The organism is Allotamlana fucoidanivorans (genome assembly GCF_006265225.1).
GTDB classification, from domain to species: Bacteria; Bacteroidota; Bacteroidia; order Flavobacteriales; family Flavobacteriaceae; genus Allotamlana; species Allotamlana fucoidanivorans.
The window spans coordinates 115,343-173,013 of record NZ_VDCS01000003.1; the positions used below are offsets into that span (position 1 = coordinate 115,343).

The 57,671-nt window shown below is 34.5% G+C and carries 49 protein-coding genes (2 of these 49 running past the window's edge); 15 read left to right on the forward strand and 34 right to left on the reverse strand.

Features of this window, described 5'->3' with window-relative positions; all coding sequences use genetic code 11:
• The 24 genes from FGF67_RS03410 to FGF67_RS03525 form a co-directional block, all read right to left on the reverse strand.
• Positions 1-367, reverse strand: partial view of an alpha-galactosidase gene (locus tag FGF67_RS03410; protein ID WP_139695070.1) — the beginning only. It extends 1,982 nt beyond the left edge of the window; the window shows 367 of its 2,349 coding nt (coding positions 1-367); its start codon is at positions 365-367; the stop codon falls past the left edge of the window.
• The gene (locus FGF67_RS03415) at positions 364-2,103 is read right to left on the reverse strand and encodes a sulfatase family protein (protein WP_139695071.1); all 1,740 of its coding nucleotides are present in this window, start codon (positions 2,101-2,103) and stop codon (positions 364-366) included. Before FGF67_RS03415 ends, FGF67_RS03410 begins: the two co-directional genes overlap by 4 nt.
• A 9-nt stretch (positions 2,104-2,112) precedes the next feature.
• Positions 2,113-4,320: an alpha-amylase family protein gene (locus FGF67_RS03420; RefSeq protein ID WP_233243992.1), complete on the reverse strand. Its 2,208-nt coding sequence runs from the start codon at positions 4,318-4,320 to the stop codon at positions 2,113-2,115.
• A gap of 62 nt (positions 4,321-4,382) precedes the next feature.
• A complete protein-coding gene (locus tag FGF67_RS03425) occupies positions 4,383-6,902 on the reverse strand; it encodes a DUF4962 domain-containing protein (protein ID WP_158293171.1) in 2,520 nt (839 codons plus the stop codon).
• A gap of 261 nt (positions 6,903-7,163) precedes the next feature.
• The gene (locus FGF67_RS03430) at positions 7,164-8,669 is read right to left on the reverse strand and encodes an alpha-L-fucosidase (protein WP_139695074.1); all 1,506 of its coding nucleotides are present in this window, start codon (positions 8,667-8,669) and stop codon (positions 7,164-7,166) included.
• Positions 8,670-8,794: 125 nt separating this feature from the next.
• Positions 8,795-9,148, reverse strand: coding sequence for a hypothetical protein (locus tag FGF67_RS03435; RefSeq protein WP_139695075.1), 354 nt, complete (start codon positions 9,146-9,148; stop codon positions 8,795-8,797).
• 36 nt (positions 9,149-9,184) lie between these two features.
• Positions 9,185-11,407: a DUF5703 domain-containing protein gene (locus FGF67_RS03440; RefSeq protein ID WP_139695076.1), complete on the reverse strand. Its 2,223-nt coding sequence runs from the start codon at positions 11,405-11,407 to the stop codon at positions 9,185-9,187.
• Positions 11,408-11,526: 119 nt separating this feature from the next.
• Positions 11,527-14,256 (reverse strand): DUF4962 domain-containing protein, encoded by a 2,730-nt coding sequence (locus FGF67_RS03445; RefSeq protein ID WP_139695077.1) that lies wholly within the window; start codon positions 14,254-14,256, stop codon positions 11,527-11,529.
• 13 nt (positions 14,257-14,269) lie between these two features.
• Positions 14,270-16,609: an alpha-galactosidase gene (locus FGF67_RS03450; protein ID WP_139695078.1), complete on the reverse strand. Its 2,340-nt coding sequence runs from the start codon at positions 16,607-16,609 to the stop codon at positions 14,270-14,272.
• A gap of 186 nt (positions 16,610-16,795) precedes the next feature.
• Entirely contained in the window at positions 16,796-18,523 is a 1,728-nt protein-coding gene (locus FGF67_RS03455) for a RagB/SusD family nutrient uptake outer membrane protein (RefSeq protein ID WP_139695079.1), read from the reverse strand.
• Positions 18,524-18,532: 9 nt separating this feature from the next.
• Positions 18,533-21,727, reverse strand: coding sequence for a SusC/RagA family TonB-linked outer membrane protein (locus FGF67_RS03460; protein ID WP_139695080.1), 3,195 nt, complete (start codon positions 21,725-21,727; stop codon positions 18,533-18,535).
• Between the two features lie 677 nt (positions 21,728-22,404).
• A complete protein-coding gene (locus FGF67_RS03465; protein ID WP_139695081.1) occupies positions 22,405-23,196 on the reverse strand; it encodes a DUF4138 domain-containing protein in 792 nt (263 codons plus the stop codon).
• A 20-nt stretch (positions 23,197-23,216) separates the two neighbouring features.
• Positions 23,217-24,170 (reverse strand): conjugative transposon protein TraM, encoded by a 954-nt coding sequence (gene traM, locus FGF67_RS03470; protein WP_139695082.1) that lies wholly within the window; start codon positions 24,168-24,170, stop codon positions 23,217-23,219.
• A gap of 12 nt (positions 24,171-24,182) precedes the next feature.
• On the reverse strand, positions 24,183-24,803 hold the full coding sequence (locus tag FGF67_RS03475; protein ID WP_139695083.1) for a conjugal transfer protein TraK: 621 nt from the start codon (positions 24,801-24,803) through the stop codon (positions 24,183-24,185).
• Positions 24,804-24,824: 21 nt separating this feature from the next.
• Complete coding sequence (locus FGF67_RS03480) at positions 24,825-25,664, reverse strand: hypothetical protein (protein ID WP_139695084.1); 840 nt, start codon at positions 25,662-25,664, stop codon at positions 24,825-24,827.
• Positions 25,664-26,293, reverse strand: coding sequence for a conjugal transfer protein (locus FGF67_RS03485; RefSeq protein WP_199240647.1), 630 nt, complete (start codon positions 26,291-26,293; stop codon positions 25,664-25,666). The genes FGF67_RS03480 and FGF67_RS03485 overlap by 1 nt, the downstream gene beginning before the upstream one ends.
• Positions 26,294-26,305: 12 nt before the next feature.
• Positions 26,306-28,738, reverse strand: a complete 2,433-nt coding sequence (locus FGF67_RS03490; RefSeq protein WP_139695260.1) for a TraG family conjugative transposon ATPase — start codon at positions 28,736-28,738, stop codon at positions 26,306-26,308.
• Entirely contained in the window at positions 28,738-29,061 is a 324-nt protein-coding gene (locus tag FGF67_RS03495) for a hypothetical protein (RefSeq protein ID WP_317128476.1), read from the reverse strand. Before FGF67_RS03495 ends, FGF67_RS03490 begins: the two co-directional genes overlap by 1 nt.
• Before the next feature lie 36 nt (positions 29,062-29,097).
• A complete protein-coding gene (locus FGF67_RS03500) occupies positions 29,098-29,385 on the reverse strand; it encodes a hypothetical protein (protein ID WP_139695086.1) in 288 nt (95 codons plus the stop codon).
• 256 nt (positions 29,386-29,641) lie between these two features.
• Entirely contained in the window at positions 29,642-30,307 is a 666-nt protein-coding gene (locus tag FGF67_RS03505) for a P-loop NTPase family protein (RefSeq protein WP_139695087.1), read from the reverse strand.
• Positions 30,307-30,846 carry a hypothetical protein gene (locus FGF67_RS03510; RefSeq protein WP_139695088.1) on the reverse strand — a complete coding sequence of 180 codons (540 nt, stop codon included), beginning with the start codon at positions 30,844-30,846 and terminating at the stop codon, positions 30,307-30,309. The genes FGF67_RS03505 and FGF67_RS03510 overlap by 1 nt, the downstream gene beginning before the upstream one ends.
• Before the next feature lie 3 nt (positions 30,847-30,849).
• A complete protein-coding gene (locus tag FGF67_RS03515) occupies positions 30,850-31,128 on the reverse strand; it encodes a helix-turn-helix domain-containing protein (protein ID WP_139695089.1) in 279 nt (92 codons plus the stop codon).
• A gap of 268 nt (positions 31,129-31,396) precedes the next feature.
• Positions 31,397-32,236 carry an RteC domain-containing protein gene (locus FGF67_RS03520; protein WP_139695090.1) on the reverse strand — a complete coding sequence of 280 codons (840 nt, stop codon included), beginning with the start codon at positions 32,234-32,236 and terminating at the stop codon, positions 31,397-31,399.
• Positions 32,237-32,269: 33 nt separating this feature from the next.
• Positions 32,270-34,672, reverse strand: coding sequence for a bifunctional aminotransferase class I/II-fold pyridoxal phosphate-dependent enzyme/GNAT family N-acetyltransferase (locus FGF67_RS03525; RefSeq protein WP_139695091.1), 2,403 nt, complete (start codon positions 34,670-34,672; stop codon positions 32,270-32,272).
• Between the two features lie 197 nt (positions 34,673-34,869).
• On the opposite strand from FGF67_RS03525, the gene FGF67_RS03530 reads away from it, so the two are divergent.
• From FGF67_RS03530 to FGF67_RS03550, 5 genes are all read left to right on the forward strand, one after another.
• On the forward strand, positions 34,870-35,256 hold the full coding sequence (locus FGF67_RS03530) for a DUF7793 family protein (protein ID WP_139695092.1): 387 nt from the start codon (positions 34,870-34,872) through the stop codon (positions 35,254-35,256).
• 19 nt (positions 35,257-35,275) lie between these two features.
• Complete coding sequence (locus FGF67_RS03535) at positions 35,276-36,244, forward strand: helix-turn-helix domain-containing protein (RefSeq protein ID WP_139695093.1); 969 nt, start codon at positions 35,276-35,278, stop codon at positions 36,242-36,244.
• Positions 36,245-36,344: 100 nt separating this feature from the next.
• Positions 36,345-36,803, forward strand: a complete 459-nt coding sequence (locus FGF67_RS03540; RefSeq protein WP_233243993.1) for a MauE/DoxX family redox-associated membrane protein — start codon at positions 36,345-36,347, stop codon at positions 36,801-36,803.
• A complete protein-coding gene (locus FGF67_RS03545) occupies positions 36,800-37,903 on the forward strand; it encodes a hypothetical protein (RefSeq protein ID WP_139695094.1) in 1,104 nt (367 codons plus the stop codon). The genes FGF67_RS03540 and FGF67_RS03545 overlap by 4 nt, the downstream gene beginning before the upstream one ends.
• Before the next feature lie 79 nt (positions 37,904-37,982).
• A complete protein-coding gene (locus tag FGF67_RS03550; RefSeq protein WP_139695095.1) occupies positions 37,983-38,231 on the forward strand; it encodes a DUF6520 family protein in 249 nt (82 codons plus the stop codon).
• A 74-nt stretch (positions 38,232-38,305) separates the two neighbouring features.
• Here FGF67_RS03550 and FGF67_RS03555 read toward each other — a convergent pair whose 3' ends face one another.
• The 5 genes from FGF67_RS03555 to FGF67_RS03575 form a co-directional block, all read right to left on the reverse strand.
• Entirely contained in the window at positions 38,306-39,715 is a 1,410-nt protein-coding gene (locus FGF67_RS03555) for a TlpA family protein disulfide reductase (protein WP_139695096.1), read from the reverse strand.
• A gap of 29 nt (positions 39,716-39,744) precedes the next feature.
• Positions 39,745-41,139: a RagB/SusD family nutrient uptake outer membrane protein gene (locus FGF67_RS03560; protein ID WP_233243994.1), complete on the reverse strand. Its 1,395-nt coding sequence runs from the start codon at positions 41,137-41,139 to the stop codon at positions 39,745-39,747.
• Between the two features lie 12 nt (positions 41,140-41,151).
• Complete coding sequence (locus FGF67_RS03565; RefSeq protein WP_139695097.1) at positions 41,152-44,436, reverse strand: SusC/RagA family TonB-linked outer membrane protein; 3,285 nt, start codon at positions 44,434-44,436, stop codon at positions 41,152-41,154.
• An 88-nt stretch (positions 44,437-44,524) separates the two neighbouring features.
• Positions 44,525-45,676, reverse strand: coding sequence for a FecR family protein (locus FGF67_RS03570; protein ID WP_139695098.1), 1,152 nt, complete (start codon positions 45,674-45,676; stop codon positions 44,525-44,527).
• Between the two features lie 57 nt (positions 45,677-45,733).
• Positions 45,734-46,276 (reverse strand): RNA polymerase sigma-70 factor, encoded by a 543-nt coding sequence (locus FGF67_RS03575; protein WP_139695099.1) that lies wholly within the window; start codon positions 46,274-46,276, stop codon positions 45,734-45,736.
• A gap of 380 nt (positions 46,277-46,656) precedes the next feature.
• On the opposite strand from FGF67_RS03575, the gene FGF67_RS03580 reads away from it, so the two are divergent.
• The 10 genes from FGF67_RS03580 (at position 46,657) to FGF67_RS03620 (ending at position 53,709) form a co-directional block, all read left to right on the forward strand.
• Positions 46,657-46,944: a hypothetical protein gene (locus tag FGF67_RS03580; RefSeq protein ID WP_158293172.1), complete on the forward strand. Its 288-nt coding sequence runs from the start codon at positions 46,657-46,659 to the stop codon at positions 46,942-46,944.
• 173 nt (positions 46,945-47,117) lie between these two features.
• Positions 47,118-47,369 carry a helix-turn-helix domain-containing protein gene (locus tag FGF67_RS03585; protein ID WP_139695101.1) on the forward strand — a complete coding sequence of 84 codons (252 nt, stop codon included), beginning with the start codon at positions 47,118-47,120 and terminating at the stop codon, positions 47,367-47,369.
• A 212-nt stretch (positions 47,370-47,581) separates the two neighbouring features.
• Positions 47,582-48,550: an ABC-three component system protein gene (locus FGF67_RS03590; RefSeq protein WP_139695102.1), complete on the forward strand. Its 969-nt coding sequence runs from the start codon at positions 47,582-47,584 to the stop codon at positions 48,548-48,550.
• Positions 48,537-48,761 (forward strand): ABC-three component system middle component 6, encoded by a 225-nt coding sequence (locus tag FGF67_RS03595; protein ID WP_139695103.1) that lies wholly within the window; start codon positions 48,537-48,539, stop codon positions 48,759-48,761. The genes FGF67_RS03590 and FGF67_RS03595 overlap by 14 nt, the downstream gene beginning before the upstream one ends.
• The gene (locus FGF67_RS17440) at positions 48,752-49,651 is read left to right on the forward strand and encodes a hypothetical protein (protein WP_199240648.1); all 900 of its coding nucleotides are present in this window, start codon (positions 48,752-48,754) and stop codon (positions 49,649-49,651) included. Before FGF67_RS03595 ends, FGF67_RS17440 begins: the two co-directional genes overlap by 10 nt.
• An 84-nt stretch (positions 49,652-49,735) precedes the next feature.
• Entirely contained in the window at positions 49,736-50,464 is a 729-nt protein-coding gene (locus FGF67_RS17445; protein ID WP_199240649.1) for a DUF2326 domain-containing protein, read from the forward strand.
• Between the two features lie 156 nt (positions 50,465-50,620).
• The gene (locus FGF67_RS03605) at positions 50,621-50,965 is read left to right on the forward strand and encodes a hypothetical protein (protein ID WP_139695104.1); all 345 of its coding nucleotides are present in this window, start codon (positions 50,621-50,623) and stop codon (positions 50,963-50,965) included.
• Positions 50,966-51,001: 36 nt separating this feature from the next.
• Positions 51,002-52,453 (forward strand): FRG domain-containing protein, encoded by a 1,452-nt coding sequence (locus FGF67_RS03610; RefSeq protein ID WP_139695105.1) that lies wholly within the window; start codon positions 51,002-51,004, stop codon positions 52,451-52,453.
• A 107-nt stretch (positions 52,454-52,560) separates the two neighbouring features.
• Positions 52,561-53,046: a helix-turn-helix transcriptional regulator gene (locus tag FGF67_RS03615; RefSeq protein WP_139695106.1), complete on the forward strand. Its 486-nt coding sequence runs from the start codon at positions 52,561-52,563 to the stop codon at positions 53,044-53,046.
• A gap of 66 nt (positions 53,047-53,112) precedes the next feature.
• On the forward strand, positions 53,113-53,709 hold the full coding sequence (locus FGF67_RS03620) for a nucleotidyl transferase AbiEii/AbiGii toxin family protein (RefSeq protein WP_233243995.1): 597 nt from the start codon (positions 53,113-53,115) through the stop codon (positions 53,707-53,709).
• Positions 53,710-53,808: 99 nt separating this feature from the next.
• On the opposite strand, the gene FGF67_RS03625 is transcribed toward FGF67_RS03620, so the two are convergent.
• The 5 genes from FGF67_RS03625 to FGF67_RS03645 all read right to left on the reverse strand — a co-directional run.
• Positions 53,809-55,257, reverse strand: a complete 1,449-nt coding sequence (locus FGF67_RS03625) for a type IV secretory system conjugative DNA transfer family protein (protein WP_139695108.1) — start codon at positions 55,255-55,257, stop codon at positions 53,809-53,811.
• Positions 55,254-56,291 (reverse strand): MobB family relaxase, encoded by a 1,038-nt coding sequence (gene mobB / locus FGF67_RS03630; RefSeq protein ID WP_139695109.1) that lies wholly within the window; start codon positions 56,289-56,291, stop codon positions 55,254-55,256. The genes FGF67_RS03625 and mobB overlap by 4 nt, the downstream gene beginning before the upstream one ends.
• Positions 56,254-56,895 carry a BfmA/BtgA family mobilization protein gene (locus FGF67_RS03635; protein WP_317128477.1) on the reverse strand — a complete coding sequence of 214 codons (642 nt, stop codon included), beginning with the start codon at positions 56,893-56,895 and terminating at the stop codon, positions 56,254-56,256. The genes mobB and FGF67_RS03635 overlap by 38 nt, the downstream gene beginning before the upstream one ends.
• Before the next feature lie 408 nt (positions 56,896-57,303).
• The gene (locus FGF67_RS03640) at positions 57,304-57,501 is read right to left on the reverse strand and encodes a hypothetical protein (RefSeq protein ID WP_139695111.1); all 198 of its coding nucleotides are present in this window, start codon (positions 57,499-57,501) and stop codon (positions 57,304-57,306) included.
• Positions 57,502-57,513: 12 nt separating this feature from the next.
• Positions 57,514-57,671, reverse strand: the final stretch of a protein-coding gene (locus FGF67_RS03645; protein ID WP_233243996.1) for a DUF6876 family protein. The gene runs 268 nt beyond the window's last position; the window shows 158 of its 426 coding nt (coding positions 269-426); its start codon lies off the right edge, out of view — the gene reads right to left on this strand; it ends in the stop codon at positions 57,514-57,516.

Here is a 57,671-nt window from a genome sequence, read left to right on the forward strand (position 1 = left end):
TCAACGGTCTTTTTGAAGAGTTAACCACTATTGTCTCTAAAAACGCAAATGGCACACCATCAATCAAACTGACCAATTTAATCTCACCATTTAATAAGTGTATTTCAATAGAGTTTGAAAAACCTAGATTTGAAATTTCATGACTTTTTATAGTTTTAGTTTTATCTTTAACAAAGCTTTTAAACTTCGTTTCAAAAAAAACATTCTCATCTAAGGTTGCTAAAGCAAGTTTACCATCAGTCTCGTCAAATGTTACATGAATAAAATCGCTACTAATTCTGTAAACTTTATTTTTATCATTCAAAGAATAACTATAAAAGAAGGTTTGACATAATAGAAGCAACAATAATGTTTTTTGTTTTATCATTTTCTGTTATTTTTAGCGTTTACATAACTGGTACCAATTGTCCCTTTAGGTTTATTCCCTCGTATTAATACCAATAATTCGTATAGTTCTTTTTCTTTTTCCAAATGTTCCTTAGAAGGGGATGAATTGTCATTTGGATTATTTGGATCATCAACTAGCAAATTATCTTGCTCGCCTGGATCACTTAATAAATTATAGAGCTGACGAGGGGTACCTCCTATTTTACCCCGAGCATTAATAATCATATTATTATTCGAGTCTGGAGTATGATTATTTCCTCCACCAGCAGTTCCATCTATAAGCTTCCATTCACCTTTATAATCCACAATAGCAAATTGCCCCTTACTTGAGTGTTGGATTATAGCTGGTCTCCTTTTTTCAGGCATTTTAGTCCCAGATAAAACTGGTAGAAAGCTTTCTGCATCTGGAGCCTTTGAATTATAGTCTAATTTAAATCCAAAGTAATCAGCCATTGTAGCGATAAAATCACCCTGTAAAAAAACATCTGAAGTAACGGTTTTGGGCTTTACAATTTCTGGCCAACGTATTATAAATGGCACTCGCGTACCTCCTTCCCAATTATCTCGCTTGATACCCTTGTATGGACCATTGGAGTCATGACCTACTTTTATACCTGTTCTATAGGCTGCGTTTTCTGGACCATTATCACTAGTAACAAATACTATAGTATTAGAAGCTAAACTTTTAGGATCATTTGGGTCTCCTAGTGCATCAATAATTTCACCTGCATAATAATCTGTTTGAACCAAATAATCACCATAATCAAAACCTGTGACCCCTTTAAATTTCTGTTGAATTGCATAAGGTTCATGAGGGGCAGGAATTGGTACATATATAAAAAACGGTTCTTCACTAGACTCATAGCACTTCATTAAATCTCTAACTTTTTGACTTTGAATTTGCAAATAGTCCTCTTGTGCAAAACTAGGGTCATAAACTCCAGGTCTTGACTTAAAAGGCATATTTCCTTCTTTCAAATCTTCATTGCTAGCAATTTTCGCTTCAGTAAAATAAACTTTATCATTGTTGACTACACCCCCTTTTATTAAAACATGTACTTTCTTATTATTAGATTCTACCCATGCATAGGGATACATATCTAATGATGCCGTTGTTCCATAGAAATACTCAAACCCATGATGAAAGGGGGTATCTGTAAGTGGTTTTGAGAAATCAATGGTGTTGTTTTCTAGTATTGTTGGTTTTGGATTAGTGGGTAATTTTACTGGCTTGCCTTCTTCATTATAAAATTGCATACCAATATGCCACTTCCCCACCATAGCCGTATGATATCCAAGCGATTTAAACATATTTGCAATAGTAAATTGATTCTTGGGCATAAAAGTTTTACTGTAGCCACCTAGAACTCCACTTTTTAAAGCTGTTCGCCATGCGTATCTACCAGTTAATAAAGCATATCTAGCTGGAGAGCAGACGGCATCAGCAGAATGACCGTTAGTAAAACGGATACCTTGCATAGCCAGTTTATCTAAATTTGGAGTTAGAGTTTGTTTTGAATTACTCAAATATTCCGAATTTACAGGTATCTCCAACCCCGTTGGATTATTAGCTCCTAAATCTCCATAACCTAAATCATCAAAATATAGAATAATCACATTTGGCCTAGATTTAGTTCCTATATTTTGACTAACTCCAAAAGCAGGTATCATTGCAATTAGTAAAATAAGTCTAATATATCTTAATTGAAAAATCATGTTAAAAATTTATTTTTTATTAAAGTCTAAAATAATTACATCCTTTGGGTTTATTTTTAAAGTAACAGTTTCCCCGTATCTCCACTCCTTTTTAAGACCAGTAATTTTTTCTTGCATTGGGGAACTTAAATCAAAAACTAATTGCCCATTGGTATTTGGTAACAGTCCAAATTTTCTGTCTAGCTTAAATGAATACGTTTTTGTTTCTAGGGTAGGATTATGTATTGACACGAAACCTTGATTTTCATTCCATCCTGTATAGCCATACACATTAGTATCTTTATCAATATTTATGTTTTTTAAGTTTACGTTTATTTCATCAAATGTATTTTCTCCTAATGGATTATACCCATGCATTCTAGATCTCTTAAAAGCTGGGTAGGCTTTGTATAACCATTTTAAACCATCAGCTATAACATCGTAATCACTTTTATCTAAACTTCTAACCTGTACATACAGCTCTACCATGGCCGTTCCCCTAGCCAGATTCATAAAAAAATAATTTCTGAAATCTTCAAAATTTGCATCATCAAAGCGGTCTCCTCCATCTTTTGCTGGCTCATGATTAAAGATAGAATTGATTGGTATTTGATTGCCATCAGTTTTAACAGTCTGGTAATAAATACCATCTCGGTAAACCATTTGAGCGTTTCTATCACTACCTCCTTGTGCACCATCTTGCTGGTTAACCAAACTAATAACATCTGTTGTCATTAACCACCATGGGCTTATAGTAGCACCATTATGATTAAGAATACGCACTTTAGGATTGAGTGCTATCATTTTCTCGTAAATTTTGATTAAACGCTCTGTACCTCGGGTAATATAATACCGCTTCATTTCATCAAATTTTTCATCATTCAGTCTTACATCATCTGCAACAATATCCTTAGGTAATAAATGAGTCATTACGGGGGTTCCTCTGTTAGGAACTACTTCAAAAAACCTAGCACCCATGTGGCCAAAAATCCCATCTAACTTGAAATAAACAGCCCCCATATCAACCATTCTGAGTAATGCCTCTTCTAACAATTCCATGTATTTTTCTCCTACCATTGACATAGACTTTGCTACCTTTCCTGTTCTACGATGAGGGCTTCCAACCAAAGTCTCCAAACCATTTTTTTCTAAAACATCTAGATTAGCGGTAGCTCCAAATAAACAAGCAGGACTTGCCCACAGCCCCATCTTTGAACCTTTTTTTTCAATTTCATCTTTTACAGTCTTCATATCTTCATCAAAAACCAATGTATTTACCCCGTACATACCTTTACTCCAATCTTCTAAAGGAGAACGATTTGGTCTTGAATTTTGCCAACCATCATCAACAACATAAACATCAATTGGCTTACAGCCTCTTTTAATTACTAGTTCATTATTTAGAGTTTCGAGCGACCCTAAGAATTTTTTTTGTGTGATTGAGGCAGAAAAATCAAACCAAGAATTATACTGAACATGTAAATCAAAAGGTATTAATCTAATCTCATCAATATATTTTAAGAATGAATCTTTAATATATTCTGAATCATCTCCCACTCCAAATACCGCTTTATAACTTGTATAAGTTTTATTTGGTTTGAGCTCAACAGCAGCTTGATAACCACAGTGTATGTCATTTTCATTTTCAATTCTGTTCCATGAGGCTGGAAATTCAACACCCCAAAAAGTAGCTGATCGCGATGTATATACAGGCTGCCCCAAATTAGGTAGAAACTTTGTTTTTGTCCACATAAGGTTTTTGGCTCGATAAGGCTCATAAGCATCTTTTAAAGAAATTGATTCAATATCCAAAACTTCAATAACGTATTCATCTTTAGATGTTATTTTTAAAAACTTATGCCCATAAAAATCATTTGGATCTAACGTGTAATATACCTTTACATTAATTTGATAGGTTTTATTTTGAAGTTCGGCAACAATTTCATTTTCTGTTCCAGTAAAATTTATTACTTCAAAATCTTTTGATTTTAGCGTAATATCTTTTGTAGGTTTTGATGCATCTTTTGAAATTCTCAATTCAAACTCATCAGCACTTTCCGGAAATATATGCTTACCCGCTATTTTATTGTAGATGCTAATCGTTTTAAGAACCCCGGAAACAACGCCTACTTTTCTTTGGATATAATTATTATCTAGTGCTATTTCATTTACTTTATCCATATATCTATCTGAGCCACTATAAGTGCTTGAATAAACTATATTAATTAGTAAAAGCATTATTACTAACAAAGGTTTATAAAATTGGTTTGATGTTTTTTTCATTTATTTAAAATTTAATTCTATTGTTTAATATTTGAATCATGTTTCAATCCTTGAGCATGATAGGGTAATTGATCAACTATTTTTGACTCCACAAGCTTACCCTGCAACACTTCTTTTAAAACAGACTCACCATCGTTTGATTTTAGTGTAAAATTGACTGTATTATCGGTATTAAACACCTTCATATTTGCCATCTTATTTGGATTTAACTCACTTGTTATAGTCCAATCTCCAATCAGGAATTCATCCTTAGACAATGTTTTGATTGGTTTTACATCTCCAACCTGAATTATAGACATTATTCTGATTTTCTCTACTTTCTCAGAAGAAGACACAAAGGCATGATTACCAATTTGTGGGTAAGGAGTACCTGGTTTTGCTCCTGCTCTTCCGTCTACATTAATAGCTGGAAATAAAGGTTTATCGTTAATACTTATCTCCATTGGCGAACTACTTTTAAAATCAACTCTTGCGTTTACATTCTTAACTTCTAAGCTGGATTCTCTCTTTTTTAAATCTTTTCTGGAATGTAACACCCAGTCCCATTGTACAGGGGTATCGGCCTCTAATTCATCATATACTAATATTATTGAAGGCCTAATGAACACAACATGCCTTCTAAAACGCTCTAAAAGACCTCGAGAAATATGTTCTTCAACTTTTAGTTTAGCTCTTGAAAACAGTTGAGTTTCACGCTCAAAAGGTTCGGCGTCATATGCATTAGAAGCATCTCCACATGCGTAACTTATAGTTTTGCCATCCAAAAATCTTGGAATCCACCCATAAGCTTCTGGGCTATAAGGTTGTCCTTTACCATTTATCAATATACTGTTATGGCCTCTTGTATGTTTGTAGGTAGTAGCATTATTCTTTGCGCCTCCATGCCTATGTCCAAAGGGGGCAAAAAGATAATCTCCTTTGTATATTACATTGAATGCATTATGACTAGCCAAATTATGGCCAAATGTACCGAAAGGACTGGATCTTAAGGCAACGTGCAAATCGTTTTTGGGGTTTAGTAAATCGCTGTGCATATTTACTATACCAATATCTTTAAACGCTCTAGATTGTGGCATTTTACCTAAACTATCAACAATACGACTATTTTTTAGTGGCTTTCCCTCAGTTTGCCTTGTCCAAGCAAACGTCTTAAACTTTTCTGGTTTATTAAGCTTTCCTTTATTTGAATTTGCTAGCCATCCTGCAACTGGAGAATTCAATTCTGCATCTAATATGTTTAGCCATAAACCTAATTTGTCTCCTATAGTCTTTGAATTTGAGCCATAACCATCACCAGAAAAACCATCCTCTACAGAACCTGGTGGTTGTCTGTATAAAAAATATAAAGGATGATTTCTATAGAAAGGGTAATCATAAAAATTATGGCCTGTATATGTATTAAAATAACATGGAACTTCTGTCCAAACATCAATATTTACAGCCACATATCCACCTCCAAACCACCCACCGTCTGTGTGACTTTGTTCAGGATCAATAGCTGTCCATATATCATATGCATAAGACAAGTACTTGTCTGCTTCAGGTATATCTCCTACTACAGTAATGGCACCGCGAACAAAAGCCCCTAAACTAATTTGCCAAGTATGGTTATCAATACATCTATTTTCTAGACGGTTAGTGTAGTACTGGTAATATATTTCTAATCTTTTCGATAGGTTTTCACGAATACTTTCTTTCTGACTATCTGACATATAGTTATACAAACAATCGTATAGATAGGTTATTGCATCCAAATACATAGCAAAATCAAAACCATCTGGAACCGGATTACCGTCATAAGTAAGGTTATTATTAGTTAAAATATCGAACTCTGTGACCCTCATTCCCCAACGTAGAGCTTCGTTAGCGTATTTAGCATCATTAGTGAGTAAATAAGACACACATAAACTCTTAATAGCATTCATCCATATGGGAGCTGTAATTTTTGATTTTATATGACCATCCGGGAATTTTTTAGGCTTAAAAACTCGTTTAGCATTTTTATAGAATTTACCTCCCCATTCTTTTTCAGGAAGAATCACACCAAAGTATTCTTCACTCTCTTTAAGCAATGCTTCAGTTATTCCGTTAGCCTTAAATGTATCTCGAACTGTTTCTAAACGCTCTTGTCGTATAACTACTCTTGGTCGTTTAACCTCTGATTTAACATTACGCACAAGTACATCCGAACTGGGTCTACTATCTAAACGAGAACTATCGGTTATTAAAAACGAAAAATTACCATTCCAAGCTTTTCCCTCTTCTCGATATCTCCAATACCATTTCCCTTTTTTCAATGGTTTTTTGCTAACATAAGAGGATGGATTGTGTCCTTTTACATTTTCATGTATTGAATAGAACATACTATCACTACTTAACTGAAACTCATAATTAATCAAAGGTTCTGTAAAGCCCCTACGCTTTGAAGGCCAAAAGTATGCCGGAGGGTTAATATCTGATTTTATATTATCTGGAAAAGCATTAGCGCGCCATAAGGGGTGAACTGCTTCTGCTGTTAAACGTATTTCCCCAGGCAAAACCTTATCTTTGTTCTGAGATTTACAACCTAATAAAAAAAGAAATAACACAAGTAAAAAATTAACCTGAAGAATCTTTTTTATTTTAATTAATCTTAAATAACTATTTGAAAAAATCATTATACTTCCTTAAACTTATTTATTTGTGATCTCATAAAAAAATATTAATCCTCTAATCCAAGCGTTAGTTTAAAAAGCATATTGGATTGTATACGTAATGTGTTCTTACTATACTTTTGATTTAAAATACCATGAGATAGGTTAATTAATTTTTAATTTGACCACAGTAGCTTTTTCTGCTAATAATGGTGCCTTAGCAGGAAATTTAAGTGATAAAGAAGTAGCTGTTTGATTCCAATTAACTTTTTCATCAGATCCAAGAATTTCTGCACTTTCAATTGTTATAATATAACGGTTTAACGCCTTTAAGTTAACTTCAGAATTACTATCAGGATACCCCAAGAAAATTGCATAAACATATTTACCATCTTTGGATTGAGTATAACGAACATCCTCAGGAGTACCCTCTGGATTCGTTTTTCCAAATTTGGTAGGGCCTTTACCGAATTCACGAAAAGGTCTTGTTGAATAAATTGCCTCACCATATAAATCAAGCCACTCACCCATCTCTAACAAAGTTTCTTCTTGATATTTTGGAATTGTACCGTTGGCCATTGGAGCAATATTTAAAAGTAATTGTCCGTTTTTACTAACAATATCTATAAGTGTATGTATCATTGCTTTACCTGAGTAGATTTTATTTTTACCTATAACCCTATCAGTAAAACCCCAACTAGATTTGGTTACAGATGCGTCTGTAAGCCAAGGTAACTCAGCCAATTCATCAGCTCTACCTTTTTCGTAGTCCAATACTCCAACTGTATTTGGTAAATCTTGATGCTTATAAAAAATCACTACTTCCTGTTTTGTTTTTGTAGCATGGTTAAGATAATATGCACAATATTTTTGTAGCATAGGTTCTCCTAAATTGTCTAAAGCAGTATCAAACCACATCATATCAGGATTGTATTTATCGATGACTTCTGCTAGTTTATCAAACCAAATATTTTGAAACTCTTCCCACGGCATTTCGCCATATAAAAGTTTGTTTTTGTCATCTTCAAGAAGTTTAGGGTAATTATCTTTTAAATAATTATAAAACTTCTCTGATTCAGATCCGGAAGTTCTGTTCCATTGACGAGCATGATGAAAGCTTGTAATGAATTTTAAACCATTCCCTTTTACCGCTTTTTCCATTTCACCAACTATATCTCTTTTGGGCCCCATTTGAAATGCGTTCCATGGATTCACTTTTGAGTTCCACATTGAAAACCCATCATGATGCTCGGCTACAGGTCCTGCAAATCGGGCTCCAGACTTTTTAAAAAGTTTAGCCCATTTATCAGCATCAAAATTTTCTGCTTTAAACATTGGAATAAAATCATGATATCCAAAATCATAAGGGTGTCCATATTTTTCGATATGGTGCTTATTTGCTTTTGAATCGATGATGTGCATGTTTCTTGGGTACCATTCATTATGAAATGCAGGTACTGAATAGACTCCCCAATGAAAATAAATGCCAAACTTAGCATCGCGAAACCAATCAGGTGAGGCATTGTGTTTGCTCAAAGACTCCCAGTTAGCCGTGTAAGGTACATCGGTTTGTGTTTTAAGTTTACTTTCTGTTTTTGAGTTTTGTGCACATGCCAAAATACTAAAACACATTATATAGCATACATAGCTATATTTTAAAAAAAAATTCATATTTATATTATTTGTTAAAAAAAAATGGTCGTGGGTTTTAATACCATTATTAAAAAGTATCTGATGAAAAAGCTAATTGTTCTGTTTTCTAAAAATTAGAACTAACCATAAAATGCGCTTTTTATCTATTTACTATGTTTTGACTTGGTGTATTTAATCCATTGATTATATTTTTCTGAAGTGCATATCTCTTTTAACTTTTTAATGAAAGATTTATTCAATTCTTTCATAGCTGATTTATAGTCAGCAGAACCACTTGTATAATCCTTTTTGATAGCGTGTTTCTTTAAAAATTTTTCTTTTTTGGCCTCAATTAATTCATCCTTCTTACTTTCATCCAATTCTAATATTTCAACCATTTCTTCAGATTCCCTTTCCATACTCTTTAGAACCTTTGCTTTTATATCTTGTGCAAATAGAGTTCCAGAAAACGCGGTTAAAAAAATTATTACACTTAAAATGCTAAAAAAATTTCTCATAATTTTACTTTTATTTATTATTAATTTATTTGATACTTAATTACAAACTATTACATCTTTTTTTCTTATTTCCGGAAAGACCTTTAGCTTTTTAATTTCTCCATTCTTATAAATACATTCTACTATGGTGTTCTCTGCAGTATGTAATTTGAACTCAACATCCCAATCTTTTGGCCAACTTGGGAACAAATAAATTTTACCATTTGATTCTTTTACTTCCGGAGCAATAAGCATTTCTTGAAGCCCTGTCATCCCACTTCCTCCCCAATTATGATCAGGAATCCAATCATGTCCAGGTCCAAAAAAAGCAGGAAATCTAGCTTGAGGCATTTTATTATTAGCCAATTTATATATAACTCTTCTCTTAGATTCTTCAGGTCTAGCCAATGCAGAAACATTAACTACATTTGCCATCCAAGAGTAATCTTCATTAATACACCGAATTCTATTTTTTGGTATATTATCCCAAGTATTTCTTGCTAATTTTAATGTTTCGGGTTGAGTTATTCCAAAATAACGGTATGGCCAAAAAGAATACATTTCAATAGGTTCCCATTTGTTATGTATCCCTTCAAAAGATTTTGCTTCTTTAACAACTTTTACACCACTTCTTTCTCCAATTGGAATCTCTGGTAGATGCTTTTTTATTTCAATAAGCTGTTCCCTATCAGAACCTTTAATCTCATCAATCTCTAGTAGCCCTTCTGTAACTCTCTTCAATCCACAAACAACCTCAATGGGATTGGTTGCGCCACTTAATAACTCCAGAGCATTGCTAGGGTAAATATTTAGCATGCCATCTTTATCTAATTCACTTCCAGTTCTTTTTTTAGTTTCGTTTCTATAAAAACTATCATAAAACATAACAGTTCCTTTAATCCATTCTAAATGTTCCGTAATATCCAGACCCATAGTATTGCGTGCTTGTAATGCCATCCACCCTATTTCTAGCATAACCGAAAAATGGTAAGTTAGGTGCTTAGATCCACAAAAACCATTGGGTAGAGGTTTTACACTACATAAGCCCCAAACGTCCATAGGCTCAGGATAGACTACGCCTTCTGCATTATTAGTTTTTGCTCTTGCTCTTGCTGTTAACTCCCGCTTTCTATAGAATTCTAATGTAGGCTTTAGCATATCAACATCACCAGCTGCTATAGTAGGCCATCCCATCCACCTTTGGTTTTGGGACATAAAATGGGTGCCCCACCACCTCCTAAAATCTGGAAATTCTTGACCTTCTCTTTTCTTAAAAGAGTATGTCATTCCTGTGATACGGTCATAAGCAACATCTGTAGTAAAAATACCTCCATTAAATAATAATGGAAATTCTCCATTTCTATTACATGCTAACATGTAGCGAAACAAGTTGTAATTTTGACTTACTAAGTATCCATCATTTGTTGGTACTGCATCTGAATTAATATTTATATATGAACGTTTCCAGAACTCATTCCATTTAGCTAACTCTGATTTTTTTGCACTTTCACGAAACCTATCGTTAAAGAAAGTTTTAGCTTTTTTTTGCCATGTATTTTCATTGGAATTCATGCTTGCAATTAGACTAACAACTATTAAATGTTTACTCCTAGGCATAGTAACACCAGTCCATAAGTACCCTTCCCATAATTGCCATTTAACATCAGACTTGGTAACCTTGTGCAAACCTTCTTTAACAGCCAATGCTCCTCCAAATACACGATTTGTTGTTACATCACAAACACTGTTTTCAGGGATACCCTGTTTTTCAGCCATCAAAACTACATCTTTAGCATATTCTTTATTTTTATGGTACCATACAAAACCAGAATCATTTATATCAAATTTTTGATTATCTCTCCAAATACCATAAGCCACTTCAAATTTATGCTTAAAACTATTAGCTGTTTCTATTATTAGAGTTTCGTTAGAAAACCAAATAGACATAGAAAAATTACCCTTTGATATTGTTATTGTACCTGTTTGAGGGTCTAAACTTTGAATGAATCCATTTGAATCTAAATTGATGTTTTCGGGAATTAACTTTACGCACCCTAGCTTAAGTAATTTTCCATTTTCATCGTAAGCACCATTGTGAGCTAAATAAAGCCATATTGCGCCATCCTGAACCCATATATTTGCACCGGCCCCAAGAGAACCTGATAATGGCATAGAGTCTAAAGCATCTTTGGAAGGAGAATTCCAAACTATTTCTTGTGCTTTTACCTCTGTAAATAGGGCAATGGTAAAAATTAATAACTTAATTATTTTTAAATTCATAATTTATTTTTAAACCGTCTTTTATTTAGTTCAAAATATATGGGCCTCTGTTAACGGCTTCTTTTATCTTATCTTTAATAGGAATTAAAGTTCTCTTTTAAATTTTATATACATTCTTATTAATATTTATTTCCGAATTTTAAAACATCTGGCAAAATATCTGATTGCTCAAAAAAGTCTATCTTTCCAGTATCCGACTTTTCCATAAAGAGTGTATTCCCAATTAACTTTGCTGTTTTTATGTTTTTTCCTAATTCAACTTTCTTTGCATTTTGACCAGAAACTAAAGCACAAGTTTCATCGTTTGACACAATTTCAATAAATGAAGGTCTGTTGGGGTCTAATTCTACTTTTACTTTATAATCGCCAACCTCTGCTACTGTAAAATTTTTAGTTTGAATTACATCAACTTTAGTGGAGACCTCTTCCCCATTTGGAAGAATTTCAATTATAGTTAAAAAGCGTGTTGACTTTAGCTTGTCTGTAGTTGTGAATGAACCATGCCACTGGTTTGGATAATTTTTGGCTCCATTACCCTGCCTACCTCTCCAATCTAAGGCTGAACCACTAAAAAACTTATCTGTAACCATCGTTTCAACTGTATTTTCACATAATAATTGTGCATTTGCTCGTGCATGGGCATTTGATGTTGACAACTTATTATCGCCAATTTGCTCCATATTGTCTTGAGCATTTAGCTTAAAGGTCCAATGGATAGGTTCTTTAGCTTCCAATTCATCATAAACTATTATGTGATTGGGGCGCAACATAGCTATATGTCTCCTGAAACGTGTTACTTCTGGATTACCATAACCATTGGCTTCAGTTACAGATATTCCTTCCTTTTCTAAATAACTTTTTTTGGAAGATTGAACTCTATATATTCCTGAATAAGCATTTGAGGCATCACCAACCGTATAAGAAATTTTTCTTCCAGTTACAAAACGAGGTACCCAACCATAACCTGATATATCTGTTGATTGGCCAAATCCATTAGCTAAAATGGTATTGTGAGCTCGAGAATGTTTAAAACTATAAACCTTATGCTTATCTATTGAATTATAATGTCCCGTTCTCCAAAATAGTGGTTCACCGCCATAAGCGATATTAAATGCATTTTGTGCAGGATGGGCATGGTTTAATTGTCCAAATGGGCAAGACCTAAAGTTGAGCAACAAATTTTTAGAAGGATTAACAAGGTCTGTATGCATACCTACATAACCTATATCTCGAAACAAAGCACTTAACTCTTTAGGTTGATCTACTTTTATAAAATCCGGATCTAATTTATTAGTATTCCATACTGATAACAAAGACCAGGGGGCTTCATTTTCTCCAACCTTATTAATAAACCATTTTTTATCAATTCTCCCAGTTGTTTTTAATCTCCATTTATTCCAATAGTTATCGGCATGAATATGTGCTAATGCTTCAACTAAGTTATAGTGACCTGCTCCGTCGGTACCATTACCATCTCCAAATGCTAATCCTGGATTTCCAACTGGATTGGAATATGACAAGTATTTAGCTACATTTCTATACCAAGGATGGTTAAAATAATCATAACCCATAAGCTTACTCATTACCCATGGGGTATAAAGTAATTGCCTTTCATTGGTTCCAAAATACCCATTACCTCCATGCCATCCACCATCATTTCTACTGCCCGCTGGATTTCTATACAACCACAATTCGTAAGCATACTCCAACCATAGCTGCGCTTCTTCTTTGTATGGACTTAAGACTATCGCACTCATGAGTAATGTTTGCACTCCTGCCTGCCATAGATGAGCCTTATATGCAATATGTTCAGAAAACTCAAGTTGTTTATAAAAATTTAAGTAACCCTCTTTTTTATATTTAAAAAGTAGATTAACTATCTTGGTTTTCCATTCTTTATTCAAATCCTCTGAAAAGGCATCTAAAATAAGAGTCATTAATTTTATATGGGCTTCAAGTACAAAATCGTCGGGATATCCTGGATGTTTACCATATTCCATCATTACAGTATGAAACTCATTATCCAGTTTATAAAAATCCTCTAATCCTATTCTTTTATACTCTTCGTTACCTGTTAGAAGGTAAGCCTTTAATAAAGATTCTATTCTATTTGCAAAACCCTTAAATTGTTTTAAGGTTGACAATTGAAAAAATCGAAACTTTTTATTTTCATAATCTTCCTTTAGAAGATTCGGATAAGTACTTTCATCTACTACTACTTTTACTTCTGGTCTAATATTTAATAGTTTTTTATAATTATTCAGAATACCCTCTTTAATTTCAGGTTGACTACTCGGTAATAAATTTCCAATTTCATCCTTTAATAATACTACATGAGGAGCTTTAGTACTAGATATACGTTTAATGACCTCATCTGGAGTAGGAGGGACTACCACTCTCTCATTGCCTGTAATAACAAAAGAGTACTTATCATTTGACCATTTAATATCCGCTGGAGTTGTATCTAATGTATATCCGTATTGCCAATACCAATTCCCTTTTTTCAAAACGCTATATGGGTTAAAGAATGACCAACGTTTTGCTTTACTTCTTATAACATCTTTCGTAAATGTAGAGTCTTGTGATAATTTGAAATAATAAAGTCTATGTCCTAACTCATTTTTATTTAACGGTATTCTAAAATGTAACCAAGGAGAATTTTCATCAACCATTCCCTGTGGAACTGGTGCCTCGAGAGTGTTATCATAAATAGAATGTTTTTTAATAGTTTTCTCAGAACCATTAATAATTTTAGCATTTTGACCATAAAAACTAATGCTAGCAAAAATTATCGTAAGTAAAAAAAATCTGTTCAAAAAAGTATGATATATTAATTTAGTCTTTTTCATGTTTTAATATCACTTAAAACCTTATTTTCCAATTCACGTTGCCTGTTTCTTCTGGCAAATAAGTTAATCGAGCTATTTCACCATCTAGTACGACATCCATAGCTTTCCCATCGCACATTGCCGTTTTTGGAATACCACCATCTTCAGGAAGTATAACCCTTAATTCATATGAATCCCCTTTAACAACTTTACTCGTACCCGAAAGTGTTTTAGATAATGTATTCCAAGACTCATTGACTATATCAATTAAACCTTGTGTAATATGTCGAGATGTACTTATAACCTGAGGATAAGACTTTATTTCTTTAAGTGCCAAAATTTGGCATGAAGCTGGGGCCAATGTAGATGTAAGCTCTTCATTAATTTTTCCTAAATATTTATTTTTCCAAAAATCAAAAACACCGTACTGCTTAGATATATCTAAACCCAATTTGTCTAAACTATATTCAATTTTTGTCTCTTTTTGCTCATACCAATTAAAAAGACCTACTATAGATAGTCTATCGTTTTGAACCATCCAGATTTTAGGTTTTTCATTTTCAAGAATATCTACTGGTCTCGCCGTAAGATTATGGGTAGGTAATGCTCTTTTTATCAGATTCAATCTCTCTGCTGTAAGATTAGCATATTGCATACTAGAAGTTCCCATTACCCCTGAAACCGCTTGCCAAGATACCATCCATCTTGCCTTATTTAAAGGATTGGTATTTCTAACATAATATGGATCAGGGTCATTGTACCAAACTTTATTGTTTAGAAAATAAAGATTGCCTGCATAATCTGCTCCTTTAGTAATATTTTTCCAATCTCCATTTCTTGCTGTATCATTATCTGGACCAACTCGCATTGCATGTACAGCACCAATTGACGATGTAAAGGCACTCATATTTTGAGTTATTGTACAACCAAGTAAAAATGCATCTGGCGCTTCTTCTTTTAATATGGTTATACCCCTCCTGAAACACTCTGTAAAAGTTAAATCATCATTATATATTTTAGCATTAGCATAACTATTCACACCATTGTAGGATCTATTAACATATACATTTTCACTTGGAGCACCTGTATGTAATCCGTCTATTTTAAAATATCTATATCCCCAGTTATATAGTCTTTTAAATCGTTCCCTTAAGAACATTTCTCCTTTCGGATTAGTAGCATCGATAATAGTTCCGGACCATTTCTTAGCTTCAAATGGTAAACCTGTTTTTGCATCAGTCGCAAATATTTCTGTATTAAAATAAGAGTTATGTTTATCTCCGGAAAATGGCATAAACCATATACCAGGCACTAATTTACTCTCGATAATTGCATTAGCTGTGTGCCTCATTCCAGAGGGATAATTAAAATTACTCTCTGCAAATGTTTTAATGGGCCCTCCACCAAGCTTATGCTCTTTAAACTCTTTTTTATTCTTATAATTAAGACCTTTTATTAAAGAGCTTTGCCAGTGGTCATCAATTTGAATAGTATTTAACCCAAAATCAGCTAAGTTCTCTGAAATATATTCCACATTTTCTTTTAAATCTTCTTCAGTTGAAGCTCCTGAGCCATTTAAATCTCTATGGTACCATGTACAGTATACTTCTGGTTTTTTTGGCAAGTTGATATTATAAGCCTTTGCCAAGTGATTTCCGTATAGTTCTAAACCCTCTCTGCCGTCGTTAAAAAAGCCTAGTATCATCGTATCTGTACTTCTTTTCTCTTCTTTCTTAATTTTAAAATGACCAAATTCTAATCCTGCCTTTAACTCATAAGACTGTATTTTATCGTTTTCTGTAGTAATTTTTGGATAGAAAGTACCTACACCTTTAGATTGGGTTAGCCAACCTGTTAAAATGCTATTTCTATTTTCTGGATTAGATAGCATACTATACAAATAGCTACCTTCTGAATTTTTTACTGTTTTTAGTCCCCCTGTACCTAGCGTATTCAAACTATCAAACTCACTTCCTACGCTTAAACTTATGGTTCCAATATCTAATTCAGAAAACACTACATCTTCCTTTTCATTATTACATATGGTTGTGCTAAGATGAACAAATGGATTGCCGGAGTATAACGCAATTGTTGTTTTATACCCTTTTCTATCTCCATGCAAAAACACCAATTGTTTTCCTTTACCCCAAATATCATCTGTAAAAGGCAGGTATTCTTGTAGTTCAATTTCCCCTAAAACTTTAAAAGAAGCCTTTAACTCATTATTTACAGAACTTGAAATATCAATTTTGCCTTTATTTATCTTAACAGATACATATTCATTATTAATGTTAGTAATTGTCTTTTTTTTACATGAAACAATAGCTAGCGTGACGAAAATGGAAAACAAGCCTTTTAAATATACTTTTTTCATTTAATTCCTATGTAGTTTTATAAATCGTTTTAAAATAGATTAATGATTATGTTAGCAGTTAATATTTACCCTAAAAACAAATAATCCCGAAGTAGAATCAATTCAATGATAGAGTATCATCTACTCCAGAAATTATTTAACGCTACTAACCGCTCTAACTAAAAACTTATCTACTTTATTTAAATCTTAATAACCCGGGTTTTGAGTAAGCAAGAAATTACTATCAAGAATCTCGTTATGTGGAATCGGATAAAGTTCGTGCTTATTTGGTGTATACAATTCGCTAGCCAAATGAACTCTTAATCCATAAAACTTGTTTTTGGGATCTGTTAGTAGAAATTCTCTAAAATCCAACAATTTTTCTTGCAATATATTCCATCTAATCAAATGAAATTTTCGGTTACCCTCTCCTGAAAATTCTCGAGCATTTTCGTCTATTAAAAAATTTAAAAATGTCTCTTTGTCTGTAGTAAACTCGAAAGGTACATCAGCAATTTGGCTAGAAGAATTTATGTCAAATCCGTAACCTCTGCGCCTAACTTTATTAACTAGTTCTATAGCCTCTTCTGTTGGACCATTATTAAGTTCGTTTAAAACCTCAGCTCTCATTAATAAAACATCTGAATACCTCAAAATTACGTAATTTGCATCTGTGTTATTAAATTGAATAGCTTCTGGAAAATGCCAATCCCTTCTCCATTTTGCACAACCATATGTTGCATTGTTATTATACGGAATAGGCTTTTTTGAAAGAATATTTGTCGCTTTGTCTCCTATTAGGTCAAAGTCCGCAATACTTATGTCTCTTCTCAAGTCTCCATCCTGAAATTTTTGTGATAAAAAATCACTTGTTGTCATTCTTATGTTTGTACCAATTTTCACTCCTGTACTACTCGTGTAATTTTTTATTCTAACACCAATACTTCTGGAACCTATGCGCCCTGAATTTTGAAATGAGCCATTCATTACTGCTAAGTCTATTTCAAACATAGATTCGCTTGGCTCTAAAACACTTCCTGTTATTTTTCTATAAATATCTTCATAATCTGGATTTAATTCATGTCTATTAGATTCTATCAACTCTTTACTTATTTTTTCGGCCTTATTATAATAATCTAAATAATTCTCTGGTCTTTTTACCTTACCATCTTGATATAAATTATATCCTCCCGCAAATAACATTGCTCTTACATAAAGTCCCATAGCCGCACCCTTACTTAAATGACCTAACTCAGCTTCTGGATCATTATGCCAAGGTAAATCTGGTATAGCTTCCTCAAAATCTTTTGAAATTTGCTCATATATATCAACCCTTGCACTTCTGGGTAAATTTAAGTTTTGAGATAAATCTGAAGGTTGAAGTCTCAAAGGCACGTCGCCCCAACGTCTTACCAAATTAGCATATAAAAACGCTCTTAAAGCTTTTGCTTCAGCAACATAGGCTTTAACCAATTTTTCTTCTGTTTTGTTATGTGTAACCACTTTATGGGCATTTTCAATTACATTGTTTGCGCGATTTATTGAACTGTAAAATACCAACCAAAGATTTTCAATCGGTCGACTTTCGGACTGCGTGTTGTAATGCGCAATCTCCTGTTCACTCCCCAAGTTACCATTTACATTTCTTCCATCTGCCGTAAGAATATCTGTATCTCCTGACAGCATAATCTCAACATATCCATAGCCTTCAGTAGTAGCTAGTTCTTCATAAATTCCTAAAACTGCAGCTTTTAATCTGGTCGTAGATGTAAAAAACTCATCTGTTGAAAATGCTGACAGGGGGTCTTCTTCCAAATACTCCTGACATGAATTATTTAAACTTACAATTGCAACACTGCAAACAATTACAACATTGTATAAATTTATTCTGACAAACATCTTATATCTGCTTAATGTATTAAATATAGTTTTCATAGTAATTTTTTAAAGTGAAACATCTAGTCCAAACACATAGGATACCGAACGCGGAAAACTTCCTCTATCTATCCCTGGTGTTAAACCATTATTAGCATTCATTCTTACCTCAGGATCAAAACCTGAGTAATCTGTAATTGTTAACAAATTATTAAAAGATGCATATAATCTAAATTTACTTAAGCCTAAATCATTTAAGACATTTTTTGAAAAGCTATAGCCTAAAGTCAATTGGCTTAAACGCGCATATGAAGCATCTTCAATCATATAACTGTCTAATCTTACAAAATTTGCTCTTTGTGAAGGTAATTCTGCGTTTTCGTTAATTGCCTTTAAAGCCTCTACATTTCCTGTAGCTAACAAATCATTTCCTTGGCTATCATATGTTTTATATTGTTTATCGTAAATAAATTTAGCAGTACTTTTATTGGAACCTCCTCTCAATAATTGGTAAACATTCCCGTTAAGTATGTTACCCCCATATTTAAAATTCCAAAACATGGACAAGTCTATGTTTTTGTATCTGAAGGTATTAAGAATTCCTCCAGTAAAATCTGGATTTGCATCTCCTATAAAATCTTTATCTTTTGCATCTAATATTCCATCTGGAATACCATCTGGACCACTTACGTCAACATATTTAGTTACACCGGGTTCAGGTGTTTGAAATGAACTAACAGGAATACCATCTTTCAGCACCCAAGCACTATTATCCGCATCCCAATCAAAATCATCTGTAGTATACAAACCGTCATATACTAGCCCATACATTAAACCTGTAGTCTTTCCTTCTTCAATTACAAAATCTGACCCAGAATTATTAACTGTTCTAGATTGAATCTCCCATCTCTCCTTATCTGCTAATTTTAACACTTTGTTCTCATTGAATGCTATGTTAAAATTTGTGGTCCAACTAAAATTTTCATTTCGTATATTTCGACTTTGAACACCTATCTCTAGCCCTCTGTTCTGAGTTGAACCTATATTTCTTATAGCCGTAGAAAACCCAGAATTATTTACTAATCTAGTACTCAACAACAAATCTCTACTTTCATTTTCATACAGATCTGCAATAATGACTAATCTATTTTTAAAAAACCCCATTTCCATTCCAAGGTTCTTAGATATGTTGGTCTCCCATTTAAGATTCGAATTAGGTAATGTAGGTAAGTATGACACTCCTGGCCTATTATTGTAAGGCGTAAAATCACTTTCATACAAGGATAATGATTGAAAATTTGGTATTCTACTATTTCCTGTTTCTCCGTAAGAAACTCTAAATTTTAAATTCGAAAAAACATTTAGGTTTTCAATAACTTTTTCCTTGTGTGCCTGCCATGACAAAGCAACTGCTGGAAAATAGCCCCATTTGTTGTTTTGACCGAATTTAGTAGATCCATCTGCCCTTAATGTAGCAGTTAAAATATACTTATTAAAGAGTTTGTAGTTGGCACGCCCGAAAAAAGAAAGTAATTTTTCTGAGGCCTTATTAGTATAAGGAATACCCGGTATGGTACCTAACTGCATAGCATTTATCCCAAAATTCTCATCTGGAAATCCACTAGCTGAAACACCTAAACTTTCTGACTTAAATTCTCTAATTTCCTGCCCCACAAGTACATCAAACTTATATTTTTTCCCTTTGAGTATTGGTTTATAGGCTAAAGTATGGTTTCCAAAATATTGATATTGCTTCTGTTGATCCAACTGACCAGAAGGCCCACCAGATAATCTTGCCGAACTAGATCTGGCCGTAAAGAACCGGGAGGTCATTACTTCATTATTGGTCATACCAATTGAAAAACTATATTTAAATGAATCATTAATATCATAGTTTAGCCCAAAAGAATATGTAGCGCGTATTTTTTCTCTATCCCTTAATTGAGTTTGCAAATTTGTGAGTGGATTAACATCAATTACAGTATCATCTTCATCATCAAACAAGGGATCGATATCATTATTAATTAAATCCTCATCAGAAAAATTAATCCCTGCTGTAGGCCTATAATTTATCAATTTTATCATTTGCCTTCCGCTTTCTCCATAGGGACCCACTCCTCTTAAATTGTCAGTAAAATAGTTTATATTTAAGTTAACTTTCAATTTTTCACCCATTTTTTGTCCAAAGCTAGCTCGCAATGCCTGAGTACTATACCCACTATTGGGCACGATATTATCATCGTCATTAAAGGTATATGTCATATTATAAGTATTGCTCGAAGATCCTCCACTTAATGATATTCTTTGCATTTGATTAATTGCAGCTTTACCTCCATAAACCTCATCCTGCCAATTAACACCTTTTCTATTCGCATAGTTTTTCTCTACATCTTCTATCGGCCCATAAATTTCTTCCCATCCTACGCCTCCTCCTGTGCGTTCATAATCATATAAAACATATTCAAGTGGGTTTAATACATCTATACGCCTAGAAGGTGTTTTTACCCCAACAAAAGTTTGGTAGTTTATTGTACTTTTCCCTTCAAAACCCGATTTAGTAGTAATAATAATAACTCCATTTGCACCGTTGGATCCGTATATAGCTGTAGCAGCAGCGTCCTTTAGGACATCGATACTTTCAATGTCGTTTGGATTTAAACCTTCAAAACCATCAATCATAGGAAAACCATCTACTATATACAATGGAGAATTATTTTGTGTAATCGAAATCCCTCCTCTCACTCTAACACTAATTTCTGAATCTTGAGCCGCTGAACTTGAAATGATGGACAGTCCTGGAATCCTACCCTTTAAAGCATCCAAAGCATTAGGCACGGGCACATCCTCCAAATCTTCACCTTTAACCGAAGAAATAGCACCCGTCACATCTTTCCTTTTTTCAGTCGCATAACCTATAACAACAACTTCATCTAAAATATTATCATCAGATTGCAACAATGTAACGTTAATAACACTATTACCCGAGTATGGAATATCAATTACATCCATACCAATGTAACTAAATTGTAGTACAGCACCTCTAGCAGTATTTTGCCTCAATTTCAATTCATAAAAACCATCAAAATTGGCGACTGTAGCGTTGTTTGTCCCCTTTTCTAAAACAGTAGCACCTATTAATGGTTGCCCATTAACATCAATAATCTTTCCTGTAATAGTAATATCCTTCTCTTGCCCCCCCAAATAGTTACTTGAGTACACGCAAAACATCATTAATAATAAAATCTTAACCTCTCTTTTTGTCATGTTTAATCATTTTAGTTTAGTTAATATTAGTTGGCACATATTTAAGAACAACTTCATCTTAATCCTATAATTCATTTAGTTAGAACTAAATTATGTTGTTATCAAATACAACACAAAGTAAATGATCTAGCTTAAATTTAAATGTTAATATTGTTGAATACAGTTGAACTTATGTTGAAGTTTTATCATACTAACCTATTAATCGCCTATCTCTACCGCTATGTGGCTATTTGTAAAACAAACTTGTTTTAAAATTTTCAAGTTAAATTTCCATTTTTGGTAGCCATGACTGAATATAATAAAAGAGAATCCTTATACCGCTTTCAAGTTTGGTGTTGAACTGATTTAGTAAAAAACGAAATTAAGTTACTTTAGCATTGATAAACTCTTTAGTTATATTTAGTAGTAAGGTTATCATTATTAATACTCTTACACATACTCACCCTTCGATTACGTTTGCTAAAACCAATAATGCGTAAAATTCTATTCGTTCAGGGCCCTTATAACAATAAGATTAAACTACTACACGTTCTAGAACAACATACAAAATTAGGTGAGGTTATAGATGTTCACTTAAAAAAAACTACTTTATAACTGGAAAACGATATTTACAAACCATCGTGTATTTGCAATGGATTGGATTGATTGATTTGTCCATAACACATATCTAAAATATTTTAAAAACATATTTCCATCCTTCTATTCCCTTTCTTTTCCGTGAGTTCAATACTTAACAAATCGGTTTTACCTAACACAAACTTCGGAAACACCAACACAAATCTAGTTTTGCTAGTAGAATTTATAATTTTGGGCATTCCATACTCAAACAAAATCTTTTGCTCCACTTTTTGATAAGACGCTCTAAGCTTTTTATTTCCATTTTCAATAAACGCCTTCAGATAATCGACTTCAAAATCAATAGTAGTCCTATTGGTAAATTCCAAAACTAGGTATACTAGGTTTTCTTTATAATCCATATTTTGCAGTTGAAGTTTTAAACCTTTTTCTCGTTTTGTTGCGAGCCGCATATTTTTTGATTTGAGTAACTGCTTACAATGTCCTTCAAAAAAACGCTTGCGAACTTCGTGCTTTTTTACATCATTTAAGTTATCGCGTTTATTAGTTATGGATTTTTCCCGACCGATACTTTCTTCTTTATTTATAAAGTAATTGAGCTTTGTTAAACTGTCTCTGTATTTTAATATGTAAGCGTAAACCTGCCCCATCTTGGTAACAGTAAGCAAATTACTTTCTGTTCCTGGAATGGCTTGTAGTAATCCGAAATACTGTTCTTTTTCCCTATTATAGGTAAACACAAAATTATCTGAACCCGTAATACCTTGCTTGATGGGTTCTGTAAAAAACAAAGCTACATTGTGCGATGCATTTGCATATATGGTATCTAAAGGCTTTTGTGCCCACAAGCTATTTAAACTAGCTAATAGCACTAATGTGATATATGTTTTCATATGATTGTGTTTTAAGATTATTAGCGGTTATCGGTTTTTAAAATGAGTTTGTATTGATCGGCTATAGTTACTTTGACATTGCGATTGTTTCGTTGAAAAATGCGTTTTATGCCATTTACACCTGAGTTTAGCCCAGAGGACACATTTGGCACACCTGCGATATTAATGTCATGAACCAAATCATCGACCAGTTCTTGTCTAGCTTCAGCCCTGAAGCTGTTTTCTATATAAATTCCTTCATTCCCATCCTGAAAATCATAAGCCTTTAATTTAACAGGCTTGTGATTGATGGTACTTATAGCTATAATTGTTCGATTTGGTCTAAAGGTCACAAATCCATAAACCGCTGTATGTTTTGGATAATACGAACCACCAATGGTATTACCCTCTGCTAAGCGCATGGCTAAGCGATAATCTTTTTGAACCGTTTGCTTACCATCCACATAGGCTTGAATCCAAGTTTCAGGGGTGTCATCTATTGGTTTTATTAAGGGTTTTGGTGCTGATGCAAAAAACAACTGGTGTTCCAAAGCCAAGGTTTGAGGATCTTTTTCTGTGACTTTGGTTTCTTCTATTTCCATGGAATTATTACCATTATTTTTGGGCTGCTCTCGTTCCACAGGTTTGAGCTGCTGTCTTGTGTAGGTCTCCTCTTGATAGGTGTAAATACTATCCAATAATTCTTCCTTTTGCTTGTCTAATAGTTTATCATCATAAATCCCATCTTCATTCCATAAATTCTCATTATAAACGCTGGGAGCCATTTGTGTTCTTTCTTCTTTTAAAGCGTCTATGGCCTCTCTTTTAGATTGGTATGTTTTATCCGTTTCTTCTAATACCGGAACAGGTATGTGATTGGTGTCTAATTCGAGGTCATCTTCTGCGTGATTTAAGCTAAGACCATAGGCTATGATAAATACAATCACACAGGCGATCAGCATGATGAGGATGATTTTTTTACTATCTAAATGCATAATTGATGGAGTTTATTCGTTAGTAAAGGCTTCTAATTTTTGAAGTTTATTTTCAAAATAATTTGTGATTAATAATCCATGCGGATTATTGGGAAAATGCCGATCGACATGAACCAGGTTTCCTGAGGTCTCTAAGCGGTAGGTATCCACCACAGAACCACGGTTGATTTCAAAAACGGTGGTTGTTCTAAAGGTATAAGGTTCGGTTTGTGTTTGAATAATAGATTCAATCCTTAGGACTTTTTGAATCAAGGAATATTGCAACAAACGGTTGTAAACTCCATCTGCTCTTTTCTGTTTGTACAGAGCATCTACCGAACTATCGCCTAACCATAAGGCCTTATCCAAATGCTTTTCAAAATTACTGGCATCCAAATGATAGAAATACCGATGAAACTGTTCCAAATGCGACAACAGCTCTACTTTCTGGTGTTCTCGTTGCTCTGCAAGCTTCAATGGGATAACATGACCTTCGGTATTAATCATAAAGGCTTTGTTTAAACTGTCTTTATGCAATTTGACTACGGCTAGGACGGCTACACAAGTGGTAAGCCCGCTTACAAGAACCACAGCAAGGACAACAAACCGATTTAACTTCAGTACGCCGTAAATATTTTTATAGGGTGTTTTCATAGATGTTAATTTTTAATTCAATTAACCTGTAAAGAGTCTTATAACAAAGCTGCTGGCTCTTCTGTAGAGTTTGAATTTTAGCAGAACAATAAAGCCTATGGAACCAAATTGAAGCAGTGGCGCAAAGAAATCACTGCCCCAATCCGTTCCGAAAAGCGCCGACCAAAAATTGCTATTAATCTCAGAGTACAGGTTATTGACAAAAACATTGACCAGAAAAAAAGCAGGCACCAGCATATAAACTGCGGCATAAAGCTTAAAAAAGTTATAGGCCAGATTTCTGAATTTCTCAAATACGGCTAGGCTAATGACAAGCGGAAAAAACGCTTGCATAATGCCCAACAGAAAATATCGCTCTGCTAAAAACAAAGGATAGATAAACAAATCTAAAAGCCACAAAAAGATGCCCATAATAAAGGCTATGGCTTTTAAACCGTATAAGGGTGTAACCAAGGCTTCATACAATAAAGCAAAGGCTTTTTTGGCGGCTTCCAAGGCACCCACATCGCGCTCCAAATCAATGTCCTGCATCTGCAACGGAAGGAGTGCTGGAGCCGTATCACGATACGCCGTTTCTATGGCCACTAAAATACCATCAAACACATCCAATACCTGTGTGGAAAATAAAACTACAATAACCACGGCGAAGTTCTTGGCTAATTCTGTTGGGCTTAATCCCCAGGTATAATCATCTTTATTAACTACGCCTTCGTTATACTTTTTAAGGATGTTTACCAGAAACAGTAAAATGGCTAGTGCCTTCATTCCTGTTAAGGTGTATTGAGAAAAGGCACTGTTCTTAATGGTACTAAACACTGTATCTACATATTCTAATCCTATGCCTAAAACGATTCCTGCCATTAGTATGCACCCTGGCGATTATTAATTTTATCCTGTAAACGTCTAAAGGCAATAATTTCTTTATAACGTCGTGTTTTGGCTTCTATCTCGGCCACCATGTCTTGGGATTGCCGTTCCATCGTTTTCAGTACCTCCACACGTTCGGCATCTGTCATTTTTAAATTATGGCTTGAGAGAATCTGGTCTAAATAATTCAAGCCTTCTAAGGAGTTATCTACAATAGCATTAAAGGATGCAGATACTCGGTTTACTTCATCGGATTTGATATAAGGCGAATTGAGTATTTCCCTTAAATCGTTTTGAATAATATTGTATAGCTTTTGATTGTTTCTCGTGAGTTCCCGAACTGCTTTTAATTGCTTGATTACCGTATTTACCTTTTCTATATTCTCTTTTTGGGTTTTAAGAAATTGTACCGTTTTTAAGAGTTGTGAGGTTTGCTTCGCAGACTCTATCAGAGATTTAGTAAAGCTGATAAAATTCGTATTATCATATACCGGCATCCCCTGGGCCAAAATGTGGCCAGATGTTGAAATGACAAGCAATACTGCTAATACCAAGGTTTTGTTTTTAACAACAAAACAGGTTTTTGGTTTATGTGGTTTCTGAATGTTTTTTGAAGATTTCATAAGGTTTAGATTTTAATTTATAGTTTCTGTATTATGGATGAAGGTGGTAATAGCTTCTTCCATGTTTTTTGTTTGTTCATATATGGCCATGATACGGTCATTTTCTCTGCCATCCGTGAGATAGGCAGCATAGACTTCTTTGGGTACTTCCAAGCGAAAAATGTTGCTTTCCTTTCCTATTTTGATAAAGATTTCGGTATACTTCCTATCGCCGGTTAGTTTATTTCGGATGGATTTTAATTGGTTTAAATCATGACTGGAAAGGTTAAGCCTCTTGGCTAAGGCTTCATAGCCTTTTTCGTTTCTTAGGCTATAAATGATCTGGGTGTTTTCCAAAATACTGGCCGATGTTGACGTATCTGGTAGTTGGTTGATGGATTGTAATATGATGCCGATGGCACCATTTTGCTTTCGTATGGCTTGGTAATAGAATTCTACACTCTCTAGCACATTTGAAAACTTCAACTGTTTGGCAAATTCATCGAATAATATGATGCCTTTTTCCGAGCGGTTACGCCATATAGTGCGTTGGATGGCCGTTTTTATCAATTTCAGCATGACCGATAAAATTTCTTTATTGTCTTTCACTTCATCAAGCTCAAAAACAATGAGGCGCTTGTCCTCTAGTTTATAAGTTTGGTCTTCACTTTCATTAAACAGAAAACTATACAGTCCACCATCAACATATTCCGAAAGGATATGCAAAAAATTATAGACGCTAAAATCCGTCTCTCGTATATTAAGCTCTTTCAAAAGGCTGTCCTTTTTTTGATCTACGAAGGCATACAGTGAAGCTAAGGAGTGCTGTGAGCGAATGTGTTTATAGTAATGTAGCAGCACTTTTTTGATGGCTACCGTTTTGGCTTTGGATACCTCATGCCCTGCAGCCAATAATTCTAAAAGAAAAACAGCAAGGTCTTCCAATCGTTCGGGAGTCAAATCAGTTGCACTCGAAATATAAAAGGGATTGATGCCTAAATTTTTGCCTTGTTCATACCTCAAAATGGTATGGCGCTCAGGATAGAGTTTGGCAAACTTGGCATAAGAACCTCCCAAATCGATAATAACCAGTCGTAGCCCTTGTTCAAAATATTGCCGAAGAATATTATTAGCTAAAAAGGACTTACCTTCTCCTGTGGGGGCAAAAATGGCAAAATTACGCGCTTTGATTCGCTTTTTATCCTCATCCCAAACATCTTTTAAAACCGGGATGTTAAACTGCCGGTCATTAAAAATGATGCCTTGCTCATCAGATTTGTAATTACTGTTGTTGATGAATAAACACAAGGCATGTTTCAAATCGGTTACATACAGATCTTCATTTGAGAAATGGGTCGCAAAAAAGGGATAGGAATTTAAAATATAGTGTTTCCGTTCTTCCCCTTTGGGGTAATGTGGTACGATGTCTAACTCCTTAAATTCGCTCTTTATCCTTGAAGCTATTCGCTTTAAGGCTTTTTCTTCTTTACTCCAGAATACCACATTGAGATGCCCTCTAATAATTCTAGAATGATCGTCTTCATTAATTTTAGCAACAATGGCCTCAATCTTCTTTTTAATAACCTTATTTTGTGTGCCGAAGTTGGCACTCTTACTGAGTTCTTCAATTTTCTTCTCCAATAGTTTACGCCATTTGTGTTTGTCATCTAGATAAATGATGTGATTGATGATATGGTTTTGGTTGAGATTAAGGCCCAGTCCATCCAAAAAGCCCTGATGAAATACAAAGTCATCCGAAGTAAACTTATCATTGGTTTTACTACTTTGTACCGATTCTCCAAAGCACAACTCACTATTGATAGCTAATACATCAAAAATATGTTCGCCAATGGAGATTTTGACATTACCGCTTTCGCGTAGAGATTTTAATTGAATGTCGGTTGTAATCCCCGTATTGAAGCCATTGAAATAGGCATCGGTTAGACCATAAATTTGTTTGGCGTTTAACGGGGTTAATTGTACCGTCCTGCTGTTATTGATATATCCCACGGCATCATTTACAGATTCTACAAATTCTTGTACCTTATTATCGGTGGCTTGGAGATTACTTTTTACTGCTTTACGAAAAGGATTGGTAAACTTGGAGGCATTCAAGGTTTTATCTAATGGCAGAATAAAAAACAAGTAGCTGCTATGTTGTAAATAGTCACGTTCTTTAAAGTGTTTATGGGTGGCCTGTTGTAAAAAGGTTTGCTGTGGTAACTTGTCTACTGCATAGTGTTCTTTTTGATAGATGTCTTGCTTGTGAATTACCGTGCTTGTTGGTAAAGATTTAAAGGCTTGAAACCAGACGCTGTGTAGGTTTTCAAAATCTTGATCTGAAAGCGAATAGATCTCTGGTAATTCCACTTTATAAGCTAATACCACATTACCATTACTGGCAAATACCATGTGCTTATCTATGTTTAATATGGGATAATATGACGCTATGTTTATGGTCTGCATCATGGCTTTGAAATTTGGTTGTTTGTAAAAAGGCTGGTCAATCCCATTTTCTTATTACTGAGGGTTTTGGGGAATACCCTTTTAAAATGTAATAAGCTAGGGTGTTTGGTGAGCTGTGTTAGGGCAAGAAATAGCCCACCATTAAAAAGAAATACCATAACAATAATCCATAAGCTAAATGAAAATATGATGAGTAATAAAGAGCCGATAACCGATGTCATTTGTAAAGCGAACCATGAAATGGGTAAGCCCATAATCATGGCGCGCTTTCTGATATCTTTATAGATGTTGTAAGTTTTCAAAATCTTCTCATTCAAATTCATAAATGTTCATTATGGTTGCCAAATGTCGCTTAGCGACTAGACAACGATTCCTATTAGGTAAGTGAAGATGCCCACTACGGCTCCAGCAATAAGCACAAAGACGAGCACTCGGGTAATGCCTTTTTTGAGGTCGGCATTCTCGCCGAAGAAATGTCCTGCATTAAATAAAAAGCCGATCAAAAAGATTACCCCTAGAATAATAGGGAAAATGACTCTGATGGTATCAGATACATCATTTACGGAATCTTCAATACCTCCGATTTGTGCAAAAAGGGTTTTGCTAACTGTGAATAAAAAAACGGTAAAGATTAGTGATTTTTTCATCTGTTTTTAAGTTTAAATAGTTTGCGTTTTTGACTATTCAAAAGTTACTTAAAAACAAACCTTAAATCACGTAAACACTATCATTTACAGGAATAATTTTATTTGATGTGGATTGATTTTAATTGAAAATAAATGGAATCAAATCGTATGAGGGATTTTAGATTTCTAAATGAAATCAACTTACTTTTGAATATATTTTCTTACTTAAAAACGCTAGATTATTGCAATCGCCATGATTTTTTATCACATTTTTCACTTAACGACGTTTGTCTTGACTATTTTTTTCGAAGGCTATCAAATTAAACAATTCACGCATCCTCGAACGCACCCGATTGCCGTAAAGTTGTTCCAGTTCTTGGGCATTCAAATTGGTGGTGGCATGAGTTTTAAGTTTGGTTTTAAGGAATAAATCATGACGTGATATGAGGATTTCTCCAAGAACATTACAGTCTTTACCATAATGCCTGCCCATTGGTTCTACACCCAAATCATCAAAACAAAAAAACTGGGTATTGCCATAATCTTCTATAGTTTTATACCCCAAGTAATTAAAACCAAAAACGATATTACGTGCTGGAATCATTTTGTAAGGCTTGCGGTGTGGTGTTAAGTAACGCATCAGTGTCATGAGGCTTGTTTTGCCACAGCCTACTGGACCAGATAGCAGAATGCCTTTTTGAGGATCTAAACCCAGTTTCTTGCACATGGTTTTATCTTGAATGGCATAATTACAAAGCTTGAACAGAATATCGCGATCTTCCTCATACAGTCTAAACCCATGACCGAACAGGGACTGCCCTTTGGCTTCCAAATAGACCAGCATTTTATCAAAATCATAGAGAATCTGTTGGCCTCTAAGCTCCCCCAATTCGTAATCGAGCTTACCTTCTGAAATGATATAGGGTTTGTTTTTAGTTTCCATTATAGCGGATCGTTGTAATTTTTATCAGTACTGGTCTTGAGGTTGTCCGTATATGGGACACTGCGGTTCTGTTTTTTGCTGTTTGAAAAACCTTTAGTTTTTAAAATTTTAAAATTTTTCTGTTTGTTAATGTTTTTATTGTTTTCTATAGTTTGTATATGTTTTATTATAGGTACCACTGCTTGTCCACTGCTTGTCTCGATTTTGGTACGGCTTGGGTACAGTACTTGTCCAGAGCTTGTCCCAAAATCGAACATCTTAATTCGACTCCCTTTGAACGGATTATGCGAAGGCGTATACAAAATGTAGTTCCAATGACTGAGCTGTTTAATGCAGCGATGATAAGTTGATTTTGAACCAATCTTGGAATAGACCATCACTTCTTCTCGATTGATGAAAAATGTGGGGTTAAAATAATTAGCATTCCACACCTGAAACAAGGCTATATACAGGCTAATGTGGGTCGGGTTTAACCGATTGTCCTTTGCAAACTGCTCAAACACCCCATTGAGGTGTTTGATGTAATTTATGGGCTCCAAAGCTTAAAACTTATTATGAATTTTGTTTTGCTCCAATACTTTTAGAATGTCTTGGTAATCGTAGTACAACACGCCTCCTACTTTTGAATAGGGCAAGGTGCCATTTATTCTTAAGTTTTGCAAAGTTCCTGGAGAAATACTTAACAAAGCCCTAACTTCTGGGGATTTTAACCACTTTTTATGCACTTGCCCTTGCGTAGTTTCTAAGAGCTGCTTGATGTCGTCCAATAATTCTAATTTGAAATCTCGTAAATCTTCCGAGGTAATAATTGTTGCTGCCATAGGAATTGTTTTAAAAACAAAGCCGCCAAGGTTCATTTCTTTTATGACGACTTTGCTATGATTTGACTTTCGTATGACAAAATTGAAACGACTTTTTAAGTATTCTTCTATAGGCATTCCCAAGGTGGGTGTTTTTTTTCTGCCCAATTTTTGGGGTGTTTTGGACACTTTTGAAGAGTGGGTTCACTTTTTTTTAGTCAAAAATACTTGCCTTTAGAGGTTGCCACATGGAGATACTCATTTTCCCAAGGTGGGTGCGTATTGGGAATTATTCATCTGATGCATCACAGCGTTGGTTCAAACCATCGACCAAACGGTCTAAAAACTTGGTTCGGCTGTGTTTTCGGGCGCGTATCTCTATAAATGTGTGGTAATAATTACCTAAATCCATATTAAATAGGGTTTCAAAAACAACTGCAATTTCTTTGATGTCGGCGGTACCGCTGTTTATGCTACCACTGGCATGCAGGGCATAAATAAGTTCGATGAGATCGGTTTTGCTTCCGGTCCAAAATAATTTTGATACGTGCTTCATGTGAGAGGTTTTAGCGTTATCTGTATCGTTTTCTAATTTTTCAATTTCTTGTTGTAAATAGACAATAAGCATGTCAAAGGCCATGATGGTAGCTACCGTATGATCTTGACAGGTTGAGAATGCATCATCTGTAAAATAATGATAAGAGGCCGTGGGAAAGCGTAAATCTGATTGTCCTCTTAAAAAATACTGAGTATCCAGAGTAGTGGCACCTCGCCGATAATAATGATAGAACTCTAAATTATCATTAAAATACAGCTGAAGTTTATTAATATGTGCGTTTAAATATTTTACCTGAAACTTTGTACTACTTCTTGGCCGTTTGCATTCTATATGGTGTAGCTTTACATAATAGATTAGCTTACTCATGATTTGAGGCTTGACATGTTTGAAAAAATGAATTTCATCCTGCTGACTTTCAAAACCAGATGCTATGACGGCTTGACGTAAGGTTTTGATATACTTTTCACAATGGGATATACCCGTTTCTGCGATAAATAGAATATCGGTTTGTGTTTTATCTATAGCGTCTAGTTGGGTTTCAAATGCCGTTAATACTGATTGAAAATTCATGGCTATAAAATCCCTCAATTTTATAAGCTTGATTTATTCCAAAATTCCAATAAGTTCCAGTGTATAGTTATCTGCTGTTTGTAAATAGGCAAACTTTTCTTCAACCACAGCTCCTAATTTTCGTTTTTCAAAGGCGGCTGTCATTCCAAAATCAATTTTCGGTATTTGTAATGCAATAGCGCGATTAATAGTTTGATACAACAATTGTCGGTACACATGGTATTCTAACACATAGTTGTAATCTAAACCTACAAAAGCTGGAACATACACGGTGTTGTTATTGTTGTAACACAGCATCACACCAATAATCTTTAACGGGTTTTCTCTTAAACGGATGGTTATAAACTCCCAATTGGGGTGTTCAGACATGCTCGCAAACAACTTCTGCGGAAAAGTAAATGTATTAAGTCCCAAATTGTTTTTATGAACGTTATGATACAACTGCGCTATTTGATGTAACTGGGAGGTGTCAGCCTGTTGTAAAACTTCTATATGCAAATTATCTTCATGGGCTAAAATCTCCTTTCTGATATGCCGTCTGTTTCTGGACGAAAGCTGCTGCACGAAGGTCTCCATAGTTATGCCTTCTTTCAAATCCACATGGCAAGCATTGGGCATTTTTACCCGAACAAACCCCTGACCTTGAAAATAATCATGCCATGGGGTATCTGCATCAAAGTCACGAAGCACCACCATTTTCGCTTGAAGCTCTTGCTCTAAGGTTTCAGTCGTTTTTATCAATTGCCCCAAAGCTTCTTGTTTTAAATGATGCTGCTCATTAAGGTACCAATGCTCGCCTTCAGTAAATAAGGATCCCATGCTCAACACCCGAGATGTTAAATGATAGGGCATGGTTTCTCTTTGGTTTTCGATTTGCTTCGATGCACTTTCCTTGGCAAGCATATCATCTTTCCATAATCCCAGCGTAAGAAATGTGAGTAATATGGGCTGCCCTTTAGCATCACAAATTTGAATATACTTGAATGTCCAATTGTGTTCGGGTTTACGGTTTCCACTAAAAACACTTTCTAAAAATTGTAAGCCTTCCCAATCATAAACACCTCTTTTACCAACGGTTGTATTCCAAAGCTGTTTATCAAGCTGCTCAATCCTGCTATAAATCTTTACCTGCAGTTCGGTGGGTACTTTGATTTTGTCCTGTTTTTCCGTTTTAGGCTCCATCTTGAAGGCTTTACAAACCCGCTCTAAATTGGTGTGGGTGTCTTCTAAAGCTTTGGGAAAATGGTATACCATAGCTTCCTCCAAACTTTCAATTTCAGGTTTTTCATTATGTCGTGATATGGTAAGACGCACTCCTGTATTCTTCACAGGTACTGCTGGAAATATGCCCAAATTCACAAAAAACCCTTCTTTCATTAATCGGCTCACAAAATTATAACCTGTTTTGGGCATGACTGTTCCAATAAAAAATACAGGAGAGTGATTTTGGTCGATAAGTGGCAAATTGGTATTTTGCAATAGGATATTGAAATACATAACCCGTTCGTTCAAATCGTTTTGCAATTCATATATCTCTTCACTCAGATGGATATCTGCTGATGCTATGGCTGCAGCTACTGAGGCGGGTTCAAGCTGGGCAGAAAAGGTCAGCGGCCCGCCAAAAGTCTTTATTTCGTGATACATTTTTTCATTTGAACAGGCTAATACGGCACCGCTAGCTCCAAAGGTTTTGCTTAAGGTTCCAAATACCAACATATGCTCTGAGAGTTCGCCCAATTCCCCAAGCGCATAGCCCGTGCCGTTCTTTCCAGTCCAACTCATACCATGCACATCATCGATATACAAATGCAGTTGCGGGTATTTAAGACAGAGGGCTTTTAAATCTTTTAAGGGTGCAAAATCGCCATACATGGAATAAATGCCATCGGCCATATACCATATGCGTTTATGCTTATCGGATAAACGTTTGATTTTATCTTCGAGCATGTTTAAATTATTGTGCCGAATCATATCAATGGGTACACTGCGGTTCTTTAATACCTTGGCGGCACTCTGTACACTCCAATGTACTTGATGGTCTAAAATAATAGCATCTTGATCACTTACCGCATTGGGGATAACACCCATATGTCCTAAGGTGCTGTTCTTGGTAATAATAATTGGATTTTGATACATTTCGGTTAGCTTAGCTTCTAACTCAGCATACAAGGGGTTGGAAATATAGGATTTCGATAAGGGAAATTGGGTGCCATATTTTCGGATGGCCTCAATAGCTGCTTCCTTTAAACGCTGGTCTTGTTCCAAACCCAAGTAGCCAGTTGTTCCAAAATGAAATAGGTTTTGACCCCCAACACCTATCGTTCTTCCTGAGAAATCTTCGCCTTCAGCATAAAGGTGCATGATACCCTGCTGTTTTGCGTCTGTAAATACCTCGTTTACGGTATCTAAAAAATTGTTGTGTGTGATTTTTGCCATAATTTTACGTTTTATGTCATAAAATTTAGGGCGGTTTGTAGGTATTTAATAAATCTAGAGTTCAAAAATCCCTTAGGGTAAAATTATTATCCTTTCTAGTCAATAATTTTACTGAATTTACTAGGCTAATCGATGTATGGTCATAAGTTTTGTTGATTATTTTGTAAGTTTAGAAAGAATTACCAGTTTTCCATATCATGAGGAATTATTTTGAGAATGACTATACCTCGTATAGGTTTCATGATGACATATTACACATTACTTATCATCACGGTGTTCATATTGATTATAACGCCGCGGTGGGTATTGTAAAAGATCGATTGTCTCTGCATCAAGGACAAACCTTTCCCATACTCTGTGATATTCGAGGCATCAAAACCATAACTAAAAAAGCTAGAGCTTATCTCGCTGTTGAAGGCTCTACCTTAATTAAAGCCGTAGCCGTTATTGTTGAACCACCAGTTTCTGAAATGCTATCGGAGTTTTATATCCGAACAAGCAAACCACCCATACCTACCAAAACCTTTACGAATACTGAAGAAGCCTTGCTTTTTCTAAAGTCTTACCAAAATTCGCCTTTATAATACTAATCGCACATATACTATGGGTTTAAGTAAAAAACAACGGATAAAACAAATCAATAAGATGCTTTTAGAAATGGCTACAGGTAATTTTTTTTACCGTTTGGAACGTTCTACTAAGAATGATCATCTAGAAGCTATTAGTATTTCTCTTAATATGCTGGCAGAAGAATTGCAGGAAGCCCTGACCCATGATGGCTATGTTAATACTAATGACCCCATGGTAGATATTGTGCAAATGAGTTTTATTTTGGATCAAAACCAAAACATTCAATTTGCGAATCAACAATCTTGTCAAATTCTGTCTGTGCTGCATGCCGACCTTATTGGTCAGCAACTAAAAGCTTTTTTAACTGATGACTCCTGGGCACAATGGCAAAAATTCTACAATAAAAATAAACTTAAAACAATCTATGATTTTTGTATCAAACTGCATTTTAAATCTAAAGAAGGACTCATAATATCTAAACCCTGCTATGTTACCAGCTTTAATGATAGTCAGCAAAACAAACAACAAACCCTTCTTACGGCAATCCATCATACTAGAAATCATACCTCCTCGGCACTTTCAGCTCCGTCCACATCTTCTAGTAAAAGTCCTTTAAAAACAGATACTACTTCCGCTGAAAAATCTAAAATACGTTTAAGTTTTGATGATATCCGTAAGATTAGAGCAGCGCATGATATGATAACTAATAACCTCGATAAGGACTTTCCATCCCTTCGGGATTTTGCTCTTCAAATCGGCACCAATGAATTCAAACTGAAATATGGTTTCCGTGAGCTTTATGGAACTTCAGTATATAGATTCTTGGCCCAAGAACGCTTAAGAAAATCCAAAATGCTCATTCAGCACACCAACCAATCTCTGAAAACCATAGCCCAACTTACGGGCTATAAAAGTAGTTCCCATTTCTCACGTGCCTTTAAAAAGCATTTTGGTTGCGCTCCAAGCCAACTCAGAACCCTTTCAAAACAAAACACAGACTAGTCTACCTTACACCCAAAACACATTAAATCCTTAACAGTCAAAAACTTATCCCTTAAAATTAAATTTTACTTTGGAACTTTACCATATCAAATCAAACGATATGAAATGGCTTCAAAAACATGCAAATTTTATTATAGAATGTATTAGTGTGCTATACATCTTGCTATTTGTATATGCAGCAGTTAGCAAATTACTAGATTTTCAGAAGTTTAAAATTCAAGTTGGACAATCGCCCATTCTAACAGCACTTGGTCATTGGATTGCCATTCTTGTTCCTATCTTGGAAATCCTCATAGCCACCGGTTTAATGTTTCCTGGGCTCAGACTTAAGTCCTTATACGCCTCCTTATTCCTGATGACTATTTTTACTACCTACATCATTTTCATACTTAATTTCAGTCCATATATACCCTGTTCCTGTGGTGGAATTTTAGATGATATGGGTTGGAACGCCCACCTAGTTTTCAATCTCGGCTTTGTGCTCTTGGCCATTTTAGGAATATTGCTTTTGGAACACAAAAAAGTTAAACCGTCTTTTAAAACTTCAACTGTATCATGAAGTCTAGTCTAATTAAAATACTGGTCTGTCTTTTTACGGGAGTTTTAACCGTAAGTATCCTTTATGGTCTTTCTGATACCCTCACACATAAACGAAATAGTTTTTATAGGTATTTCACAACACATCCTGTTTCATATAATAAGTCTATTGATCTAAAATACAATTCTTACTATTTTGCTGGAACATCAAATGATTATGTTTACCTGAGCAACCTTACAGCGCCTTTACATCTGTTGAAAATAAACCTAGCGACTATTGATACCAACCATTACACAATTAAAATTGATGATAAAAACCCTTTAAAATTTAGCAACAGTACTCGTGTCAGTATTTTTAACCCCCATTTCTTTATTACCGATGGTATTGAACCTAGAATACTAAGGGGAACTATAGGAGAATGGTCTGCAAAACGAATAATGTATGACAGCATGTACTTTAATGATGCTAAACCTATCGGTTCGAAATCATTTGTGCTTCGCAGCATTAGTTCAAAAACAAATGAAAACATTTTAGGAAAAGAATCTAACACAAAACCCCATGTTATTTTAAATGATCAATTATTAAAAAAACAAGTTGATGGCATTTTCTGTACTGATGGCATACTTCGTTACAATAAAAATCTTTCTAAAATCATATACCTCTACCATTACAGAAATGAATATCTGGTAATAGACACTACCCTAACGCTTCTGAATAAAGGGCATACCATAGATACAAACACCGTAGCTAAAATTAAAGTGGCTTCTATTACATCCAATCAAACAAAAACGATTAGTGAACCTCCAATTGTTGTTAATAAAAACGCTGACGCGTATAACAACTATTTATTTGTTCATTCTGGGCTTATGTCAAAAAATGAAAGTAAAAAAACATTTCAGGAAACCTCTGTTATTGATATTTACAATATCCTGAGTAATACCTATGAATTCAGCATCTATATCTACCCATATAAAAAACAAAAACTTAAGCGGTTTATTGTAACTAACAAGTACCTATTAGGTATACATAATCAATATTTGGTCGTTTATGACCTCAATCCCAAATGGTTTAAAGATTTAAATACAAAACCCAAAGAAAATAAAGACATTTTATCGCGATAGAATCAGGATATCACGACATAAACACCTGTATAAAAAAGTTAGTGTCATTAAATCAATGTATAATTTAAAAATTAAAATCATGAAAAAATTCAGAGTATTTATGCCTATAGTGGCATTTGTTTGTGCTATTGCCTTTTCTTTTGCATCTGTAAAAATGGCTGATTCGGAACCCGGAACATTTATTCAAAATTCAAATCCTCAACAATGTCAGTCTGTTGCTGTTGATTGTGAGGGCGAAGGTGCTACATGTACCTATTTTGGACAAAGCGTATATGGTTTAAGGGATGGTACGATATGTTCTCAATTACTGGAAAAAGATCCAGAATAATGAGTTCATATTAGTCAAGAAAGCGGCTGCCTGATTAAGGCAGCCCTTCTTTTTTGCTATCAACTCCTTCATTTTTAATCTGAAATAACAATCACATTAAACGCTTTCTCTGCAAGTTGAATTTGAAATCCTTGACTTCTCAATACCTTTTTTATTGCCTCGAAATCAAATAAGTTGACATCGGTCTGAGGGATGTCAATATAGCTATGATCGGATATTTCATTAATGATTGGCAACTGTAATTTGGGTGCAACCAAATAAAAAAGAGCTCCCAAATACCCATTTATACTTGTATTTGTAAAACTGATTCTGGTATACGTGTCTGTTACAATTTCTGAATTTCCGCCTTTTGTCTTTAGTTTTTCTAAAGCCGCTTTAGAAGTCGTAATTTGCCAATACGGCAAGCTTCGTTTTTCAATGGCAACATCAAACTCAAAATATGATTTCAAATCACTTTGCATTTTCTTCATCAAAAAAATAGGCGTCGCTCTTTTTTTTGGCACAATAAGACTATAAACAAAGAGGTTGTTTCGGGTTTCATAATTAATATTCTTAAAAAGAGTATCATTCTCAAGCTCTAAAACAACTTGGTTATAATTCCCTTTGTGAACATAATCTGACTTATATATAGCTCCTGTGTCGCCCCGATAGCCAAAATAGGCCAGCTTATACAATTCTGCTAAGGTTTCCCAGCCTTCTAAAACTCCTTTCTGCCCAAAGTAATCATCCTTGCTTGCCGATATTATGGTTCTAGGTATTTTAGGAATCTTAGGAGAGTGGGGTTGATACTCGGCAAAAACTGACCGATATGAAAATGCTGTAGGCAGACCACCATTACCATCTACTAAAAAAGGTTTTTTTCGTGTATACAGGTGTTCCTTTTCCTTTTGCAATCCCCTAAAAGATTTATCATGGTAAAAAAATGACTTACCGCTTAGTAATGCTCGAAGTTTGTTTTCATCAAGCTTATATGTAATAGCCTTGATTACACCATTTTTATCTACCAGTATAACATTAGGTACCGCATTGCTAGGTATTAGCTTTTGAAATAATTCTGAATCAAAAACGGAAGGCACATTCAATCCGAAGATAAGCTCTAACTTTTTGTACAATTCGTTGAAATTTTTCAAACTTGGTTCTGATCCTTTAAAATAGAACCTTTTTTCACTGGCACCTCTTGAATTACCACTTATCAGGAAAATAGTCACGCTATCCTTATATTTCTTATGTAATTCGTTTACGTTTTTGAGGCTTTGAACCGCCCCTGAACAATACCTGCTCCATAAATACAACACATAAGGCTTACCCTTCAAGTCTTCAGAACGCACTTTCTTTTCTGAATAATTCTGAATACCCTGCATTTCAAAAAAAGGCATGGGCTTTCCTATTTCTGGAAAATGATTAACACTAGATTGTGCACATAAACCTGAAACTCCAAAAAGGATTAACAAACGAAATACAAACCTAAATTTTTCAACTCTCATTTGGCTTCTATTTTTATTTTTTAAAATTGTTAGTATCCTTCGTTTTGTGTTAAGTTTGGATTTTTTGCAAGCTCCTGCTCTGGTATTGGATATTTTTCGTTAGTTTCAGACCAACTCCCATGCTTTACTGATAAAATATCTGAAGCTTTCCCTGTTCGTATAAGATCAAACCAGCGATGCCCTTGTTCTGTAAAAAGTTCAATTCTTCTTTCTTTACGAACAGCATCCAGTAAGTCCTTAGAAGTATTTGCATTAGTAAATGATAATCCTGCTCGACCACGTATGACGTTAATATCATCCTGCGCTCCCGATAGATCCCCTAACTGCACCCTAGCTTCAGCACGAATCAAATACAACTCTGCTAAGCGGAAAACTGTGCTGTATTCTGAAGGCGGGTCAATAGTAAATCGAATTTTATATTTATATGCGTAATAAGCTAAATTACTCCCTTCTCCAACCGTGGTTATCCAATGCTCAAAACGATGGTCTCCTGATTCAAATGCCGTTATTAATCCATCGCTTAAGGCTACAGGATTTAGAAAATAATTCACACTTCGTATAATAAAAGCTGCGCCGTCATTAGTATGACCCGTAGTACCAACTGGAGCGAGTTGCCAAATAGCCTCTTCGCTATTAGCCAAGAAAACATCGTCAAGATTGTTCAAAATGGTGTATTGCGAACTCGTATTAATGACTTCAGACACCTTTTCCTCTACAAGACTCCAATCCTCTTGATATAAATATACGCGAGCCAACAATGCGGTTGCAGCATAGCGATTGAGATGGGAGCGAATCCCATCACGGTACTCTGGTGCCAACAAATCTACCGCAGTTTCTAAATCCACTATGATTTTTTGATAACATTTTTCCTTAGAATCGCGACTGGCTAATGCATTTGTAGTATAATCGGTTGAAAGAATTAAAGGGACACCGCCGTATAGATTTACTAAATTAAAATATGTAAAAGCTCGAATAGCAATTACTTCGCCTTTAAGTTGTTGCTTTAAGGTTTCACTAATAGCATGAGACGCAGCTAAACCTTCTAATACTGTATTACAATGGTAAATGATATTGTAAGCCGAAGACCATATACTTAGGTTAATACTACTATCAGGAGCTATAGTGTTGTCATAAAAAAACGGGTATTCAGGAAATGCCAAGGTATTATACAAATCCAGTTCATCTGAAGACACTCCTGTTAAAACTGTAATGGAGTTTACGCTTCCACTTGCAAATCCCGAGAAATTAAAAAGTCTATGATAAATACCATCTACTGCTGCTGTAGCAAGATTTTCACTTTGATAAACCACTGCACTAACTACTCTAGAATTTGGCGGGTCAACCTCTACAAATTCTTCACATGAAAAGCATGTAATCAATGCCATTACCGTAACTATTCGATATATATGTTTTATTTTATTCATAATACTTAAGATTTAAAAAGTTAACTGAACTCCTGCCGTTACTGTGCGAAGTGGCGGTAGATTTCTAAGTGACCCTAAAGGAGCTGATTCTGGGTCTAAACCTTTGTAATTCGTAAAAGTTAATAAGTTCTGCCCATGCAAATACAGTCTAACGGATTTCAATCCTGAAAGGCCTAAAACTGTTGATGGCAATTGATAGGAAAGTGATAGGGTTCGTAATCGAATAAATGAAGCATCTGTAACAGACATGTCGCTAAGCGCTGCTCTATTATAAGTCCTATTAGAAGTGGATGAAACCGAGAACTTTTGAATATGGCTCATATCGCCTTCTTCCTGCCAACGATTCATAACCAAAGTTGCTTGGTTCAGTTCATTTCGTCCTGGTGTAGCAAATAAAGACAGGTGGTTTCTCCCTTTTTGTTTAACAAATTGAAAAAAGAAATCTAGACTAAATCCTTTATAACTTATAGTGTTATTCAATCCGCCAAAATATTGTCGGCCCATATCTTGAATAATGGTACGATCTTTATAATCAAAACGCTCATCTTCATTTACATCGTCCATGACAAACAAGCCCGTTTCTGAGTCTACACCCAGATTATGATATAACAAGGCACTATTTAAGGAATGACCTACACGATAACGATTGGCATAAGAACTCTCTTCTAAATTTTCAAATTCTAGGAGTTCATTTTTAGGGAATGTAAGAGTGAGGTTGGTCTTCCAATTAAAATTTGTCCCTTGGATATTCGAACTCATAAGCTGCAATTCCCAACCTCTGTTTTCTACAGTAGCCGGTAAATTTGCCTGAATAGAAGTAAAACCAGTAAGTGCCGGGAGCGAATACCCCACTAATTGATTTGAAGATCGGTTACGGTACCAGCTTGCAGAGAGCATTAAGCGGTCTTTAAAAAAGATAAACTCTCCAGCTAGCTCCAACTTTTTATTCACTTCCCACGAATAATTCGGATTGGCCAATTGCGTTGGATACAATCCGTTAATACCATTAGTTGATTGATACGTATCATAATACCCATAATCAGAAATTTGATCATTGCCAGAGGTACCATAACTTCCTCGAAGTTTTCCAAAACTTAAAACGGGTAGTGATTCCTTTATAAAGGTCATATTTGAAAACACCCAGGCTGCACCTACAGCTCCAAAATTTCCAAATTTTCGTCCAGAACCAAAGCGTGAGGAGCCGTCTCTTCGTCCTGTAAAATTTAAAAACAAACTCTTATTCCAGTTATATGCCAAACGACCAAATATGGCATTATAAGCATATTCTCGATCATCCTGAATCAAGAAACTCTGTCTTTCTGCCGTCGCAAAATTGTCCATCATGCGCTCGTCAACAAATCCTTGTCCAGAAATTAATATACGATTGGAATTGCTCCTCTGAAATGTTACTCCTGCCAGAGCTTCTAATTCATTTTTACCAAATACAAATGAGTAGTTCAGTTGAGGCTCTAAAATATAGGATTCTCGTTTTGCTGTATCCCGTTGGGCATTATTTTCTTGTTCAAAATTGGGGTCTTTGCTACTTATTGGGTCTTTTGCTAGAGCATCACTATGATAGCTGGTATAGCCCATATTTAGCTTTGCCCAAAATTTATCCAAGAGTTCATATTGCAGTACCGCATTAACTACCAAATTCTCTGTCCTAATTTTTTGAGTTTTTAGTAAATCTGCCATGGGGTTTGACCAGCTAGAATCTTCCCAATTTAAGCTGCCGTCTTCAAGGTATAATGCAGGTGCATTTGGTGCCAAAGTGATCGCATTTTCAATAAATTGGTTTGAGTTAAAGCTTTCATTAGTATCGATACCATAACTACTTGACATAGTAAAACGAAACCGATTATCGACACTATAGTGATTCAAATTAAAATTTCCAGTAAATTTCTTGTATCCAAAATCTCCAGGAAATACCAAAGATTCGGTATGATGTCCTAACCCAAATAAAAAAGATGTGCTTTCTGAGCCACCAGACAGTGCTTTTTGCACATCTGAAATGAATGCCGTTTCGCCAAGTAGTGTCTCTTGCCAATCTGTATAACGGTCTTGATCCCATAATAGTAAGTCTGGCGCATTAGACGCCCTTGGTGTTCTGTTTTCATTGGTAAAAGCCTCCTGACGCATCTCTAAATAATCCGCGGTGTGAAGCATATCCAATTTTTTAGAAATTCGACCTATTCCTGAATAGGCACTCAAATTTAAACTAGCCTTTCCTGCCTTTCCTTTTTTTGTGGTAATTAATACGACACCATTGGCTCCCCGTGAACCATAAATAGCTGTAGCATCCGCATCTTTTAGCACTTCAATGCTTTCTATGTTAGCTGGATTTAGATTACTTAAGGGGTCGACACCTGAAATGGCATAGAGACCGAAAGCATCTACTGCTGCTGCATTTATGGGAACACCATCCACAACATAAAGTGGTAAATTTCCATCATCCCGAAGGCTGTTCCGTCCTCGAATTCGAATTACTGGATTTGCTCCTGGCATACTGTTTACCTGATTAACTTCCACGCCCGCCATTCTGCCTTGTAGGGCTTGTAATGGATTGACTACTGGCTGTAGTTCAATATCTTTGGCCACCACACGACTGATGTTTCCAGTGCGTTCTTTTTCAGATACTGAATAATACCCCGCATTAATAGTTACGGCATCTAAGGCGGTAATGGCTTCTTTTAATTGTACATTAATTAGGGTACGGTTATTTATGGCTATGTTTTGAGTCTCATACCCCATTATTGTGAAAACCAAGGTGTCCTTAGGTTTGGCTTGTATCTCATAACCACCATCAAAATTAGAAACCACACCATGGCTGGTACCAAGAACCAAGATATGCACCCCAGTAATGGGCACCTGTTTTTCATCGGTTATGATGCCTTTAACTTCAATCTTTCCCTGTCTCTTTGATTTTAAAGCTTTTCGGGTTATGACGATATGATGATCCTCCAACTCTGAAACTTTATAAAGGTGTTTTGGTAAATACTGCTTTAACAGGGTAGTAATCTTTACCACACCTTTTTTGAGTTGTATGGGGGCCAAATCTTCAAAAATATGAGATTGATAGATAAAGGTATAATCGCTTTGTTTTCTTATGAGTTCTAAAAGGGCTTCAATGGTCATGGTTTGGTCGGTAGCTATGGTTATCTCTGTGTTTTGAGACAGCATAGGGTTGGAAGTGAAACCAAAAACCACAGTAAAACTTAAAAGCACTAAGGTTTTCATAAGGCATTTGAGCAGGCTTTTCTTAACCAAGAAAAACCCATTTGTTAATTTAATTTGCATAAATTTGCGTATTAGTTAGTTTTTAAACTGATTAATCTTAAGGGGATTCAGCTGCACTGTCCAGGTCATAGCTTTGTTCCCTTTCTTTTTATTTTATAGTTACGGTCTTGTTGTTTATGTCATAGGCAGTAATGGCGTTAGTGATTTGTATTCCTTTTAATATATCGTTCAGGTGTTGTGTTTTACTGAGTATGCCGCTAAACTTTACGGTTTCTAAATGAGCATCTTCAAAATGAACATCTACATCATACCATCTGGAAAGCACCTGCATGATTTCCTTTAAGGGCTTGTCTTTAAAGTTGAAATACCCATTCATCCATGCGGTGGCATATTCGGTGTTGATTTTAGTTATGTTGAGTCGTTTAGATTGACGATTTAATATGGCTTGGTCTCCTGGTTTTAATGCCCTTGTTTTGTGGTCTATTTCAAGAGTGATACGCCCTTCGGTTAGGGTAGTAACAATATTGGGCTCGTCTGAATAAGTTTTTACATTGAATTTGGTGCCTACCACTTCTATAGTTTGGTGTTTTGTGCGAACCTGAAACATGTCTTTGTTTGGGTCTGTACTTGGGCTTACTTCAAAAAAGGCTTCACCGTATAAAAGTTCAACTATTCGAGGTGCACCTTTTTTAAAGGCCGCTGGATATTTTAATTTGGTATCTGCATTCAACCACACTATGGTGCCGTCTGATAAGGCTATTTGATACTGTCCGCCTCTTGGGACGGTCAAATAATTAAATACTTCAAATGTATGGGTTGATTCATTGTGATATTCTAACCGCTTTCCATTGCTTTGGACTAACTCATTTTTAAAAGGGACTCCCTTTTCTAAAGCAATTTCTGAACCATCTGAAAGTGTTAATATAGCCTTATCGGTTCCGGCTAAGACTTGAGATTCTTCAGACTTCAAGTGTTCATTTGTTGGGCTTAGGGTTAATATCACATAGGCTACAGAAATCAATAAAATAAGCACAGCGGCCACTTTATAAAAAGATGCTATTAATGGTTTTGGTTTAGGTTCAAGTTGAGATGCTACTTTTTTCCAATCATTTTCAGTGTCAATAGATTGTAGTTGCTTGACATTATATTCAACAGCTTCCTCGTTCAACGCATCTAGCATATCACTTTTTGTAGCAGCATCGAATAAATTGGTTGCTTTGAGGTCTTTTGGCTCCTCTCCTTTTGATATGGCTTTCGCCGTTTTCCTCGCTAAGGTAAAAATGCGTTTATAAATACTCATAGAAATTGTTTTGTACTTCTATGACATGGAATAATAAAATGCGTCTACAAGACCTGATTAAAAAATCAGGAAAAATTGATTTAATTGGCTCAAAATACCCTTTAACTTTAAATAAGCGCGACTTTTTTGGGTACGAACCGTACTTGGTGTGATGGCGAGCTCTTCAGCAATTTCTTTGGTGGTATAATCTTTTAGAGTAAGCTCAATTACTTTAGCCGTTTGTTTGGGTAAGGTTTTAATAGCTTTATACAAATGGGCATAGGTTTCTACCATGGTTATATCTGCTAAAACAACGACTTCATGTTTCAAATTTTCAATATCTATAGATGTGGTTTTTCGCATCTGTTTAGCCTGCTTGCTATGTAAATAATTCAAACAACGGTTTTTTACCATGGTATATAAATAGGCTTTTACCGCATTTTGGTTTTTAAGTTCTGGCTGTTTTTCCCATACTGAAATAAACACCTCCTGCACGAGGTCTTTAGCACTATCCATATCGTTAAGATACCGCTTAGCAAATAGACACAGCGAGGGGTAAAGCGTATCAAAAAGTACTTTGAACCCTTTTAAGCTTGTAAAATGTAATGTACCACTTGGCATAGGCCGTTGGTATTAATTTAAGATAACTCTCATAGTATTGTGCGTAACAAACCCTTAGGAAAAGGGTATAAACCCAATAGGTTTAAACAACATTAAAAATGTGTAGAAAAAATTGGGCGCAGCACTCTACTTACCTAAACTGAGGTACTGGTATACCTTGCACTGATAAGAGAGCCCACGCCCGGGTCGTGAGCCAATCTACTTATCATCTCTAGTGCAAAAAATTACCAGTTTTCAGTTTAGAGACTCTAAGCGATAGCTTCTAATATTTTAATACGAAGAATCGCAAATATATGTATTCACTAACAAATATAGGACAAATATTTTGATTGGACACTATCGTGACCAACATTCAACTTCCTTATGTTTTCCTTTGCTTAATGCCTAGCAATAAGAATAATCAAAAGATATACCTTACAAGTAAATATGTATGTAAGTACATAAGTGAGGAGTGGCTTATTGATGGGAAGTCTACTAGAGAATATGGTAAGATATATGGTGTACATAAAAATACCATCGAAAAAATAATGGAGAAGGATGGATATAACTTACCCTTATACACATTATCCATTATTTGCTTCAATAAAGGCGTAAAACTATCTGATTTTTTTAAACTAGTAGAAAACAAATATGGAGGAAAACTAAATGATTCATTTATTTTGAAATAAAAAATGTATCTCATTGATTATTCTGAACCTCGCCTTTGACGATTGGTTTTTCGTGTTAGATATTTATTAAAAAAAACTTATTCAACGTAAGAACTTGTTTATTTTTGAAAGGATGTGAAACAATAATTTTTTATCCAACTAAATAGCTTCTAATTAATAACAAAAATTGCAGTATGGGTAAATTGAAACCGGAAGATATTGCATTGAATACAAGTATAGCCTTAAGAATAAAGGAATTAAGGATTAAGGCTAATCCAAATCAATCAAAATTTGCTGACAAGCATTTTATTGATAGACAAATCGTAAGTCGATGGGAAAACATCAATGATAAGCGCGGGGTTTCAATTCACACCATAAATCGCTTTTGTAAAATGGTAAATATTTCTTTAAAAGAGTTTTTTGATTCGGATCTTTTTCTTGGTTAATTGTTGCAATATCCTAATTTGCTATAGAAACAAAACCAAATTTCAAAAAAATTATATAATCAAGCCTACTTCAAAGAAAAAAGTTCATTCAAAAGAATAATAATTAAAGTAAGATTTTATTTATATTTGATAAATTCAAAAAAACTAAATCTTTTCCAATAATTCAATTTTTCTAGTTAGAAGAATTACCTTTGACCAAACCTACGACGCGAATGAACAGAAGCAAATATTTCGAATATGTAGATGAGAAAATCCACATACTTGCTCATAGAATTAATACCAGGGGGAAACTTAACATTCTAAACCTGCACCTTCATTCGGAAAACTTCTATCTTCATTTTTTTAATTTACTTTTTGACTTTCAATTGGTTAATTTAAATAGTAGTGCTCAGAATGTTGAAGCAATTGACTTAATTGACCATAAAAACAAAATAATCTTCCAAGTATCAGCTACCTGCACGAAACAAAAAATAGAATCAACACTCACAAAAGATATTTTTAAAAAATACAAAGGCTATAATTTTAAGTTTATTTCCATTTCAAAAGATGCTACGGATTTAAGAACCAAAACATATTCGAATCCTCATTCTGTTCCTTTTAAACCTTCAGGAGATATTTATGATATTACATCTTTACTGAATATAATTCTCGGAGAAAGCCCAAAACGGCAACGAGAAATTTATGAATTCATAAAAGATGAGTTAGGAGAAGATGTTGACATTGTTAAACTAGATAGTAATCTTGCCACGATAATAAACATTTTGTCACTTGAAAAGTGGGATGACTCTAATAGCGATGATAGCTATAATAGTTTCGAAATAGATAGGAAAATTCAATATAATGAACTTGATGATGCAAGAGAAGTAATTGAAGAGTTTTGTGTATACTATAAAAAAGTTGATGAAAAATATACAGAGTTTGATTTATTAGGCGCTAATAAGAGTAATTCTGTATTAAATTCGATTAGAAAGGAATATAGAAAACTTAAAAAAACGGATAACAAAGATGACGTTTTCTTTGAAACTATAGAAAGTATTAAAAGTAAAGTTCTTGAAAGTAAAAACATAGATGATATCCCTATTGACGAAATAGAATTATGCATAGACATTTTAATTGTGGACGCTTTCATAAGATGTAAAATTTTCGAAAATCCAAAAAATTATAATTATGTTACTACCTGATAATATTCATCCAGAAAATAGCATATATTATAATGCATCTCTTGCTTTAAAAATATTGCAAGAACACGGCAAACTAGATATGTTAGACTTATATCAAAAAATATCTAAAACAAAAAAAATATCATTTCCTGTTTTTATTTTGTGTTTAGACTGGCTTTATATAATCAACGTAGCAGAATTAAAAAAAGGAGAGGTTAAATTATGTTCTTAAAATCACTTCAAATAATAAATACTAAGAGTTCCTCTATAATTCGTGATATTGAATTTCGTGATGGAATAAATTTGATTGTTGATGAGAGTAAAGGGAGTATCACGGGAAATAATATTGGAAAAACCACAGTTTTAAAACTTATAGATTTTTGTTTTGGAGCTAATAAAAGTAATATATGGCAAGACCCAGAAAATCCCAAAGAAGTATATGCTCTTGTAAAAGAATTTTTAATCGATAATGACGTTCTTGTTATTCTAACGCTTTCCGATACTCTTAATCCTAAAACAGAAACAGAGTTTGTAATTGAGCGTAACTTCCACAGTTCTAGAAAAACAGTTATAAGACGGATAAATGGAACTCAATACACAGATGATGAATTCGAAGATGTCCTTAAAGAACTATTTTTTCCAAATCTTATAGCTGAAAAACCTAGTTTTAGACAAATTATATCTCATAATATTAGATATAAAGATTTGAGTATTAATAATACCCTAAAAACACTAGATAAGTTTACTTCAGATGCCGAATACGAAACTTTATATCTTTATTTATTAGGCTGTGAATTTAATGAGGGTAATAAAAAGCAAGAGATTCTTCAGAACATACGTCAAGAAAGTAATTTTAAAAACCGGTTAGAGAGATTTCAAACAAAATCTGCTTATGAAACGACTTTATCTCTTATAGAAAATGACATTGAAGAATTACAAAACAAGAAGTCTAAATTAAACTTAAATGAAAATTTTGATTCGGACTTAAACAAACTCAATGAAGTTAAATATCGGATTAATAAATTGAGTTCAGAGATAAGCAAAATTAACATTAGAAAGGAGTTAATAATTGAAGCCAAGATCGAGCTTGAAGCAAATAAGTCAGAAATTGACCTTTTATAATTAGAGCAAATCTATAGTCAAGCTACAGACATTTTAGGGGAATTACAAAAATCATTCGAAAATATGGTAAACTACCATAATCAGATGATTTCAGAAAAAGCAAAATTCATTAATAACGAGCTACCAAATTTGGAGCAAAAACTTGAGAAAAAGAATCAAGAATTAAAAACACTACTAAGAGAGGAGGCTATATTATCTCAAATTATAGCCAAAAGCGATTCATTCGAAGAATTGGAAGTCTTAATCAGTGAGCTGACTGAAAAATATAGACTTAAAGGAGAGTATGAGAATACGATTCAACAACTACAAGAAGTCGAGGACAATTTAAAATCCTACAATGACGAACTTGATGAAATTGATGATGCCTTATTCTCAGACGAGTTCGAAGAAAAAGTAAAGACTCAATTAAATAAATTCAATAAATATTTTTCATCTGTCTCTGAATATCTTTATGATGAAAAATATGCTTTGAAATATGAAAAAATCACCAACAGAAAAGGCCGGAAATTATATAAATTTTCAGCATTTAACACGAATTTTAGTTCAGGTAAAAAACAAGGCGAAATATCTTGTTTTGATATAGCTTATATTCTATTCGCTCGTGATGAAGAAATGCCAAGTATGGACTTTCTATTAAATGATAAGAAAGAATTAATGCACGATAATCAATTAGTGAAGATTGCCAACTTTGTGAATGACAAGAATATTCAATTCGTTGCATCAATACTAAAAGATAAATTACCTAGTGAATTGAATAATAAAGACTACTTCATTCTAGAACTATCTGAAAATGATAAACTTTTTAGAATATAAAAAAATAAAGCTAAAATTAATTTAAAAACATTTCTTTTTTATCTTATTGTAATCCAAAATGTTATCAGATATCGGAAAGCGTCTTTAAAATCGGCGTCATCCAAATTAATTAACTACTTTAAAACAAATCAATATAACATTTTATCTTATAAAACTATGTGTAAATATTTAGGACTAGATTTAGGTATAAACTCTATTGGATGGGTACTAGTAGATAATCAAGAATTAAAAAGTTATGGCGTACGAAGAATCAAAAGTAGCCAGCGTCTTGAGAAAAGAAATTTTCGTAGAAAATATCAACGGGGTTTAGCAAAAATAAAAAAAGCCTTTTCTTCTAAATTAAGAACACTATTTACCAAAAATTATCGATTAACCTTATTGTCAATCTTAACTTTTGTATTATTTCTATTCAGTTTTATTTTTTTTGAATATTGGCAGCTATTTTTAAATCTTGGAATTGGAGGACTCATTTCAATTCTTTCTGTTGAAAAAAAAGTATAGGTATTGCTTTCAGTTCTTTAATTGATCAAATCATCTATGTCACAAACATACGAAGTCAAAAATATTGCGGAAGCATTAAAACTTGCCAAACAGTTTCAAAGAATAGAAAAATATAATTTATTTCGCGGACAGGCACAAAACTGGGAAGTTATACCTACAGCTGGGAGGCTTTCAAAAAAACAATTTGAAAAGTCTATAGAACAAATTGAAAGAATATTTACTTTTTTCAACATAGATAAAACATTAAAAAAATATTGTACAAATGTAGACTATTACTTCGCGATTGCTCAACATTACGGCATCCCAACTAATTATATTGACTTTACACAAAGTATTGATGTTGCTTTCTATTTTGCCACTAATTCACAATCAAACAAAATTGGCGAATATTGTTCAATAATTTGTTTAAACGAATATGACTTTGAAGATTTTATTCAGATTATTAAAGTGTTATATGACAGAGAGAATGTTGTACCTTCTTACATCTCAAGAGTAGAAGTTGATAACTTATGGCGGTTACAAGCTCAAAAAGGCTGTTTTTTGTTCACGCCTTACCATCAAATTGAACAATACTATCCATTTGACAGAATTATATTTCCATATACAGAGTCTTATAATAAAATTAAAAAAGCTGACATATATCCAGAAAGAAAAAGTGAACTAGAAATCATTCTAGATGGTTTTTTTGATACAGAAAAACGGATTGAAGGTCTAAACAGGATAAATAATCTTGCAAAACAATTAAAATCCCCGATTATATCTATACCTAACAATAATCAGTATGAAATCTTGGAGAAAAAAGAAGTTCATAAAAGCTGGTATTCATATACTTATCAAAAATGGAAACACTCATTCAAGGAGGAATGGAAATCTTCTAAAAACGAAAAACAGATTCAAATTCATATTCTACAAAAATTTGTTAATGACGAATTCATTGAAACTATTAAAGCCAATCTTACTAGAGAATTTAAAAATAAAAGAATAGATAAAAAAACACCCCTAATTTTTGATTTTTCTGTCAAACCGATTTTATCTAAAAAAAATTCAAGAATTATTAGTGTAAACTGCAGAAATATTTGGGATGGAACAAGAAATTTACCATACAGTATTGAAGATATTTTATCTATTTTAACCACATACTTGTCTTTGGAACTTCAAGACATTTTCACTCAAGATAGCGAAGAGTTAATACTATTAGAAATGGCTAATAAATATGGAAGTCGTGTAAGATTTAAAACTAAAAAAAACAATATTATAAGCTATTTTAGGAATGATTTAAACGATATTATTTTGAAAAAACTTCCTCGTCCTATTCCTGCTGAATTACTACTACATTTAAACAAACCACGCTATGTGTTCGATTTTAAAAAACTTATTGAATTTTTCAAAACAGAAGCCATTGCTAATCAAGTCTTTTATAATAGAGAAAACAAATTTCCTGTAATTTTTTATACACCAGTTCAAATTGACATTTTAGGGTATGCCTAAAAATGATTTTATATTATAAACCTTTTCAATTCAGCAAGATCAAATTCCTGTTATATTTTACATAACAACAAACATTATACATAAACAAATTTGTTTACATTTGTAATATGAATATCTTAATAGAAAAATACAAAGGCATACACCCTGGGTTTGTTATTGAGCGCATATTAAAAAAACGTTCGATACGCCAACGCCCCTTTGCGCTTTCTATTAATGAGCATCCACAAACCTTAAATGCCATTACAAAAGGGCGTAGAAGTTTAAATACAGCTTTGGCCTTAAAAATAGAAGAAGTCTTAGAATTAGAGGAAGGCTCTTTAGCCCTTTTACAAACCTATTTTGATATTTCAAGAGCTAAAAACAAACAGCAAGCTGCAACACCTAATCTTTCAAAACTTAGAGCTTCTTTATTTTGGGACACTGATTACTCAAAAATTGATTGGAAAAAACAATACAGAGCAGTAATCAATAGAGTTTTTGATCGTGGCAATGAAAATGAAAAACAAGAAATTAGCAGATTTTATGGTAAGAATACCATTAATGCTGTATTAAACTCAAAACTTAGAAAGCCTTACACCGTTTCTAGTTTATAATGTACTTCCTTGATGCTATACTATAATACAGTAAATAAATTGCTCCATGACAGTCTTTTAAAACTAATGGCTTCAGAGGTATTCAACGATTTTAGATTGGTAGGTGGTACTGCGCTTAGCTTACAAATTGGGCATAGAGCATCTATAGATATTGACCTTTTTAGTGATGCCCGTTATGGTTCTATTGATTTTAAACAAATTGATACCTATCTAGGATCTAATTTTAAATATGTTGATTACCCGAAGAACATTGAGCCGGGTTTGGGAAAAGCATATTTTATTGGAACTGACCAGACAAACTCTTTAAAACTAGACGTTTTTTATACAGACAGCTATATACAACCACCTATAATTGAAGATGGTATTCGGTTGGCTACTATTGAAGAAGTCATAGCCATGAAATTGGATATTATACAAAGAGGAGGACGAAAAAAAGACTTTTGGGATTTACATGAACTTCTAAACACCTACAACATTGAACAGATGTTAAAATTACACGAACAGCGTTATCCCTATAACCATGACCGAGAATTAATTCTTAAAAATTTTGTAGATTTCGATTTAGCAGATAATGACTTTGACCCCATTTGCTATTTTGGCAAACATTGGGCTTTTATTAAAGAGGATATTACTGACAAGCTAGAACGCTTTAAATCAAGGTAACTTTTATTCCTATATTCCATTGTTTTCCTTCTACAATATTCCATCAAATTAAACGTCTCAGAATATTTGCTCTAAACAAATTTTAAACTCAAAACACTATCATTTTCCCGCTTCAAACATCCTTCTTATATCTGAATGAATTTTTTGAAAATTGATATCCAGATCATCAACAGAGTAGCTTTTTAAAACAGGTGGTTTTTCTTTTTTCATTTTCAATAATCTGAACTGCACTTTGCGGTCTTTACCATCGGCGAAGACGACAAACTGCCCTGTTTTTAGCCTAAAGAACTCATTGGCTCGGCGCTTGCTAACCTCTTTCTCGCCTTTGGTTATTCTGCTATTAAAATTCCAACTGCTATCCTTACTCACACTTCTAGTAGGTTTAGTCACAATTTCAAAGAAGCTTTCATAGTATTTGGCGGTATCGGGGTCATTGGCTTTTCCAAAAAACTGATACGACAAATTGCTAATTATCGCTCTACTGGCTTTATCGCCGTAGAGCATATCGTTCTGAATTTTATCCTGCATCACATATACAGTGGTAATATCATAACTCCTTAAGGTAGCTGGTATTCTGTGCATATGCAACAGTTTGATGGTTGGTGCTTCTTCCATAAGAATAAAAGCCGATGCTTTGCCACGTTCACTCATTTGCTTCACCACCGTATGTATGACCATAGCTATTACTGGTGCAAAGGTTGTTTCGTATTTGGGATGGTTAGATATGGCGATAATTCCCTTATTCTCGGTATCATTGACATTTAGTGGCACTTCATCGGCTGACAATGCCATAAATAATTGGCGAGTGCTTAACTTTTTTAGTGCATTGGATAAAGTACTGCGCACCCCTGCAGTTTGTTTCTCGGAATCTACACCGTGTAAAAAAGCACTGGCCATAGCTCTTGAGGTTATGTTGGTGTTTAAAAACTGTACGAGCCCATCTTTCTCTAAATACTGAAATAGAGCTATCACATGGGGTAAGGTACAATACTGCGGATAATAGCTACGTAGGTTCCAAATAACTCCTGATAACAGCCCTTCAACGGCATCTGAGAAAAATTTATGGCTCCCCGAAGATTCAGAACTGTGCTGTTCAAGTAAATTTTCCATAAGTACTTTGGTAACCTCAAGAACGCTTTCTTCATTGGACAGGTATTTTGGTGCTATAGGATTAACTCTGTAATATAAAGTATCAAAGGCTATGGTGTATAGGGTGATGCCATTGGCGTGACATAAAGGATATACCAATTCCGTCAATTCCAAATCTTTGTAATCGTGTACAATGCCACAAAATTTGTGTTTTGTAAAATGCTTTAAGAACTGATAGATGACACTTTCGGTTTTACCGCTTCCTGCTGAGCCAATGATACAGGAACCTCGTCTAATATTCGCAATCTTCAATCGCCCTGATAGGAGCTGAAATTTCATTTTGTATTTCTTGTGAACTTTAGCGGTATTTCCGTCCCAAAACAGCAAGTATAGTAGCATAATTATACATGCTATGGGTAATGCATAGATTATCATATTTTGTAAGATGGGGTCTTTCATATTTCAATAGAACCAGAACGCATGGCCCTGGTTAATCCTTTTTTAAGTTGTTTCACAATTTTAGCCGCAAGCTGCGCTTGATTTACTGGTATGGACGGTAATTTGGTTTGTATGCCTGCTTCTCTGAGTATATGAAACCCCAGTGCCCGCTGTTTTGGTGTCATTTGCCACAGTTGTTTCAAATAAACATCTGGTTGTTTCAACAATGTTTTTCTCGCTTTATATTGCTCGACATAATGGCGTTTATAATTAAACTGTTTGTCAAATTGTTTTTCTGCCTTTTGATAAAACCTATCCCTATCGAAGCCTCGTTTTACAAGCTTGCCATTTAACTCAACGGTTGAGGCTTTGTATTTGCTGCCTGGAGACAGGCTATAGCGATTGGATTGATCTTTGCGGCTCATAATAATATGCACATGGGTTTGCGCCCCTGCTTTGGGCATACCAGCTTCAATCATTTTACCATTTAGCTTATGAGGGGCTGTAGCTCTAGCCTGCTCAATGGCTTGTTGCTTTGCTTTTACACTACCTGCCATTTCATTGCGTTCAATCTTAACAATATGGTGTTTGAGCTTCGCAATTTTAGCGATGTACTTTTGGTTTTCCCGAACCGCTTTATCCGTTCCTTTATAACTACGGCTATATTCGATTTTTGCAAAGTATTTTAAATCCTTTACCGTTATGGCGCGTCCTTCAATTTCCCGATGGAATGAGGCGGCATAGGCTTTCATTAACTCTCGGGTGTAGGCTTTTAAATCTTTGGTATGATTTTTTAAAGCCGATAGCTCACGTTGGCTCGGATTAATGGTAATGGAATAGAACTTAGGTTCATGCTTGTGCAGCTTTTTGGTATTGGCATCAATATCGGTAATGACCTGAAGACTAGTAATTCCGTCATTATCCTGATTAAAAAAATAGGCTTCGTCGGCTTCTAGGCCATAGTTATCGTTCTCCTTTTCCAGATACTTAACAAAGTCTGAAACGCTTTGCAGATAGCTACTTCCTGTTTTTTGTGGGCTTATGGTTAGATACATGGCTTTGGGTTTTTAATTGTTTGTAATCGGTTTTGGATATTTCCAGTCTGACATAGCCCGATCCAAAAGATGGACTGATATACTTCGACTGTTTGAGGCTCTTGTTTATTAGACTTTGTAAATCCTGTAATTGCTGCTGAGTTTTGAAATATTGGTTCTTATAGTGTGTATACCCATCAATAGGTATGTCTTGGAGTTTGGCTAATATGGCTTCATGTTTTTCAAAGGATAGTTCAGGCTGATCTAATACTTTTAACCCCGCAATGGTTTTGGATGTCTCAGGCGGTTTCCTCAGTTGCCCTCCTGCTTCCTGAAATAACAGTTGTAACATTTCATGGGTTGGTGCGGTCTGTTGTCTTTCAATGTCTCGAATGATAGCCACCAGAGCATTGATGCGCTTTTTTATGGCTTGCTCTACTTGTCCCAGATGGGATTCCAAAGTATCGGTTGGTAGCATATCATTACCCTTAAAAAAGTCCATCATATTATTTAAGTTCATGGACTGCGTTACTTTCAGCTCCCTGCAGAAACTACGATACCGCATGGCGACCGAGGCTTTAATGCTCAGATTTTTAAAGGGTTCATCTTTGGACCATTTTGCCATTTTCCGTGAAATTTTTACCGTATTTACTGGGCTCAGGGTGCGTTTCCGTGAAATCGAAAAACTCCTTACAAATCACAAACCCGAACAAACCCTTTATTTACAAGGGTTTTGAGAGTTTTTTAAATCTGTAACGTCGCTTAGCGCGTTACCCTCTTGCTATTCGATTTCGTCCCGCCCGCGGGACAAAATTTTCATGCAAGCGTTTACCATCTGCATGTCTTTATTAAAAGTAGTGGATTCTTATAAATCCTTCAAATGACGTTTGGTTGCAATTGGTTTGAAATGCCTATAAATTGTATGCGCTTTAAAAAAATAGCCGTTTAAAACGTTAGATTTCCTGAAATGCCTTCTGTATTTGAAAAGAAAAAGACCCCGATTATTGAGGTCTTTGATGTTTGGTTTTAAAGTTTAGATTTTGAAAACATACTTGTAATTATACAAATTCCGTATGGCTTCTTCCTCAAGCATTGTGTCTAAGTTAGTATTGTGCTTGGTGGCATAATCCATCAGATCCTTGCCATATTTCCTTTTGACATCTTCTTTAGAACTCGCTATCAACCGTTCTTGTGCCTCTTCGTTTAAATCGGTAAAATTTAGGTGTATCATAGCTTTCAGGTTTTAATATTCGCTTGGTAGCATCAAGGTATCGTTCACAAAAAACAGTCGTAACGCATCTAAAGGAAAATCGGTTACCCGATATCCGTGTCTTTCCAAAATAGTGTCGTTCCCATCACTGTAAACAATCTCCGCCTCGTATCCTGAAGCTGTCCGTTTAT

Excerpts from the sequence above, each read along its gene's own strand:
- FGF67_RS03480 (WP_139695084.1), bottom strand. The coding sequence starts at position 25,664 with ATGGCAGGAATCGTTTTAGGCATAGGATTAGAATATGTAGATACAGTG.
- FGF67_RS03635 (WP_317128477.1), bottom strand. The coding sequence starts at position 56,895 with ATGGCAAAATGGTCCAAAGATGAACCCTTTAAAAATCTGAGCATTAAA.
- FGF67_RS03515 (WP_139695089.1), bottom strand. The coding sequence starts at position 31,128 with ATGGCAGCAACAATTATTACCTCGGAAGATTTACGAGATTTCAAATTA.
- FGF67_RS03585 (WP_139695101.1), top strand. The coding sequence starts at position 47,118 with ATGGGTAAATTGAAACCGGAAGATATTGCATTGAATACAAGTATAGCC.
- FGF67_RS03505 (WP_139695087.1), bottom strand. The coding sequence starts at position 30,307 with ATGGAAACTAAAAACAAACCCTATATCATTTCAGAAGGTAAGCTCGAT.
- FGF67_RS03545 (WP_139695094.1), top strand. The coding sequence starts at position 36,800 with ATGAAGTCTAGTCTAATTAAAATACTGGTCTGTCTTTTTACGGGAGTT.
- FGF67_RS03595 (WP_139695103.1), top strand. The coding sequence starts at position 48,537 with ATGTTACTACCTGATAATATTCATCCAGAAAATAGCATATATTATAAT.
- FGF67_RS03540 (WP_233243993.1), top strand. The coding sequence starts at position 36,345 with ATGAAATGGCTTCAAAAACATGCAAATTTTATTATAGAATGTATTAGT.
- FGF67_RS03490 (WP_139695260.1), bottom strand. The coding sequence starts at position 28,738 with ATGCAGACCATAAACATAGCGTCATATTATCCCATATTAAACATAGAT.
- FGF67_RS03485 (WP_199240647.1), bottom strand. The coding sequence starts at position 26,293 with ATGAAATCTTCAAAAAACATTCAGAAACCACATAAACCAAAAACCTGT.
- FGF67_RS03435 (WP_139695075.1), bottom strand. The coding sequence starts at position 9,148 with ATGAGAAATTTTTTTAGCATTTTAAGTGTAATAATTTTTTTAACCGCG.
- FGF67_RS03620 (WP_233243995.1), top strand. The coding sequence starts at position 53,113 with ATGGCTTCAGAGGTATTCAACGATTTTAGATTGGTAGGTGGTACTGCG.
- FGF67_RS03560 (WP_233243994.1), bottom strand. The coding sequence starts at position 41,139 with ATGAATAAAATAAAACATATATATCGAATAGTTACGGTAATGGCATTG.
- FGF67_RS03520 (WP_139695090.1), bottom strand. The coding sequence starts at position 32,236 with ATGAATTTTCAATCAGTATTAACGGCATTTGAAACCCAACTAGACGCT.
- mobB (WP_139695109.1), bottom strand. The coding sequence starts at position 56,291 with ATGTATCTAACCATAAGCCCACAAAAAACAGGAAGTAGCTATCTGCAA.
- FGF67_RS03615 (WP_139695106.1), top strand. The coding sequence starts at position 52,561 with ATGAATATCTTAATAGAAAAATACAAAGGCATACACCCTGGGTTTGTT.
- FGF67_RS03475 (WP_139695083.1), bottom strand. The coding sequence starts at position 24,803 with ATGAAAACACCCTATAAAAATATTTACGGCGTACTGAAGTTAAATCGG.
- FGF67_RS03570 (WP_139695098.1), bottom strand. The coding sequence starts at position 45,676 with ATGAGTATTTATAAACGCATTTTTACCTTAGCGAGGAAAACGGCGAAA.
- FGF67_RS03580 (WP_158293172.1), top strand. The coding sequence starts at position 46,657 with ATGCCTAGCAATAAGAATAATCAAAAGATATACCTTACAAGTAAATAT.
- FGF67_RS03535 (WP_139695093.1), top strand. The coding sequence starts at position 35,276 with ATGGGTTTAAGTAAAAAACAACGGATAAAACAAATCAATAAGATGCTT.
- FGF67_RS03445 (WP_139695077.1), bottom strand. The coding sequence starts at position 14,256 with ATGAAAAAGACTAAATTAATATATCATACTTTTTTGAACAGATTTTTT.
- FGF67_RS03625 (WP_139695108.1), bottom strand. The coding sequence starts at position 55,257 with ATGAAAGACCCCATCTTACAAAATATGATAATCTATGCATTACCCATA.
- FGF67_RS03555 (WP_139695096.1), bottom strand. The coding sequence starts at position 39,715 with ATGAGAGTTGAAAAATTTAGGTTTGTATTTCGTTTGTTAATCCTTTTT.
- FGF67_RS03450 (WP_139695078.1), bottom strand. The coding sequence starts at position 16,609 with ATGAAAAAAGTATATTTAAAAGGCTTGTTTTCCATTTTCGTCACGCTA.
- FGF67_RS03610 (WP_139695105.1), top strand. The coding sequence starts at position 51,002 with ATGTCACAAACATACGAAGTCAAAAATATTGCGGAAGCATTAAAACTT.
- FGF67_RS17445 (WP_199240649.1), top strand. The coding sequence starts at position 49,736 with ATGATTTCAGAAAAAGCAAAATTCATTAATAACGAGCTACCAAATTTG.
- FGF67_RS03465 (WP_139695081.1), bottom strand. The coding sequence starts at position 23,196 with ATGAAAACATATATCACATTAGTGCTATTAGCTAGTTTAAATAGCTTG.
- FGF67_RS03500 (WP_139695086.1), bottom strand. The coding sequence starts at position 29,385 with ATGAAAAAATCACTAATCTTTACCGTTTTTTTATTCACAGTTAGCAAA.
- FGF67_RS03530 (WP_139695092.1), top strand. The coding sequence starts at position 34,870 with ATGAGGAATTATTTTGAGAATGACTATACCTCGTATAGGTTTCATGAT.
- FGF67_RS03550 (WP_139695095.1), top strand. The coding sequence starts at position 37,983 with ATGAAAAAATTCAGAGTATTTATGCCTATAGTGGCATTTGTTTGTGCT.
- FGF67_RS03460 (WP_139695080.1), bottom strand. The coding sequence starts at position 21,727 with ATGACAAAAAGAGAGGTTAAGATTTTATTATTAATGATGTTTTGCGTG.
- FGF67_RS03440 (WP_139695076.1), bottom strand. The coding sequence starts at position 11,407 with ATGAATTTAAAAATAATTAAGTTATTAATTTTTACCATTGCCCTATTT.
- FGF67_RS03495 (WP_317128476.1), bottom strand. The coding sequence starts at position 29,061 with ATGAATTTGAATGAGAAGATTTTGAAAACTTACAACATCTATAAAGAT.
- FGF67_RS03525 (WP_139695091.1), bottom strand. The coding sequence starts at position 34,672 with ATGGCAAAAATCACACACAACAATTTTTTAGATACCGTAAACGAGGTA.
- FGF67_RS03430 (WP_139695074.1), bottom strand. The coding sequence starts at position 8,669 with ATGAATTTTTTTTTAAAATATAGCTATGTATGCTATATAATGTGTTTT.
- FGF67_RS03590 (WP_139695102.1), top strand. The coding sequence starts at position 47,582 with ATGAACAGAAGCAAATATTTCGAATATGTAGATGAGAAAATCCACATA.
- FGF67_RS03565 (WP_139695097.1), bottom strand. The coding sequence starts at position 44,436 with ATGCAAATTAAATTAACAAATGGGTTTTTCTTGGTTAAGAAAAGCCTG.
- FGF67_RS17440 (WP_199240648.1), top strand. The coding sequence starts at position 48,752 with ATGTTCTTAAAATCACTTCAAATAATAAATACTAAGAGTTCCTCTATA.
- FGF67_RS03605 (WP_139695104.1), top strand. The coding sequence starts at position 50,621 with ATGTGTAAATATTTAGGACTAGATTTAGGTATAAACTCTATTGGATGG.
- FGF67_RS03575 (WP_139695099.1), bottom strand. The coding sequence starts at position 46,276 with ATGCCAAGTGGTACATTACATTTTACAAGCTTAAAAGGGTTCAAAGTA.
- FGF67_RS03640 (WP_139695111.1), bottom strand. The coding sequence starts at position 57,501 with ATGATACACCTAAATTTTACCGATTTAAACGAAGAGGCACAAGAACGG.
- traM (WP_139695082.1), bottom strand. The coding sequence starts at position 24,170 with ATGCATTTAGATAGTAAAAAAATCATCCTCATCATGCTGATCGCCTGT.
- FGF67_RS03420 (WP_233243992.1), bottom strand. The coding sequence starts at position 4,320 with ATGCTTTTACTAATTAATATAGTTTATTCAAGCACTTATAGTGGCTCA.
- FGF67_RS03455 (WP_139695079.1), bottom strand. The coding sequence starts at position 18,523 with ATGAAAACTATATTTAATACATTAAGCAGATATAAGATGTTTGTCAGA.
- FGF67_RS03415 (WP_139695071.1), bottom strand. The coding sequence starts at position 2,103 with ATGATTTTTCAATTAAGATATATTAGACTTATTTTACTAATTGCAATG.